The organism is Lutimonas sp., from assembly GCF_051011215.1.
Classification (GTDB): Bacteria; Bacteroidota; Bacteroidia; order Flavobacteriales; family Flavobacteriaceae; genus Lutimonas.
Map to the genome: position 1 here is coordinate 1 of NZ_JBPCUJ010000004.1, position 47,252 is coordinate 47,252.

General features: G+C 38.4%; 45 protein-coding genes. 26 read left to right on the forward strand and 19 right to left on the reverse strand.

The genetic code is table 11. From position 1 onward, the window contains the following. Positions 1 to 2 precede the first annotated feature (2 nt). The 4 genes from gldL (at position 3) to ACR2MV_RS00130 (ending at position 4,320) form a co-directional block, all read left to right on the forward strand. Positions 3 to 587, forward strand: coding sequence for a gliding motility protein GldL (gene gldL, locus ACR2MV_RS00115; RefSeq protein ID WP_434019829.1), 585 nt, complete (start codon positions 3 to 5; stop codon positions 585 to 587). A gap of 51 nt (positions 588 to 638) precedes the next feature. Further along, positions 639 to 2,183 (forward strand): gliding motility protein GldM, encoded by a 1,545-nt coding sequence (gldM, locus tag ACR2MV_RS00120; protein WP_434019830.1) that lies wholly within the window; start codon positions 639 to 641, stop codon positions 2,181 to 2,183. Positions 2,184 to 2,196: 13 nt separating this feature from the next. Next, entirely contained in the window at positions 2,197 to 3,093 is an 897-nt protein-coding gene (gldN, locus tag ACR2MV_RS00125; RefSeq protein ID WP_434019831.1) for a gliding motility protein GldN, read from the forward strand. Between the two features lie 168 nt (positions 3,094 to 3,261). Further along, on the forward strand, positions 3,262 to 4,320 hold the full coding sequence (locus ACR2MV_RS00130) for an NAD(P)/FAD-dependent oxidoreductase (protein ID WP_434019832.1): 1,059 nt from the start codon (positions 3,262 to 3,264) through the stop codon (positions 4,318 to 4,320). Here the strand turns inward: ACR2MV_RS00130 and ACR2MV_RS00135 are convergent. Further along, a complete protein-coding gene (locus ACR2MV_RS00135) occupies positions 4,317 to 4,691 on the reverse strand; it encodes a DUF983 domain-containing protein (RefSeq protein WP_434019833.1) in 375 nt (124 codons plus the stop codon). The genes ACR2MV_RS00130 and ACR2MV_RS00135 overlap by 4 nt on opposite strands. 55 nt (positions 4,692 to 4,746) lie before the next feature. Between ACR2MV_RS00135 and ACR2MV_RS00140 the strand changes: the two genes are divergently transcribed. Continuing rightward, positions 4,747 to 6,660 carry an ABC-F family ATP-binding cassette domain-containing protein gene (locus ACR2MV_RS00140; protein WP_434019834.1) on the forward strand — a complete coding sequence of 638 codons (1,914 nt, stop codon included), beginning with the start codon at positions 4,747 to 4,749 and terminating at the stop codon, positions 6,658 to 6,660. A 30-nt stretch (positions 6,661 to 6,690) separates the two neighbouring features. Here the strand turns inward: ACR2MV_RS00140 and ACR2MV_RS00145 are convergent, their stop codons facing one another. Beyond that, positions 6,691 to 7,251 carry a DUF4136 domain-containing protein gene (locus ACR2MV_RS00145; protein WP_434019835.1) on the reverse strand — a complete coding sequence of 187 codons (561 nt, stop codon included), beginning with the start codon at positions 7,249 to 7,251 and terminating at the stop codon, positions 6,691 to 6,693. A gap of 135 nt (positions 7,252 to 7,386) precedes the next feature. Then, entirely contained in the window at positions 7,387 to 7,545 is a 159-nt protein-coding gene (locus ACR2MV_RS00150; protein ID WP_434019836.1) for a DUF5522 domain-containing protein, read from the reverse strand. Positions 7,546 to 7,732: 187 nt separating this feature from the next. Here ACR2MV_RS00150 and ACR2MV_RS00155 point away from each other — a divergent pair, with 187 nt between their 5' ends. Both ACR2MV_RS00155 and ACR2MV_RS00160 read left to right on the forward strand, forming a co-directional pair. Then, positions 7,733 to 8,656: a 1-aminocyclopropane-1-carboxylate deaminase/D-cysteine desulfhydrase gene (locus ACR2MV_RS00155; protein WP_434019837.1), complete on the forward strand. Its 924-nt coding sequence runs from the start codon at positions 7,733 to 7,735 to the stop codon at positions 8,654 to 8,656. After that, positions 8,653 to 9,555 carry a glucosaminidase domain-containing protein gene (locus tag ACR2MV_RS00160; protein ID WP_434019838.1) on the forward strand — a complete coding sequence of 301 codons (903 nt, stop codon included), beginning with the start codon at positions 8,653 to 8,655 and terminating at the stop codon, positions 9,553 to 9,555. Before ACR2MV_RS00155 ends, ACR2MV_RS00160 begins: the two co-directional genes overlap by 4 nt. A 66-nt stretch (positions 9,556 to 9,621) precedes the next feature. Here the strand turns inward: ACR2MV_RS00160 and ACR2MV_RS00165 are convergent, their stop codons facing one another. Beyond that, positions 9,622 to 10,056, reverse strand: a complete 435-nt coding sequence (locus ACR2MV_RS00165; protein ID WP_434019839.1) for a hypothetical protein — start codon at positions 10,054 to 10,056, stop codon at positions 9,622 to 9,624. A gap of 184 nt (positions 10,057 to 10,240) precedes the next feature. Here ACR2MV_RS00165 and ACR2MV_RS00170 point away from each other — a divergent pair, with 184 nt between their 5' ends. From ACR2MV_RS00170 to ACR2MV_RS00250, 17 genes are all read left to right on the forward strand, one after another. Beyond that, entirely contained in the window at positions 10,241 to 11,839 is a 1,599-nt protein-coding gene (locus ACR2MV_RS00170) for a sulfatase family protein (RefSeq protein ID WP_434019840.1), read from the forward strand. A gap of 169 nt (positions 11,840 to 12,008) precedes the next feature. After that, positions 12,009 to 12,872: a helix-turn-helix domain-containing protein gene (locus ACR2MV_RS00175; protein WP_434019841.1), complete on the forward strand. Its 864-nt coding sequence runs from the start codon at positions 12,009 to 12,011 to the stop codon at positions 12,870 to 12,872. Positions 12,873 to 12,937: 65 nt separating this feature from the next. Then, positions 12,938 to 13,582, forward strand: a complete 645-nt coding sequence (locus tag ACR2MV_RS00180) for a hypothetical protein (protein WP_434019842.1) — start codon at positions 12,938 to 12,940, stop codon at positions 13,580 to 13,582. 151 nt (positions 13,583 to 13,733) lie between these two features. Beyond that, positions 13,734 to 14,315: a DUF7486 family protein gene (locus tag ACR2MV_RS00185; protein ID WP_434019843.1), complete on the forward strand. Its 582-nt coding sequence runs from the start codon at positions 13,734 to 13,736 to the stop codon at positions 14,313 to 14,315. An 18-nt stretch (positions 14,316 to 14,333) separates the two neighbouring features. After that, positions 14,334 to 14,975 carry a class I SAM-dependent methyltransferase gene (locus ACR2MV_RS00190; RefSeq protein WP_434019844.1) on the forward strand — a complete coding sequence of 214 codons (642 nt, stop codon included), beginning with the start codon at positions 14,334 to 14,336 and terminating at the stop codon, positions 14,973 to 14,975. A gap of 10 nt (positions 14,976 to 14,985) precedes the next feature. Then, positions 14,986 to 15,687, forward strand: coding sequence for a GW dipeptide domain-containing protein (locus ACR2MV_RS00195; RefSeq protein ID WP_434019845.1), 702 nt, complete (start codon positions 14,986 to 14,988; stop codon positions 15,685 to 15,687). Positions 15,688 to 15,771: 84 nt separating this feature from the next. After that, positions 15,772 to 17,289: a TolB family protein gene (locus ACR2MV_RS00200; protein WP_434019846.1), complete on the forward strand. Its 1,518-nt coding sequence runs from the start codon at positions 15,772 to 15,774 to the stop codon at positions 17,287 to 17,289. A 21-nt stretch (positions 17,290 to 17,310) separates the two neighbouring features. Next, the gene (locus ACR2MV_RS00205) at positions 17,311 to 18,174 is read left to right on the forward strand and encodes an alpha/beta hydrolase (RefSeq protein ID WP_434019847.1); all 864 of its coding nucleotides are present in this window, start codon (positions 17,311 to 17,313) and stop codon (positions 18,172 to 18,174) included. A gap of 146 nt (positions 18,175 to 18,320) precedes the next feature. Continuing rightward, the gene (locus ACR2MV_RS00210; protein WP_434019848.1) at positions 18,321 to 19,088 is read left to right on the forward strand and encodes an outer membrane lipoprotein-sorting protein; all 768 of its coding nucleotides are present in this window, start codon (positions 18,321 to 18,323) and stop codon (positions 19,086 to 19,088) included. 14 nt (positions 19,089 to 19,102) lie between these two features. After that, the gene (locus tag ACR2MV_RS00215; RefSeq protein ID WP_434019849.1) at positions 19,103 to 20,326 is read left to right on the forward strand and encodes an ABC transporter permease; all 1,224 of its coding nucleotides are present in this window, start codon (positions 19,103 to 19,105) and stop codon (positions 20,324 to 20,326) included. 2 nt (positions 20,327 to 20,328) lie between these two features. Then, positions 20,329 to 21,555 (forward strand): ABC transporter permease, encoded by a 1,227-nt coding sequence (locus tag ACR2MV_RS00220; protein WP_434019850.1) that lies wholly within the window; start codon positions 20,329 to 20,331, stop codon positions 21,553 to 21,555. Between the two features lie 21 nt (positions 21,556 to 21,576). Continuing rightward, the gene (locus tag ACR2MV_RS00225; protein WP_434019851.1) at positions 21,577 to 22,263 is read left to right on the forward strand and encodes an ABC transporter ATP-binding protein; all 687 of its coding nucleotides are present in this window, start codon (positions 21,577 to 21,579) and stop codon (positions 22,261 to 22,263) included. 36 nt (positions 22,264 to 22,299) lie between these two features. Continuing rightward, positions 22,300 to 23,460: a hypothetical protein gene (locus ACR2MV_RS00230; protein WP_434019852.1), complete on the forward strand. Its 1,161-nt coding sequence runs from the start codon at positions 22,300 to 22,302 to the stop codon at positions 23,458 to 23,460. A 39-nt stretch (positions 23,461 to 23,499) separates the two neighbouring features. Beyond that, a complete protein-coding gene (locus ACR2MV_RS00235; RefSeq protein WP_434019853.1) occupies positions 23,500 to 23,934 on the forward strand; it encodes an SRPBCC family protein in 435 nt (144 codons plus the stop codon). Positions 23,935 to 23,974: 40 nt separating this feature from the next. Beyond that, complete coding sequence (locus ACR2MV_RS00240) at positions 23,975 to 25,444, forward strand: M20 family peptidase (protein WP_434019854.1); 1,470 nt, start codon at positions 23,975 to 23,977, stop codon at positions 25,442 to 25,444. 93 nt (positions 25,445 to 25,537) lie between these two features. Continuing rightward, on the forward strand, positions 25,538 to 27,478 hold the full coding sequence (locus tag ACR2MV_RS00245; protein WP_434019855.1) for a YgiQ family radical SAM protein: 1,941 nt from the start codon (positions 25,538 to 25,540) through the stop codon (positions 27,476 to 27,478). Between the two features lie 103 nt (positions 27,479 to 27,581). Further along, positions 27,582 to 29,252: a mechanosensitive ion channel family protein gene (locus ACR2MV_RS00250; protein WP_434019856.1), complete on the forward strand. Its 1,671-nt coding sequence runs from the start codon at positions 27,582 to 27,584 to the stop codon at positions 29,250 to 29,252. Between the two features lie 2 nt (positions 29,253 to 29,254). On the opposite strand, the gene ACR2MV_RS00255 is transcribed toward ACR2MV_RS00250, so the two are convergent. Next, positions 29,255 to 29,953, reverse strand: a complete 699-nt coding sequence (locus tag ACR2MV_RS00255) for a DUF4294 domain-containing protein (protein WP_434019857.1) — start codon at positions 29,951 to 29,953, stop codon at positions 29,255 to 29,257. Between the two features lie 133 nt (positions 29,954 to 30,086). Here ACR2MV_RS00255 and ACR2MV_RS00260 point away from each other — a divergent pair, with 133 nt between their 5' ends. Both ACR2MV_RS00260 and ACR2MV_RS00265 read left to right on the forward strand, forming a co-directional pair. Next, entirely contained in the window at positions 30,087 to 31,175 is a 1,089-nt protein-coding gene (locus tag ACR2MV_RS00260; RefSeq protein ID WP_434019858.1) for a M42 family metallopeptidase, read from the forward strand. 13 nt (positions 31,176 to 31,188) lie between these two features. After that, a complete protein-coding gene (locus tag ACR2MV_RS00265) occupies positions 31,189 to 31,995 on the forward strand; it encodes a hypothetical protein (RefSeq protein WP_434019859.1) in 807 nt (268 codons plus the stop codon). A gap of 230 nt (positions 31,996 to 32,225) precedes the next feature. Here the strand turns inward: ACR2MV_RS00265 and cobA are convergent, their stop codons facing one another. From cobA to ACR2MV_RS00335, 14 genes are all read right to left on the reverse strand, one after another. Beyond that, entirely contained in the window at positions 32,226 to 32,990 is a 765-nt protein-coding gene (cobA, locus tag ACR2MV_RS00270; protein WP_434019860.1) for a uroporphyrinogen-III C-methyltransferase, read from the reverse strand. Then, positions 32,980 to 35,088, reverse strand: a complete 2,109-nt coding sequence (locus ACR2MV_RS00275) for a HEPN domain-containing protein (RefSeq protein ID WP_434019861.1) — start codon at positions 35,086 to 35,088, stop codon at positions 32,980 to 32,982. Before ACR2MV_RS00275 ends, cobA begins: the two co-directional genes overlap by 11 nt. Positions 35,089 to 35,111: 23 nt before the next feature. Then, on the reverse strand, positions 35,112 to 35,741 hold the full coding sequence (locus ACR2MV_RS00280) for a phosphoadenosine phosphosulfate reductase family protein (protein WP_434019862.1): 630 nt from the start codon (positions 35,739 to 35,741) through the stop codon (positions 35,112 to 35,114). A 1-nt stretch (position 35,742) separates the two neighbouring features. After that, entirely contained in the window at positions 35,743 to 35,976 is a 234-nt protein-coding gene (locus ACR2MV_RS00285) for a DUF2061 domain-containing protein (protein WP_434019863.1), read from the reverse strand. A gap of 103 nt (positions 35,977 to 36,079) precedes the next feature. Then, complete coding sequence (locus ACR2MV_RS00290; protein ID WP_434019864.1) at positions 36,080 to 36,484, reverse strand: RrF2 family transcriptional regulator; 405 nt, start codon at positions 36,482 to 36,484, stop codon at positions 36,080 to 36,082. A 104-nt stretch (positions 36,485 to 36,588) separates the two neighbouring features. Continuing rightward, complete coding sequence (gene dsrP, locus ACR2MV_RS00295) at positions 36,589 to 37,803, reverse strand: sulfate reduction electron transfer complex DsrMKJOP subunit DsrP (RefSeq protein WP_434019865.1); 1,215 nt, start codon at positions 37,801 to 37,803, stop codon at positions 36,589 to 36,591. Between the two features lie 18 nt (positions 37,804 to 37,821). Then, positions 37,822 to 38,874, reverse strand: a complete 1,053-nt coding sequence (locus ACR2MV_RS00300) for a 4Fe-4S dicluster domain-containing protein (RefSeq protein WP_434019866.1) — start codon at positions 38,872 to 38,874, stop codon at positions 37,822 to 37,824. A gap of 14 nt (positions 38,875 to 38,888) precedes the next feature. After that, positions 38,889 to 39,512, reverse strand: a complete 624-nt coding sequence (locus ACR2MV_RS00305; protein WP_434019867.1) for a cytochrome c3 family protein — start codon at positions 39,510 to 39,512, stop codon at positions 38,889 to 38,891. Positions 39,513 to 39,517: 5 nt separating this feature from the next. Beyond that, positions 39,518 to 40,195 carry a cytochrome C gene (locus ACR2MV_RS00310; RefSeq protein ID WP_434019868.1) on the reverse strand — a complete coding sequence of 226 codons (678 nt, stop codon included), beginning with the start codon at positions 40,193 to 40,195 and terminating at the stop codon, positions 39,518 to 39,520. Positions 40,196 to 40,208: 13 nt separating this feature from the next. Further along, positions 40,209 to 42,536 (reverse strand): molybdopterin-dependent oxidoreductase, encoded by a 2,328-nt coding sequence (locus tag ACR2MV_RS00315; RefSeq protein WP_434019869.1) that lies wholly within the window; start codon positions 42,534 to 42,536, stop codon positions 40,209 to 40,211. Positions 42,537 to 42,548: 12 nt separating this feature from the next. Continuing rightward, positions 42,549 to 42,782, reverse strand: a complete 234-nt coding sequence (locus tag ACR2MV_RS00320) for a hypothetical protein (RefSeq protein WP_434019870.1) — start codon at positions 42,780 to 42,782, stop codon at positions 42,549 to 42,551. A gap of 170 nt (positions 42,783 to 42,952) precedes the next feature. Beyond that, positions 42,953 to 44,863, reverse strand: coding sequence for an acetate--CoA ligase (gene acs / locus ACR2MV_RS00325; protein ID WP_434019871.1), 1,911 nt, complete (start codon positions 44,861 to 44,863; stop codon positions 42,953 to 42,955). A gap of 136 nt (positions 44,864 to 44,999) precedes the next feature. Then, complete coding sequence (locus tag ACR2MV_RS00330) at positions 45,000 to 46,688, reverse strand: sodium:solute symporter family protein (protein WP_434019872.1); 1,689 nt, start codon at positions 46,686 to 46,688, stop codon at positions 45,000 to 45,002. Between the two features lie 3 nt (positions 46,689 to 46,691). After that, the gene (locus ACR2MV_RS00335; protein WP_434019873.1) at positions 46,692 to 46,946 is read right to left on the reverse strand and encodes a DUF4212 domain-containing protein; all 255 of its coding nucleotides are present in this window, start codon (positions 46,944 to 46,946) and stop codon (positions 46,692 to 46,694) included. Positions 46,947 to 47,252: the final 306 nt, after the last annotated feature.

Consider the following 47,252-nt stretch of genomic DNA (forward strand, 5'->3'; position numbering starts at 1 on the left):
GTCTGGGAGCCGCAGTAGTAATTTTAGGAGCACTTTTTAAGATTGCTCACTTCCCAGGAGGTACAGAAATGTTAACAATTGGTATGATCGTAGAAGCAGCAGTATTTGCATTATCAGCTTTCGAACCTGTTGAAGAAGATTTAGATTGGACAAATGTTTATCCAGAATTAGCTGGAGGAGCAGCAAAAGATAAAGAAGAAGCAAATGATGCTCAAGGATTATTATCTCAAAAGTTAGATGATCTTTTACACGAAGCAAATTTGGATTCTGAAAAAATAGGTAGATTATCTGAAAGTATCAGCAGCTTTGCCGGTGCAGCAGAAGGTATGAAACCAGCTACAGATTCTATCGCAGCGTCAAACAGATATGCAGAGCAGTTATCAGTTGCCGCCATTGAATTAGAATCATTGAATAGTATGTATATTATTCAGAAAGAAAACGCTGAGCGTCAGGCTTCCTTGAATCAGGAAACTTTGGATAACGCTGAACGATTAAAGGAACAAATGGAGTCCTTAGCTACAAACCTATCTTCATTGAATGGAGTATATGGAGGTATGTTATCTGCTATGTCTAATAGAGATTCATAGAGTAATAATTCTTTTAACAACCAATTATTAACCCTATAAAAACTATTAGAAATGGCAGGAGGTAAGCAATCACCAAGGCAGAAAATGATTAACTTGATGTATTTGATTTTCATCGCTATGTTGGCAATGAATATGTCAAAAGAAGTTTTACAAGCCTTTGGATTAATGGACAACAAACTGGTAGCCGCTAATGATGCTGCAACGACCAGGAACACAAGATCTTATGAAGATCTAGCGCTTAAAGCTGTAGAACAAAGTGAAAAGTACAGCGATGAGAATGCAAAAGCGAAAAAAATTCAGCAGCTTTCAACTGAATACAATGCCTACATCGAAGGTATCAAAGAAGAAATGAAGGCCACGGTAGATGATCCAACAGATTATGAGACCATGGATTCAGGAAAATTTTTGGATGCCAAGTTTTTTAAAGGAAACGATGGTGTGTATCAGGAAGCTGGTCAGGAATTCGTTGATAAAATGGATGCATTTAGAACTGAAATTGGAGCCGTAATGGGAGAAGGAAGTGAGAACATCAAAAATGATGTTGCCTCAAGATTTTCTACCGAGAAGGTGACAAACAGAGAAGGAAAAGAGATTTTCTGGTTGGATTATAACTACAAAGGATTTCCTTTAGTAGCTTCAATCACCAAGATGACTCAAATCCAGGCGGATATTAAAACGACTGAATCGGAAGTATTAGGTAATATGTTGCAAGGTCAGATGGCCAGTGATGTTAGTATGAATAACTATCAGGCAATTTTGATTCCAAATGCGCCTGCTACTTTACAAGGCGAAAATTTTCAAGGAAAGATCGTTTTAGGAAGATATGATGGTTCTTTAAAGCCAGAAAAGGTTGTCATCAACGGGAAGGAAATCACTAATATTAAAGATGGTGGTGCAATTCTTGACTTTCCTTCAGGGAATGTAGGTGAGAACGAGATCAAAGGGAAGTTCATTTTTATGGAAAATGGAAAGCCTGTTGAAATTCCAGTTGAAACATCTTATGCTGTTGTTGCAAAACCAAACAGTGCTGTAATTTCTGCTGATAAAATGAATGTGGTATATAGAGGTGTTCAAAACCCTATTACTGTATCTGTACCCGGTGTTGCTGACAATGCTGTAAAAGCAAGTGCTCCAGGTTTGAAAAAGATAAAAGGTATTGGAAAATACGCAATGGCTCCTGGTAAAGGTAGAGAGGTAAAAATTACCGTAAGTGCAAAACTACCTGACGGAACGCCAATTAGTTCCAGCCAGATATTTAGAATTAAAGATATCCCTGCCCCTGTTGCAGCAGTAAGAGGTGAGTATGGAATGATCAAAATGCCTAAAAGTACCTTGCAGAAAGCTACGATTAGCTCAATGCTTCCAGATTTCGTATTCGATCTTAAGATCAATACAACCGGTTTTAGTGTCAAAGTGCCAGGCCAGCCGACTGTAATCGTAAGAGGAAACAAATTTGATGCATCTGCAATCAGAGTATTGAACAAGGCGAGAAGAGGAGATGTAGTGATCATTTTTGATATCAAGCAAAAGTTAGTGGGGAATTCAGGATATTACTTGAAAAACGCTTCTCCAGTAAATGTTGAAATAACAAATTAATCCATATAGAATTATGAAATTGAGAAGTTTAATAATAGCAGTAATCGGTCTACTATCAGTAGGGTCAATGAATGCACAGGCAAATTTGCTGAATGCTAAGATTCCGGAGCAAGTAGGAATGAAAACTCCAGAGCAGTTGGCTGCTGATAATGATACACCGCTACCTTATGGGTATATTGATGACAGAGATATCTTATGGTCAAAAGTAGTTTGGGAATATGTAGATTTAAACGAGAAAATCAACATGCCATTTTACTACCCGGTAGATACGAGTAATATCAGTTCAACGAGAAGATCATTATATGATACCTTGTTGAGAGGAATCAAAAGCGGAGAGATTATCGACGTATATGATGATTCTTATTTTGAAGATAAGCTAACTCTTAAAGATATATCAGGTAGATTGGCTAGAATTGATACTTCAGATGCAGGTATAGAGAGATTAAATGCTGGTGAGATTCTTACTGACGAGTATGTTGACAGAAGGGATATTACAGCAGGTGATATTGAAGGATTCAGAATTAAAGGAGTATGGTATTTTGACAAGCGTCAAGGCGAGTTAAAGTACAGATTACTTGGAGTTGCTCCAGTTGCTCCGGATGTTAATTTCATCGATAGTGAAGGATCACAAGACGAATTAATCGAGTTGTTCTGGGTATGGTATCCAGGAGCGAGATATAATACACATGATATGAAAGTTTTCAATCAAAAGAATTCTGCTTATCCATTGTCTTATGATCACTTACTGAATGCTAGAAGATTCAACGCAATCATCTACAGAGAAGAGAATATTTATGGTAACAGAGATGTTGCAGAATATATAAAGGGAAATTCACTTTTTCAAGTTTTAGAATCAGATAAACTTAAAGAAGACATTCGAGATAGGGAGCTCGATATGTGGAATTACTAATTACTGAGTTAATAAGAAAAAAACCTCTACTGTAAAGTAGGGGTTTTTTTTATGCCTTTTTTTGTGAGTATCGCGAGGAAAGGAATGACAGGAATGGGTCTCACTTCCGGTGTCCTCAAACGTTTTATTCGTTTCTAAAGAGTATCTTTGACAACGAAAACAAAGGGTATGACGAAACATAAAGTAGATTATATGATAGTGGGTTTGGGATTGGCCGGAATTGCCTTTGCTGAAGAACTAAAGAAACAGCACAAATCCTTTGTTGTTTTTGAGAACGGTTCCCAAACATCATCACTAGTGGCAGGAGGTATGTATAATCCTGTTATTTTAAAACGTTTTACGCCTGTCTGGAATGCCAAAGAGCAACTGCAAATTGCCATACCCTTCTATAAAGATCTGGAAGCTAAACTCGCAGCCAATTTCGATCAGGCCATCGCCATTTACCGGACTTTTAAAAGCATAGAAGAACAAAATAATTGGTTTGTGGCGAGTGATAAGCCGGCTTTGCAGGAGTTTATGGATCCTGAATTGGTAGATGTGGCTTCAAAGGCTGTCGTCGCTCCCTATAAAGCCGGAAAATTACATCAGACCGGAAGAATAAAAGTCAAAGACTTGGTTAAGGCCTATCGTGAACATTTAAAAGAGGAGGATTGTTTGATTGATGCCACCTTTAGACATGAGAATGTGATTACCTGGGACAGCCATGTGGAATACCTGAATTTTCAAGCTGAGCGGATTGTGTTTTGCGAAGGGAACGGCTTACGACAGAACCGATTTTTTAATAAGTTGCCTCTCAATGGCACAAAAGGAGAATTGATTACCATCCATGCGCCGGATTTAAAATTGAATGAAGTCATTAAGTCGGCAGTATTTATAATGCCCTTAGGCGACGATCTATATAAGGTGGGTGCTACTTTTAACTGGTCGGACAAAAGCAATGAACCCACAGAGGAAGGGAAAAAAGAGCTGGAAGAGAAATTAAGAACGGTTATTAATTGTCCTTATGAGGTGGTAGATCATGAAGCAGGAGTCAGACCGACCACCGGAGACAGACGTCCTTTAATAGGAGTTCATCCTGACAATTCGAGATTGGCTGTGTTGAACGGCTTAGGTACCCGAGGTGTCATGATTGCACCCTTAATGGCCAAAAAGTTATTTCAGTATTTAGAAAACAACGTCGCTTTAGATAAAGATATTGATATCACAAGGTTTAAATCGAAACTCTAGTTGGTTTCTTTTGAATAATGCACAAACAAGTTGATGTATAGTAGTCTTGAAACCCTCATCGTTAAAGGCGTAAGTACCAGTAAAATGATCACAATGGCCGCAAAAGAACTGAGCAGGCCTAAACCTAACATATAACATATAATGAATATGGCCACAGCCATTCCCACAGTAAGTCCATAAGAGACATACATGGCGCCATAGAAAAAAGAGGGTTCAATCATATATCTCAATCCGCATGAAGTGCAGGTTTCATGAGTTTGTAAATTCTTTTTTAAATGAATGGTACAACTGTGTTCAAAGAAGTCACCCTCCTGACATTGAGGACATTTGTTATTAAATATGCTATATAATTTTGAGCCTTTTTTGAGCATTGTAGATTCACTATATTCAATTACTTTTGCAAAGATAAATTTTTAAGATAGAATAATGCTGAATGCCCACGATATTACCGTTTCATTTTCAGGAGAAGAATTGTTTTCGGGAATTACTTTTAAATTAAATGCAGGAGATCGAATCGGATTGGTTGGAAAAAATGGAGCTGGTAAGTCCACCTTGTTAAAAATTGTGGCTGGTGAACAGGAATACGATCGGGGTTCAATGGCCTTTGACAAAGATATTAGCCTGGGATTCCTCAAGCAGGACATCGATTTTGAGGAGGGCAGGACAGTTATTGAAGAAGCCTATCAAGCTTTTAAGGAAATAAAATCTATTGAAAAGAAACTGGAAAATGTCAATACGCAATTGGCAGAGAGGACGGATTATGAAAGCGAATACTATCATAATTTAATGCATGACCTTGATGAATTGTCACACCGCTATGAATTGATTGGAGGGTATAATTATCAGGGTGAAACAGAAAAGATACTTGCGGGATTAGGATTTAAGCAAGAGAACCTTCACCAGAAGACCGACACCTTTTCCGGAGGATGGAGAATGAGGATTGAGTTGGCCAAATTACTTTTGCAGAACCATGATATTCTTTTATTGGATGAGCCAACAAACCATTTGGATATTGAATCAATCATATGGTTTGAGAACTTTTTAAAAGGTTTTAGTGGAGCTATCATGATGGTATCTCACGATAAAATGTTTTTGGACAATGTTACCAACAGAACGATTGAGATTTCTTTGGGACAGATCTACGATTATAAAAAACCATATTCTCAATATCTCTTGTTGAGAAATGAGATAAAAGAAAAGCAGCTTCAGGCACAAAAGAACCAGGAAAAAGAAATCAAGCATACCGAACAATTGATTGAAAAATTCAGAGCCAAAGCAAACAAGGCTTCCATGGCACAATCTCTTATCAAAAAATTAAACCGTGTAGAACGGATAGAAGTTGATGTGGATGACAATGCGGTGATGAATGTTCGATTTCCTATGTCGGTTACACCCGGGAAAGTAGTTGTAGAAGCTGAGGAAGTTGCTAAGAATTACGGGGAAAACCAGGTGTTGGAAGATGTAAATATGCTGATCGAACGAGGCAGTAAAATTGCCTTTGTTGGTCAGAACGGGCAAGGAAAATCTACACTTGCCAAAATTATGGTAGGAGAAATCGATTATGATGGAATGCTAAAACTAGGTCACAATGTTCAGATTGGTTATTTCGCTCAGAATCAGTCTGAATATTTGGATGGTGAATTAACGGTTTTGGAGACCATGGAGAATGAGGCAACAGATGGCAACCGGATAAAGGTGCGTGACATGCTGGGTTCATTTCTTTTCAGAGGAGATGACGTTGAGAAAAAGGTCAAGGTATTGTCTGGTGGAGAAAGGAATCGTTTGGCCTTGTGTAAGATGCTGTTGCATCCGTTCAATGTTCTGATCATGGATGAGCCAACCAATCACCTTGATATAGCCTCGAAAAATGTCCTTAAAAAAGCATTGAAGCATTTTGACGGAACTTTGATTCTTGTGTCTCATGACAGGGATTTTTTACAAGATCTGGCTTCCACTGTTTTTTCTTTTAGAGAAGGAGGCATCAAACAATATTTAGGAGATATCAATTATTTTCTTGAGCAACACGAATTAGAAGATATGCGAGCAGTGGAGATGCGTTCAAAAAAAGAAAAATCTTCGGTGAGTACTTCAAAAAGTGGAAAACAAGATCATGTTGATCAAAAGCAAAAAAAGAAGCTTCAAAACAGGTTGAGTAAAATAGAATCAGAAATATCAGATTTGGAAAAAAGAATCAGCACTGATGATATCGAAATTGCTAAAAACTTTGAACAGCTCCAAGAAAATCAACAGTTTTTTAAAGATTATGAGCAGCGAAAAACGCGTCTTGAAGAATTGATGTCGTCCTGGGAAGAAGTGCAGGAGCAAATAGATCAAATATGATCCAGAGAGCTTTCAACGATGTAAGTGGACTTATTTAACTTCTAACTGAGGTGGGTATTGAGTCATAATATGGGTAACAAACTCGTTAATTCGGGCTTCTTTCTTATCTACATCTTTATAATAAGACAGAATTCCAACACCGATTCCCTGCCAGGCCAGCTCTTTTTTTCTGGCATCAATTAAGTCAATAAAGAGGGTGCCTTCTGTAGAGCTGGATACATTGGTGTAGCCAAATCCATATCCAGGTCCGTAATAGCCTCCATAACCATAATACCAGGGATACCAACCGTAATAACTGTTGTTGTAGACATCTATTTTTTCTCGGGATTTTGTAAAAATATTGACAAGTAAGTCCGGGTTGTCAGATAAGACCATTCCCTTGGCTTTCAATTCTCTCTCAATGGCGCGTAAAATTCTTTTTTTATCAAGATCTGAAATTTCAACCCTGTCAATTCCTTTTTTATAAAACGCATATGTTTTAAATCCTGTGAAGTCAGTTGCTTTGTCATAATCTGAGTAAACTTCAACCGAAGAACAGGCGTAAACGACCATTAAGAACAGGATAGAAACCAAAAAGTAAATATTCTTCATAGGAACGATTTTAGCTGGAGCGCATCTAGGACTATAGTATCAAAAATCGTACCAAACAAAGTGATTAAAGAAATTTGGAATTGAACCTGTTGGGGTTTAATACGCTACATATCAGCAGGTTGAGCTTGGCTGCAGCTATTGAGGATTTTTTGGGTCAAATCCATAAGGGCAATGTCTGCAGTTGTTTTTGCAACAATATCCTCTTTTCAGATGGTACTTTTCTGTGAAAACTTTATATCCTTCCTTACTGTAATAAAAGTCTTCAGGTTCTAATTTATTATTGCTAAATTGCATAGAGCAAAATTGATTTTCTTACATATTTTAGCTGGTTTTCGCTAAAATCAGGTTTCTAATTCGGCAAAAATAGTGAAATATCACAACTTCATCACGAAAGACATCGAGGTCGGCATAAAATTGTTTTTTATGCATCATAAAGTAACATTTTATTAATTTTTTTATTTCGACTCTAGTCATACAGCCTATGGAAATTCCCAGAAATCAGATCGTTCACCACCCACTTTTGGAAGAAAAAGGACTGACCCTTGCAGTGAAGCGGGAAGATGAGATTCATCCTTTTATTTCAGGTAATAAGTATAGAAAATTAAAGTATAATCTAAAAGAAGCTACCATTTTAGGAGCGCAAACACTCCTTTCTTTTGGAGGGGCCTATTCAAATCATATTAGTGCTTTGTCCTATGCAGGCCGTACTCATGGTTTTAAAACAATTGGTATTATTAGAGGAGAGGAATTGGCCTGGGATTTAAATAAAACATTGGCACATAATCCCACCTTGCGATTCGCACAAGACCAGGGGATGGAATTCAGTTTTGTTAGTAGAGAAGCGTATAGAAATAAAGAAAATGCAGAGTTTGTGCAGATGTTACAAGCAGAATTTGGAGATTTTTATTTGATTCCAGAGGGAGGAACCAATGAATTAGCCATCAAAGGATGTGAAGAAATAATGACGGCTGAAGATGAACAATTTGATTTTATTTGTGTGGCGATTGGCACTGGCGGAACCATTTCCGGCCTGATTAGAAAAGCTGCTGACCATCAAAAAGTACTTGGCTTTCCCAGTTTAAAGGGAGGATTTTTAGAAGCTGAAATCAAAGAAAAAACCGCTGGCCATAAGAATTGGAAATTGATGGATGATTATCATTTTGGCGGTTATGCCAAAGTAAACGAAAAATTGATTAGTTTTATCAACGATTTTAATCAGCAAACTACCATACCTTTAGATCCAATCTATACCGGAAAAATGATGTTCGGTATCATGGACCTGGTCCAGAAAGATTTTTTTAATAGAAATAGTTCCATATTGATGATTCATACTGGAGGACTTCAAGGAATTGAAGGTATGAATCAACGATTATTAAACAAGAAATTACCTTTAATAAACGTATGAGTAATCTGAGAAAATTATCACTACTAGTTGCAGTTGTGTTTGTTGTTGCTTCCTGTGGAAGCAAGAGATCAACTTCTAATAAATCCAAGAAAAAGCCCATCGACACCAGAGAAGCCTATTTAATGTCGGAAAGTGACCAGGTATTTACTAGTTTTAAAAAGGAAAATAAAGGAAAGGTCAATGATTTTACCATTGCCTATATTGGTACTTATAAGAATATAGCCATTGATAAGATGGAAAAGTATAAGATTCCTGCAAGTATTACATTGGCGCAAGGAATCTTAGAATCCGGGAATGGACTGAGTACCCTTGCCAAGAAATCCAACAATCATTTCGGGATTAAATGTCATTCAGGCTGGAAGGGTAAAAAAGTATATCATGATGATGATAAAAAAGGAGAGTGTTTTAGAAAATACGATTCTGCAGAAGGATCCTTCAACGACCATTCTAAATTTTTAACAGGAAGGGGACGTTATGAATTCTTATTTGATTTAAGACCAGATGACTATAAAGCATGGGCTAAAGGATTAAAAAAGGCCGGATATGCTACAGATAGAAAATACCCCAAAAAACTGATCTCCTTTATTGAAACATTTGAATTGTATAAATACGATGATCTTGTTTTGGACCAGAAGGCGTATAAAAAGTTTCTCAAAGACGGCGATTTTGAATTTGAAGAGGAAGAAAGAAGAGACAGTTCAAGAGAGATAGCGAGTAGGGATCCGGAGCCTGTTGAAAATGTAATTACAGATGATGATGTATTTGTTACGGTTGTGAAAGGTGATACGCTGTATTCTATTGCCAAAAGAAATAACATATCTGTAGATGATTTAAAAAGGATCAATGGTCTTAATTCTAATGAGCTGAGCATTGGGATGAAGTTATTGGTCACTAAATAGAAAACCGCCCTTTTACAGGCGGTTTGTCCAACTCAAAATTAATCTACTAATCTAAACTCAATTTTTTTATCTTTTATGGCTTTTGGTTTCTTTATGAGCCATTTTACCTTTCGATTTGTGATGCATTTTTACTGAATGCTTTTTCCACATTTCGTACTGGTCCTTATCGAGAATCTTTTTTATTTGCTCTTGTTGCGCCATTTTTCTATCCAAGGACTGATTCATCATTTCAAACTTTTGATCAGAACTCATATCGGCTTTGTCAAGTGATTTATGTGCTTCTTTTCTAGCCATCTTTTCTTCGATCCAATTTTTATGTAAGGTCAGCATTTGATCCTGTTGGTTCGATGACAAATCCAGCGCAAGTGCCATTTTCTTGGTTTTTAAGATGGCCATTTGTTCAGTGGTGAATTCATGGTCCATTTTCATTTTCTTTTTTTCATTTTGTCCAAATGCCAATGCGGAGGCAGTGAGAAACAAGGCTATCATTAAATTTTTCATAATTGTTTATTTTATTTTCTTCTAGGACCGTACATTTTAATATTGGTTTAAACCTCAAGTTTTAAAATTATGTTAAAACTATAGATTTGATTGTATTCGCCAGATGGTAGATTTCTTTATATTTGATCCTGGGACTCCTCTTAGCTGGTATATCAGGGGTCACCTTAAATTAAACTCAAATCAAATGAAGCGAATTCTTATAGCCGTTTTTATTTTCTCATTCATGGTGTCATGTGCTGAAAAGAAGCAGGAAGTTGATCAAAGGCCGAATATTTTATTTATTATGTCAGATGATCACGCCTATCAAGCCATCAGCGCCTATTCTGATCATTTAATTCAAACACCTCATATTGATCGAATTGCAGAGGAAGGAATGTTATTTAGCAATGCCTGTGTATCAAATTCCATTTGTGCACCCTCACGAGCGACCATACTGACAGGAAAACACACGCATTTAAATGGTAAAATTGATAATAAAATGCCCTTTGATACAACACAGGTTACCTTTCCTCAACTTTTTCAGGAGGCAGGATATCAGACCGCCATGTTCGGAAAGCTTCATTTTGGAAATAATCCCAAAGGAGTCGATGAGTTTATGATTCTACCTGGTCAGGGCCATTATATCAATCCGGACCTTATTACTCCGAGAGGGGATACAACCATTACGGGATATGTTACGGATATCATTACTGATTTGAGCCTGAAGTGGTTAAAAGAGAAGCGTGATAAGGAGAAGCCGTTTATGATGATGTATTTGCATAAGGCTCCGCATAGACCATGGTGGCCAAGTCCCGAAAAATTTGCTGAATTTAGTAAAATGACATTTCCTGAACCTGAATCCTTGTTTGATGATTATAAGAACCGAGGAACGGCAGCGAAAACAGCAGAGATGAATTTATATGAACACATGATGTACAATCACGACAGTAAGGTCAGACCTGAAACTATTGAAGAAATGAATCATGTGCTGCCCGTGGTTGAAGAGTACAAAAATGGATTTTACGGACCCTATGACAGAGCAAATGCTGAGCAGAAGAAATTATACGATATAGTGTTGGATAGCATTAATCAGGACTTTAAAAATAATTGGCCTGAGATGAGCAAGGAGGATAAAATGCGCTGGAAATACCAGCGGTATATGCAGGATTATTTGGGCACGATTTCATCGGTTGATGAAAATGTAGGTCGGGTGCTGGATTACCTGGATGAGAGCGGCCTGGCCGAAAATACGATTGTGATCTATACCTCTGATCAGGGCTTTTATCTCGGAGAACATGGTTGGTTTGATAAGAGATTTGTATATGATGAATCATTCAAAACCCCTTTATTGATTCGGTGGCCGCACCAGATCAAAGCAGGCACTACCAACGATGAAATGGTTCAAAATCTTGATTTTGCCCAAACCTTTTTAGAGGCAGCTGGCATTACCGCACCAGAAGATATGCAGGGTGAAAGCTTAATTCCTTTATTAAAAGGAGATACTGCTTCCTGGTCCAGAGAAGCGGTGTATTATCATTATTATGAGTATCCATCCGTACATATGGTAAAAAGGCATTATGCTATTGTTACCAAGGAATTTAAGTTAATTCATTTTTATTATGATGTGGATGAATGGGAACTTTATGACAGGTTAAAAGATCCTCAGGAGATGAACAATGTCTATAACGATCCGGCCTATGCTGATAAGGTAAAGGAATTGCATACAGCACTTGAAGAGCTGCGTGTTAAATACAAAGACTCACCTGAGCTGGATCAAAAATATATCGATATTTATGAAAATTAACCTGAATTTTCTTAGATCGTAAAATCTTTGTTACGTTTCATAAGGGTTCCTTAACAAACGGCTTCAAACATTAAATAAATGTTAATTTTAAGGTTTATTGCTTTTTTCGTTGTAACTTAAATGGGGTAAGGACGTCTTTTTATATATAGACTAAAGAAACCTCATTAAAATGATCATAGAACATAAATCGCTTGAATTATTTGGGAAACAGTTGTTTGAGAAAGCAATTGTAAAGCCTCCGGTAAACTTGCCGAATCCGATGGAGGACGAAGCTTGTTTTATTTTTGTGATTGAGGGTTCTGGTTCTGTATTGTCACCTACAGAGATGGTACATATCAATTCTCAGGAGGCCGTACTTTTGAAATGCGGAAATTATCTGGGAAAAATTCACATTAACGAAGGCGATTCAAATTACCATACCATGGTGATTCACTTGTTGCCCGAAGTGTTGAAAGAAATTTATGCGAATGAAACCCCTTCTTTTTTAAAACAAGGTCCCGAGGTAAAAGTAACAACGAATTTACCTAAAATCAAGGATAATTCTCTTTTGATCAAATATATTGATAGCATCCTGTTTTATTTCGAGAACCCTGATCTGGCTACGGAAGAGTTATTGGTTTTAAAGATCAAAGAACTCTTTATGCTTTTGATGCATACCAAGAATGCACCAGACGTTAAAAGGATATTGTCTAAACTGTTTTCTCCACAAAGTTATTCCATCAGAGAGGTGGTGGAGTCGCATTTGTACGATGATATTAGTGTGACAGAATTAGCGATGTTGAGCAATCACAGCTTATCAAGCTTTAAAAGAAAATTCAAAGAGATTTATAAGGAGAGTACCGCGAGTTATTTAAAAAGTAAAAAGCTCGAAAAGGCAGCCAATCTATTAATAGGATCAACAAAGAACGTCAGCAGTATTTGTTATGATTCCGGTTTTAATGATGTGGCACATTTTTCTCGAAGTTTCAAAAAAAAATACGGCATATCGCCATCAGAATATAGAATGAACCAATCGGTCAAGCAATTGGCCTAATTAATAAAAGCGTCTAGAGAATAAAACAAGAAATTTGTTTCATAAGACCCCCTAAAAATGAAACGATGAAAAAATTAGTAAAAATTAACCCCCGTTGGCTATTGCTGCTCGTGATAATGGCAGTGACACAGATGTCCGCCCAGGACATTATTGATGGCGAAAAAATGAAATTTTTCGAAAACAAAGTGATCGTGAATAATTCACCGGAAGAAGTTTGGAGAATACTAACGGCCTTTGGTAATGTAAGTAGTTTCCATGCGACGATCGATGACTCGTTTGCCATCAACGGAAGTGCGGAAGAAGCGGCTGTGGGTTCTGAAAGAGAAATTCAGATTCCCGATGGAGTAAATAATATTATTAACAAGGAAAGAATCATTCATTTAATCGATGGTGTTTACTATACCTATGAAGTGTATGAATCAGAAAATTTCCCTATAAAAAAGATGCAGGTTACCTTTGGCTTAAGACGTAATTTTAAAGGACAAACCATTTTGTATAGTAAAACTTATTATAAATTCAATAATGCCATTGCCAGTCGTTTGTTGAAGAAAAAACTTAACAGAGCGAATATGGATAGTCTTTTAGCTTATAAGTATTTTATGGAGAATGGCGAAAAAAATACAGAAATAAAAGTCTTAAGAAAAAGATATGTTGAAAGTGTAAAAGCGGGTGAAGATGATGACATGATTTCAAGTATTTCAGTAAATTAATTAACAGCTGTTTCATATGATAAACCTCAAGTTAATTGAGGTTTTTTTATGGACTAAACTCAGTAAAACAGTTTCGGGTTAAAAGCTAACCAAAGTCATAGTAGGCGTGATTTCTTGTATGTACATTTGTTTATATTTTAATATTCTGATGATGAGAAGACTAAAAATAATACTACCATTGGTGTCATTACTTTTTATTGGGATTGGAAATGCTCAAAAAGGAGACCACACAGAGAGGACTATTGATACAATTTCTCAGGAAATTGTTTGGCATATAAAAGCGATGCATCCTGAGGGGTATACCATGGATGTTAAAGCCATTGATGATCGGGGAAATAGATATGATGTTAAAGCCTTGGAAAATTCAAACCAGCGATACATTATGGATGTTAAATCTTTTGTAAAAGGAGAGATGCTCCCTGTGAAGGTGCTTGTAAGTGAGGAGGAATACAAACCAGTTGTTGCCATTGCTTCCAGCGGTAAAACATATGCTGTAATGGCTATTGACAAAAGCGGTAACTATTTAGCTGTAAAAGGCGTACGAAAATCAGGGTATATCGTACACATAAAAGCGGTCGATGATTCCGGTGTTTTTTACGGCGTGAAGGCCATATCGAAAAAAGGAAAGCTAAATGACGTAAAAGGTATAAAAATGTATGATAAAAGGCTGGAAGTTACTATGGATGGTGTCGAAGTGCATGCCCATGTAGTTGCCCTGCCTCAAATTCAATAAATCAGTAGCGGTAAGAAGATGACCAAAACAGAAGAGATAGGGATTAATAGGAAGTCATTTTGGGATGGAATCTATAAAAGTAGTATGCCCCATCAGACAGGTTGGTATCAGGATAACCCAAAAATTTCGCTGGAATTAATCAATTCGCTGGGATTGACTAAAAGTTCGAAAATAATTGATATTGGAGGGGGAGATAGTTTGTTTGTAGATCATTTAGTAGACCTGGGCTTTGAAGACATCACCGTACTCGATGTTTCAAAAAATGCGATCAAAAGAGCAAAAAAACGATTAGGCAAGAGAGCCAAAAGAATAAAATGGCTGGTTTCGGATGTCCTGGATTTTGACTCAGTTGAATCCTATGAGTTGTGGCATGACCGCGCCTGTCTTCATTTTCTAACCCGGGAAGACGAAAGAGATCAATATGCTGCTGTAGCAAAAAAGGCCATCGCTGGGAAAGGAGCATTGATTATTGGTGCATTTTCGAAAACCGGACCTGAACGCTGCAGCGGTCTGCCAATCCAGCAATATACCTGCCATGAACTTTACCAGTATTTTTCTGATACATTCGAGCAGGTGGAAAGTATTGAAACAGTCCATATTACACCGTCAAAAACTAAGCAGAATTATGTATTTTGCCATTTTAATAAATTCACTAATTAAATTAAATACCATGAGAATATCAGTCTTGATTTTTTGTTTTGTTTTATTGGTTTCTTGTAACCAAAAGAAGAAGGATTATACACCTGTAGTTGATACAATTGCTCAGAATGAGGTTGTGATTAATGAAATTCAGCAAACGAGTGGTTACACCTATTTGCTTGTTCAAAATGGCGGTAAGGAATTCTGGATGGCTGTAGCTAAAATGGATGCCAAGGTAGGAGAAAAAATTTATTTTGTAGATGCCATGGAAATGCAGAATTTTGAAAGTAAGGAGCTGGGAAGGGTTTTCGAAAGTATTGTTTTTGTAGATAAAGTAAGTAAGAAACCTATTGATGCATCCAGTGCGAAAGAAGCCTTTATCGCTAAGAAAAAAGAAGCGAATAAGGCCTTGCTTGACAGTATAAAGTTAGACCCGGTAGCAGGTGGTCAGCAGATTGGAGAATTGTTTGAAAAGTCAGCGGACTACAATACTAAAAAAGTAAAAGTGCGAGGACAGGTTGTCAAAGTCAATGCTGATATCATGGATCGCAATTGGGTTCATTTGGTAGACGGTACAGAGGGACTTGGAAAGTCTGATATGACTTTTACTACACAAGAACTAGTGAAGGTAGGCGACACGGTCGTCCTGGAGGGTGTCCTGGCCCTTGACAGAGAATTTGGAGCCGGTTATACCTATCCTGTCATTGTAGAGGAGGCGGTACTTATCCAATAAGCAGGCAAAGAGAGTTTGGTTATTTTTTTCTACTTTTAGTATTCTTAATGAATACCAAATTGACACGACCGATAAATTATTATTATGAAAAAAAGATATTATCAAACCTACTTATTGCTGTTTCTTTTTATGATTTTTCAAAATAACATGCAAGGACAAAGCAAGACACTTGGAATCTTTTATAATCATCAGGACATTGGAGATGTAAAGTTGGCGGGAAATGTTTCATATCATAGTAATGATCAGGAGTATTTAATTGAAGGCTCAGGTGCGAATATGTGGTTTGCAGATGATCAGTTTCAGTTTCTTTGGAAATCTATTCAGGGAGACTTTATCCTTAGGGCAAAAGTCAGTTTTGTAGGAAAAGGTGTTGATCCCCATAGAAAATTAGGATGGATGGTCAGAAATAATTTACATGCAGATTCAGAACATGTGAATGCCTCTTTGCACGGAGATGGCTTGGTGTCTTTGCAGTATCGTAAGAAGGCTGGAGGAGATACCGAAGAATCATCATCAACTGACCTGATGCCGGATATCATTCAATTGGAGAGAAAGGGGAATACCTTTATAATGGGTACAGCCAAGATGGGGCAGCCATTGGTGAAGGTGGTATTGGAAGATTTTGATTTGAATAATGAAGTGTATGTGGGACTTTATGTTTGTTCACATAATGCCGATGTTGTTGAGAAAGCTATTTTTAGTAATGTCAGAATTATCAAACCTTTTAATGAGTCAAAAGAACAATATGAAGATTATATTGGAAGCAATTTGGAAATTTTGGATGTTGAGACCTTGGAACGAAAAGTCATATATAGGTCCAGTCATTCGATTCAGGCGCCTAATTGGACCGCTGACGGAAAAGCATTGATTTATAATTCCAATGGATACCTGTACAGGTATGATCTAAATAGTGAAAAGACTACCATGGTCAATACTGGTTTTGCGAATAGAAATAATAATGACCATGTGATATCCTTCGACGGCAGGCAAATTGCTATTAGTCATCACGACGATGAAGACAATGGCGATTCTGCCATATATACGCTCCCGGTGGAAGGAAGTGTCAGTCCTGTGCGTGTTACGAAAAAAGGATTGGGAGCTTCTTATTTGCACGGCTGGTCTTTAGACGGCAAATCCTTGCTTTTTACCGGAAGTCGAAATGAGCAATATGATATCTATAGCGTTGATATTGCCTCAGGAGAAGAAATACAATTGACCAATACATCAGGTTTGGATGACGGACCGGAATATGATCCTGCAGGAGAATTTATATATTTTAATTCCAATCGTTCCGGCACCATGCAATTGTATAAAATGAAGCCCGATGGAAGCGGTGTTCAGCAATTAACATTTGATGAACTAAATGATTGGTTTCCGCATATTTCTCCGGATGGCAAAGATATCATTTTTGTGTCCTTCGGTACTGATGTAGCATCCGGTGACCATCCTTTTTACAAGCATGTATACCTGAGAATGATGCCTGTTGCTGGAGGTGAGCCAAAAATTGTAAGCTATGTCTATGGAGGTCAGGGCACCATTAACGTTCCGAGCTGGTCTCCTGACAGTAAAAGAGTTGCTTTTGTGAGCAATACAGATCATTAATACCTGCATAAATTCTAAAAAATGAAGCATACCATCGTTCTATTTATCAGCCTTTTTTTTATGAATACATCTTTTGGTCAACAGGGAAAAGTGTTTGATGATGTAAGTTTGAAGAGTGAAATCCTTAATGGCGAGCGTAAATATGCCATTTATTTACCTCCTGATTACGATACCTCTTCCAGGAATTATCCAGTGCTGTATCTTTTGCATGGAGCAGGAGATGATCAGACGGGTTGGGTTCAGTTTGGTGAGGTTTTGAGAATAACTGACGAGGCTATTCGAAACGGTAAGGCGACTCCAATGATCATTGTTATGCCTGATGCCAATACGGGACAGCGCGGATATTTTAATGATATTGATGGGACCTGGAACTATGAAGATTTCTTTTTTGAAGAGTTGATGCCCCATGTTGAGGAGAAGTATCGTATCAAATCAGAGAAGAGATACAGAGCCGTTTCCGGACTTTCCATGGGAGGCGGAGGTTCATTTATGTATGCGTTGCACAGACCGGATTTATTTTCATCTGCGGTGCCATTAAGCGCTTATGCCGGGCCTTTAACCATAGAAGATCTAAAACAATATATAGATAAGGATACCTTGGCCAAGATATCCCAGGAAGAGTTGCAGACTTATTTTGAACAACACAATGCGGTAGAACTTGTGAAGAATATGGATCAAGAGAAAATTTCTTCGGTACGTTGGTACATCGACTGTGGCGATGATGATTTTTTGTATGAAGGAAATAGTTTGGTTCATATCGAAATGAAAAAGAAAGAAATTCCACATGAATACAGGGTTCGTGACGGAGCTCATAATTGGACCTACTGGCGCGAATCTCTGCCGGAAGTTCTTCATTTTGTCTCCCAGGCATTTCATCAGTATTAGTCGCTGACGTCCTTGAGCGGGCGCTTCATACGCAAGAATTTCTGCCCGATTGAAAACCATTGATCGTCGGATTAATTCACTGTCTTCTCTTGGTTTTAGTTGCTTAAAGCAGTATTTTTATAGCTCAATTCTACAAGCATTAAACTATGAAGTTTAAACACATTTCAATCACTTTGGTTTTCATTTTTTTTATCAGTCAGCTAGGCACAGAATTGTATGCTCAGGAACTGACGGCAGCCGAGATTATTCAAAAAGCAGATGAAAAGGTTCGAGGTAAAACCAATCATTCAATGATGGAGATGCAGATTATAAGACCCACATGGCAAAGAACTATCGCTATGAAAAGTTGGTCGAATGGCCTCGATTATTCCATGACATATATCACAGCTCCTGCCAAGGATAAAGGACAGGTTTTTATGAAACGGGAAACGGAGATGTGGAATTGGATGCCAAGTATCGGCAGAATGATAAAGATCCCTGCTTCCATGATGTCTCAGGGGTGGATGGGTTCAGATTATACCAATGATGATATATTGAAAGAGAGTTCTATTGTTAGAGATTATATACATAGCATAGAAAAGGAAGAGATTGTTGAAGGAAGGAATTGTTATAAGATCAAAATGATTCCAAAAGAGGAAGCCGCGGTGATATGGGCCAAGGTGTACAAGTGGATCACAAAGGATGAGTTTATTCAAATAAAATCTGAATATTTTGATGAAGATGAGGACTTGGTGAAGAGTGATTTTGGCTATGATTTTAAAGAAATGGATGGACGGTTGATTCCTTCGAGAATTGAAATTGTTCCTGCTGGAGAAGAAGGTAAAAAGACAGTTTTATTGTTGAAAGAAGTTCAGTTTGATATAGATTTACCCAGTACTTATTTTTCTCAACAGAATATGAAACGTATCAGATAGACCTAAATAATACCATGAGCACAACGCTTAAAATAGCCTGGCGAAATATCTGGCGAAACAAAAGAAGAACAATGATTACGATTGCCTCGATCATGTTTGCCTTGTTTTTTGCCATCATCATGCGTGGTTTTCAAAAGGGATCTTATGCAAAAATGAAAACAAATGCAGTGGAGTCCTATTCAGGTTATTTACAGATTCAGAATAAGGATTACTGGGATGACAAGAATATCAATAATACCATGGCCATTGATGCTACCCTTGTTAAAGAGTTGGCTGAAGATGACAGGGTTGTTGCCATCATCCCACGTTTGGAGTCCTTTGCGCTGGCATCTTCTGGAGCCTCTACAAAAGGGGTGGCCGTAATGGGTATCGATCCGGATAAGGAAGACAAAATGACAAAAGTGAAATCCTTTTTAAAAGAAGGATCTTTTTTAGATCAATCGGATAAAAGTATTTTAGTGGCTGAAGGTTTGGCCTCCTTTCTCAATGTAGGAGTTAATGATACCCTGGTTTTATTCTCATCAGGTTATCACGGAGCTACGGCAGCTGGATTGTATCCCATCAAAGGAATTTTAAAATTACCGACACCAGAAATGAACCGAAGTACTGTTTATTTATCTGTTGTTGAGGCACAGGATCTGTTTTCTGCCTATGACAGATATACTTCCTTGGTTTTTGATCTGAAAGATATGGAGCAGACCATGGCTGTTGAAAATGAGGTTCGCATGAAAATTGATGCGGATCAATACCAGGTGATGGGTTGGGAAAAAATGAACAAAGAATTGCTTCAAATGATTGAAACTGATAATGCCGGAGGCGTTATTATGATCGCTATTTTATACATGGTAATTGCTTTTGGTATTTTTGGAACAGTGTTAATGATGACCAATGAGCGTATGCGAGAATTTTCAGTGATGGTGGCCGTTGGCATGCAAAAAGTTCAGTTGGCAAAAGTTGTCATTGTAGAACTATTTTTTTTAACCGCGATGGCTGTTGCGGCTGGAATTATCATTAGCTTACCTGTGATGTTATATTTTTATCATAACCCCATAAGGTTTTCGGGCGATGCTGTTGAAGTGATGCAGGATTTTAATTTTGAGCCTATTCTACCCATGAGTATGGAGGGCAATATATTTGTGTTTCAGGGAATTGCAATCAGTATTCTAAGTTTGATTGCGATGTCTTATCCAACGATAAAGATTTTGAAATTGAAAGTAGTAGATGGATTAAGAAGTTAACTATGGTATTGTTTAAAATAGCTTGGCGGAGTATTTGGCGTAGTAAAATGAGATCTGCGGTGGTCATATTTGCCATAGCTTCCGGTTTGCTGGGAGGATTATTTTCCAGCGCCTGGATGAATGGAATGGCACAGCAACGTGTAAAGAATACCTTCGCTTATGAAATTGGCCATGTTCAGTTACATAATCCTGTTTATGCCGAAAATAATGACATTAAGGAAAGTATAAAAAACACCTCTGAAAAATTGCGAATTCTCGATACAATTCCAGGTGTTCGAGCAGTTACTGAGCGTATTTTAGTTACGGGAATGTCGGCGACCGCGAATAAAAACATGGGTGTCAATATCATTGGAGTTGATCCGGTTCAGGAGAAAGATGTTTTTGAAATTTATAAGAAAATCGATACCGCTTCAGGTGATTTTTTTGAAACAAAAAAGAAGAATTCAATTGTCATTTCAAGAGCTTTGGCAGAGGAGTTAAAGGCTCGGTTAAAATCGAAAATAGTGCTCACCTTTCAAGATTACAATGGTGAGATCACCGGAGCTGCTTTTAAGGTTGTGGGAATTTTTAAAACAGACAATAACCCTTGGGATAAAATGCATGTTTTTGTCCAGAACGACGATCTTAGAAGGGTGTTGGCACTTCCTGAGAATCAATCTCATGAGATAGTACTTGTGCTCGATGATTTTGAGAAAGCGGAAAGTGTTGCAACGACTTTACAATCCATATTTCCGGATGTGAAAGCCGAAGATTGGGCGGCTGTTTCTCCTTATTTAAGTTTGATGTCAGGTTATATGGATACCATGATGGGTTTGTTTATGATGATTATTCTCGGTGCGTTGGGATTTGGAATTGTCAATACCATGCTGATGGTTGTATTGGAAAGAACAAGAGAATTGGGAATGTTAATGGCTATAGGAATGAATCGCAGAAGAGTTTTTATAATGATCATGCTTGAAACAATTTGTCTTGCCCTGGTAGGTGCTTTTTTCGGTGAGATTCTGAGTTTGATTGTCATCAACTATTTTAATAAAACAGGTATTGATTTATCATCGGTCGCGGAAGGAATGGAAAGTGTCGGGTATGCCGCAGTTACCTATCCTATGCTTGAACCCTACAGGTATTTCCAAATAACGATTTTGGTCATTATAACTGGAATTCTGGCATCTATATACCCAGCGATCAAGGCTTTGAAGTTGCATCCTGCTGAGGCAATAAGGACCATTTAATTAATCAGGAAAGAAAAGATTATGAGTATTATTCAAATCAACAAACTTACAAAAACCTATCACGATACCGAGATCCCCGTGCATGCTGTAAATGGGATAGATCTTAGTTTTGAAATTGGTGAATTTGCTGCTATAGTGGGACCTTCTGGATGTGGTAAAACCACTTTGATGAATATGATCGGTGGTCTTGAGGTACCTACTTCAGGTAAAGTAATTGTGGATGGAAGTGTTATGTCAGAATTGTCCTCAAACGATTTGATCGATTTTCGTTTAAATAATATTGGCTTTGTATTTCAGGCTTATAATTTGATTCCGGTTCTGACTGCGAAGGAGAATGTAGAATTCATCATGCAATTGCAAAACTGGGACAAAAAGAAAATGGATGAGAGGACAATTTCCCTATTAGAATCTGTAGGTCTAGGAGAAAAGTTACACAGCAAACCAAATCAATTATCAGGAGGTCAGCAACAACGTGTGGCAGTGGCAAGGGCCCTGGCATCTAAACCAAAGTTTATTTTAGCGGATGAACCCACGGCAAATTTAGATTCAACGGCCACAAAGCAGTTGCTGGACATCATGGAACGATTAAACAGGGAAGAACAGATTACCTTTATTTTTGCAACCCACGATCAACGAGTGATGGACAAGGCAAGAAGGGTGGTTACGCTGGATGATGGAAAGGTGATTTCAGATGTTGTCAAATCTTGAAACCGGTCAAATAATTGAATAAAAGGGCGTAGAACAATGCTAAGAAATCTGCTTTTTACTGTGGTGTTCTCAGTGAGCTTTGTAATGGGAGCCCAGGAGAAGCTTATGATGAAAGGATATGTAAAGGGCATGACGATTATGCAAACCGTAGGGGATGATGGTGAAATGGCGCTTGAAAATGTAGTTCATAACAGGTTTGACGTCAATTGGTTTATCTCTGATAAATTCACGTTCACCGGAGGATTAAGAAATAGGATTATAATTGGGAATAACGTGAGTCTGATACCGGGCTATGCCGATTATGTTGCCAGGGATAATGGTTATTTTAATTTATCCTGGGTGTGGGCAGAAAATACGTCATGGATTGGCCTTTCCCAACTCGATAGATTGATGTTGGATTATACTACAGGGAACCTGCAGGTTACTGTTGGTAGACAACGAATCAACTGGGGGCAGACTTTTGTCTGGAATCCAAATGATCTTTTTAACACCTATTCCTATTTTGATTTTGATTATGAAGAGAAACCCGGAAGTGATGCCGTCAGGTTGCAATATTATATCGGGATGTCAAGTAAAATTGAATTGTCAACTTCTCTTAATTCAGAAAGTGAATTAACTTCTGTGCTCTTGTATCGGTTCAATACCAAAGGCTATGATATACAATTTCTCGGAGGTGTTTTTACGGAATCTGACTATGTATTGGGTGGAGGATTTTCAGGAAGCATCGGTGGAGGTGGATTTAGTGGTGAGCTCACTTATTTTCATCCAATGGATGATGAAGATGAGTCAGGAACGGCAACAGCTACAATTCATTATGATTATACATTTAAGAGTTCTTTAAATTTGCAGTTTGAAACATTGTATAATGGTTTTGGGGCTGAAAACTTTTCAAGTGGATTGGGAGATATTTTGTTTCAGGACCTGAGCCCAAAGAATTTGTTCCCAACCAGGCTCGCTTTTTTTGGATCCGGAGCCTACGACGTCAGTCCATTGTTCAGAGTGATGTTGGCAGGTATGTACGGACCTGAAGGAAATTTTATGTATGTTGGTCCTACCTTGACATATTCCATTTCAGACACCATGGAATTAGCAGGAATAGGTCAATACTATAGCATGGACGAAGTACTGGATGAAAATGGAAATCCCCTGGTAAGCAGCGGAACAGCTATTTTTATTAGATTTAAATGGTCTTTCTGAACCGGCAGAGAAGGTCTAAAGATTAAAAGCAATGTAACAATGAAAGAAATCAAAACGGAAATAATTATGAACGCAAGACCCGAGAAGGTTTGGCAGGTCCTCACAGATTTTAAAGCATATCCCGAATGGAATCCCTTTATAACTTCTATTGAAGGAGAGGTGTTTGAGGGCGCTAGATTCAAAGTCAAACTCCAGCCTTTAGGTTCTGGCAGCATGCAATTCAAACCAGTTTGTTTGAGTTATAATGAAAATCATGAATTTAGCTGGATAGGCAAACTAGTAACAAAAGGTGTTTTTGACGGAAAACATTGTTTTGAATTGGAGGCTTTAGACAATGGAAAGACAAAGTTTATTCAGCGGGAAGAGTTCAAAGGATTTTTAGTGCCTTTATTTTGGAAGAAATTGGATGTGAATACTCGGTGGTCTTTTGAAATGATGAATGATAAACTCAAGGAAAGAGTAGAAAAAATGTAAGTTTGCGGCTTCGTTCGAATCTAAAAAAAATGACTCAGGTATGAAATTGATCAAAAAACTATCCTTGTTACTTATTGTTGCTTTAGTTGTGATTGTAGGCTATGTTTTATACACTACTTTTTCCGCTGAATCCAGGCAAATGCAGGTAGAGGCTGCGAATAGACCACTTCTCGTTAGAGATGTATTGAAAAATTTTTCAGAGGGGATTCAGTTGCAGACGGTATCTCCCGAAGACTTGAAGGATTTTGATTCTATTCAATTTGTAAAATTCAATGATTTTTTAAGCCGTACTTACCCAATGTCAGATTCCCTGTTGGAACATGAAATTATCAATGATTTTAGCCACTTGTATTTTTGGGAAGGATCAGATACCAGCTTGGAACCGGTTATATTAATGGGACACCTGGACGTGGTTCCGGTTATCGATGAAAACAGAAGGTACTGGAAACAAGATCCTTTTGCTGGAGCAGTTGTAAATGACACGCTGTGGGGTAGAGGAACTATGGATGATAAGGTAGGTGTACTTGGAATTTTGGAGTCCGTGGAAGCCTTGCTTCTTAAAGGGCATCAACCAAAGCGAAGTATGTATCTGGCATTTGGCCACGACGAAGAAATAGGAGGCATTAACGGAGCAAAGGCAATTGCTGCACATTTAGATTCCCTGGGTGTTCAGGCAGCATTTATCTTAGATGAAGGAGGCATTATCTCTAGTGGAATGGTACCTGGAATTGAAAAGGATGTAGCGCTGATCGGCGTTGCTGAAAAAGGATCTGTCTCCATACAATTATCTATTGAAATTGAAGGAGGACATTCTTCAATGCCAGGAAAAGAAACCGCCATAGATGTATTATCGGAGGCCATTCATAAATTAAAAGCAAACCCATTTCCAGCCTATATCTCACCACCAATAGAAGGTTTTTTGGAATACCTGGGCCCGGAAATGTCCTTTGTCAATAGGATGGCTTTTGCAAATGCAGGACTCTTTGAAAAAATGATTGTGAGTGTGTATGAAGGCTCAGCTTCAGGGAATGCCCTGGTAAGAACAACAACATCTCCTACCATATTTAACAGTGGTGTGAAAGACAATATTATTCCTTTAACTGCAAAGGCTACGGTAAACTTCAGAATAATAACGGGTTCATCCATTGCGGAGGTAAAGGAGCGGATTCGCAGTGTCATTGACGATGATAGAATTAAAATTGATGAAGGAAATTTCAATACAGAACCATCCAAAGTGTCTTCCTATAAAGCTCCGGGTTTTACCATGTTGCATAAAACAATTGCTGAAGTTTATCCGGAGGCATTGGTGAGTCCTTATATGGTGGTGGCAGCGACTGATGCCAGGCATTATGGTCAACTATCAGATCAGATTTACAGATTTCTTCCCACAAGGATCAACAAGTCCAATGTGAAATCCATACATGGATTGAATGAGCGCATTGCAGTTGCAGACTATGAGACAGCGGTTTATTTTTATACCCAGCTGATAAAAAATGCAACTGCTGAATAGCAGGAATCCAAGAGATTTATTTTTTAAAATCCCCTAACGTTATTCTGTTTTTTCACTGGTGCTGTATGTTTGAAATAACCGTATCTTTGCAAAATGCAAAAAACACATCAATTATCAGATTGGTTGCCGACGACTCGAAGAGAAATGAAGATTCGAGGCTGGGAAGATCTGGATGTAATTATATTTAGCGGGGATGCTTATGTTGATCATGCGGCTTTCGGACCTGCGGCCTTGGGACGTATTCTGGAAAGTTATGGTTTGCGTGTTGCAATTGTCCCTCAGCCCAATGTGAACGACAACCTACAGGATTTTGAAAAGTTAGGTACGCCAAATTTATTTTTTGCAGTGACTTCCGGAGCCATGGATTCTATGGTGAGTAATTATACGGCCAACAAGAGAAGGAGGGACAAGGACGCCTATACGCCGAATGGAGACAAAGGCTTTAGACCGGATTATGCAACCTCCGTTTACAGTACAATTCTCAAAGAAAAATTTCCGGATGTTCCCGTTGTGATCGGTGGAATTGAGGCTTCATTAAGACGTGTGACTCATTATGATTTTTGGAGTGACTCCCTGAAACCAAATATTCTGGTGGATTCAAAGGCGGATCTTTTGGTCTATGGAATGGGCGAACAACCCTTAAGAGAATTGGTGAGTCTGTTGAAGAAAGGAGTTCCTTTTGAATCCATTAAAACAATTAAGCAAACAGCTTTTTTATTAGATTCAAATGATAGTTTGCCGAAGAACAAACATTGGGAGGATAAGGAAATTAGCTCACATGAGGCCTGTTTAAGGGATAAGAAAACATTTGCAGCGAATTTCAAAACAATAGAACAGGAATCAAATAAAATTCACGGGAGAAGAATTCTTCAAAGAGTGGGGGAACAGATGCTGGTGATCAATCCGGTTTTTCCAACCATGACGGAGAAGGAGATTGATGCTTCGTATGATCTGCCTTTTACCCGATTACCGCACCCCAAATATGATAAAAGAGGTCCCATTCCTGCTTATGAAATGATCAAGTTTTCGATCAATACACACAGGGGTTGTTTTGGAGGTTGCAGTTTTTGCACAATCTCAGCCCATCAAGGTAAATTTATTGCAAGTAGGAGTCAGGAGTCGGTACTGAAAGAGGTACAGGCTGTTTCTGAAATGCCTGATTTTAAAGGATATTTATCTGACGTAGGAGGCCCGTCTGCCAATATGTATCAGATGAAAGGGAAGGTACAAAGCATTTGTGATAGCTGTGTGGCACCCTCGTGTATTTCACCAGTGATTTGTCATAACTTGGACACATCTCATAAACCAATGACCGAATTATATCAGGCCATTGATAAGAATCCAAAAATTAAGAAATCTTTTATAGGCAGTGGTATTCGCTATGATATGCTGGTGCCTGAGTTTAATAAAAATGCGGATCCGAAAGAATTAGATGATTATACTGAAGAGGTGTTGACCAAACACGTTTCAGGAAGGTTAAAAGTTGCTCCCGAGCACACATCAGATCCGGTATTAAAGTTGATGAGAAAACCTTCTTTTTCTTATTTCCATGAATTCAAGAAAACCTTTGATAAGATTAATCTCAGGAAGAAGCTGAATCTGCAGTTGATTCCTTATTTTATTTCAAACCATCCGGAGAGCCAATTGGAAGATATGGCGAACCTTGCTGCTGAGACAAAGGACATGGGTTTTCAACTGGAACAGGTGCAGGGATTTACGCCAACGCCTATGACAGTCGCAACCGTGATATATTATAGTGGCTATCATCCTTATACCTTGAAAAAATCCTATGTGCCGAAATCTAAAAAAGAAAAAGATGAACAACATCGATTCTTTTTCTGGTACAAAAAAGAAAACCGCAACTGGATTCGAAATACCCTCCAAAAAGTTGGGAGAAATGACCTGATAGAAAGACTTATACCCATTGATTCTAAAAGATCGGATAATGCTTCCAGGAAAGGCAAAGGTAAAGGAAACAACAAAGGAGGATATACCAGTATTTTAAAAAATAAGCGCAAACCTTCCCGTTCCTAATGACCAATTCTGTAGGTTAAAAAGGCTGTAATTTGTTAGTCCTTAAACAAAGCTTTTTAATTAACTTTATTTCGTTAAATTAGCCCTATCCAAACTTTTTGATATGAAAAAATTACTCTTTTTATTGCTGTTGGTTGGTTTCTATTCTTTTGCGCAGAAAGATCAGAAGGTTGACCTAAGCACGCCGAATGCTACACTGTATACCCATATTTATTTTTTGATGCCAGAGAACTATGACATTGAAAAGTCTGCTTCAACTGTTCGAGGACTTCCGAAAGGCGAAGCTCAGTTTGTCGCTAAAAGAATTAAGGAGATTTTTGATGGAAACGGATTGATCATAGATTTTTCAAAAGTTCCGATTGATGCGAATTATATAGATACGGTTGATTTTGGTGTCAGAACGCTGGAGCACAATGCGAATCGCTATGCCCCTTTTCCTGTGAGGCTTCCCGAAGTGTATATCGAAAAGCAAGGAAATCGCTGGTATTTTTCAGAAGAAACAATTGAGAATCTTGATAAAGTATATAAAGATACCTTTCCCATAGAATTTTCATGGTTTAATGAACGGTTCCCAGAGTTCTTTAAGACGACTGTGAATGATGTTTTGATTTGGAAACCAATTGCAGTATTGATTACAATCATTATTTCGGTGATCCTTTACTATATACTTGAACCTATCATGTTCTTTTTGTTGAGGGTGTTTCAACGCTTGTTTTTTAGAAAAATTTCTGATGGAAAGACCATGGCTGTTTTACATGAATTAGCCAAACCCATAGTTTTTATAGTCATTATACGATTCATAAACAAGGTATTACCATCTTTACAAATGGTCAAACTGAATGCTTTGATGTTAACCGGTCTTAGGATAGCCGAAACTGTATTTTGGATTTTTGTTGTTCTTAAATTACTCAAAGTAGTGCTTAATTTTTACCATGAACACAATCCGGAAGAGAAAACGAAATTAGACAGACAACTGGCACCTATTTTAAATAAAGTGATGCAGGGTATTGTCGTTTTAATTGGTTTCTTGCATATTCTAACACTTTTTGGAGTTGATCCGGGAACTGTTTTAGCAGGTGCCTCTATTGGTGGGGTAGCTGTAGCCTTTGCCGCACAGGATTCTGTGAAGAATTTAATAGGAACGATGGTGATCTTTTTAGATAAACCATTTCAACTCGACGACTGGATTGAATTTGGAGGTGTTGAAGGTTCTGTGGAAAGGGTAGGATTTCGATCCACTAAAATACGCGCAGCCGATACCACTCTGTATCAGGTGCCGAATAGCAAAATATCAGAAGCAGATATAAATAATAAAGGGCTGAGAGTTTTTAGAAGATATACGACGGAAGTAGGGGTAAGGTATGATACGCCACCAGATTTGATGGAAGCATTTATAGAAGGCATCAAGAAACTGATTGCCATGCATCCTTCCACTAAAAGTCAGTCGTACAATGTAGATTTTATATCCTTTGGATCTTCTTCCTTAAACATTATGATCAATGTGTATTTTAAAGGTCTTGATTGGGGTGAGGAGCAAGAATCCAAACACATTCTTCATATGGGAATTGTTCGGTTGGCAGCGGCCTTAGGTGTCGAATTCGCCTTCCCATCTACGACGATGATGATAGAAGAATTTCCGGGGCAGGAATCTTTGGCGCCAAAATACATGACAGATAAAGCGGATATTGACAAACAGGTTAAAATGATTTCTGATGATTTTGCAGACAGGGAACACCGAATGGACCCCAATGCATCCACGTTGCCTGGCGGCTGATGCTATTTCATGTATTTATCAATATAATCTGAAATTTCTTTCTCAATATCGATGTCATGATATTGGGAAAGAAGTTCGAAATAGTCAATGTCGATTTTCGGCTCTTGCTTTTCCAGCGTACCATTGATAAATGATCTTTGAAGAATATCTTCTACAATAAAATCCAACCCTTCCTCGGCAGGCAGGTATTCCTTTTTTAAGGATAATCGGAACATGTTGGCTGTTGAATTATACCAAAAGGCCTTCCAGCCACTTCTGTATTCTTTGATCAATTCATACATGGTTTCCCCTGTTTGACGGTGAATTAGTTTGATAAGAATTCTACCTTCGGTTTTGGTTAGTTTTTTTAATTGCTCAGAAAACTCACCCTCCATATAGGCTTGTATATTTTTAATTTTTTTCTTTCTTTTTCGATTCGATTTTATTCCTTCCAGCTCTTGATTGATATGCAACAGGGTATCCGATGCCATTTTTGCAAAAGGGTAGGCCTTTTGAACTTTTTTATAATACCAGTAATAATAGCGGCGCTCTTTTTTGGATTTAAATTCTCGACGATCTAATACCAATACCTCGTCGAGAGGAATGGTAAGGGAATCATTTTTGATGATATAAAACTCATCTATAGATTGCTTATTCTCTTGTTTTTGAGCAAACAGAAAAACAGGCAAAAATAATACTAGGATGACAAAATTCTTTTTCATAGAGCCAGTCTCAATTCATTCATTTAATTGTACCACGACAAGGTCGTTCAACTGATGTACAAATTTAGCAATATGTCTGTTGTTTTCTCTTAATATTATGTGATATTTCTTAATTTCGTACAAAACTATAAACATGGCGAACAAGAAAATTCTCAATAAGAAATCAATATCATTTTTAGAAAAATATTTGAATAATCCTTCACCTACCGGATATGAATCCGAAGGTCAGAAAATATGGATGGATTATTTAAAACCCTATGTAGATGAATTTATTACCGATAATTATGGGACAGCCGTAGGAGTTATCAACCCTGATGCGGAATTTAAAGTAGTGATCGAGGGGCATGCGGATGAGATTTCCTGGTATGTGAATTATATTACTGAAGACGGATTGATATATGTGATCAGAAATGGAGGAAGTGACCATCAGATCGCGCCGTCAAAAAGAGTAGATATTCATACGAAAAAAGGTATTGTAAAAGGAATTTTTGGCTGGCCGGCTATTCATACGAGGAACAAAGGGAAAGAGGAGCCGCCAAAATTGGATAATATCTTTATTGACGTGGGTTGTAAATCAAAAGATGAGGTCTTGAAATTAGGTGTACACGTAGGTTGTGTGATCACATATCCTGACGAATTTATGATCCTCAATGAGAATAATTTTGTGTGCAGGGCTTTGGACAATCGCATGGGTGGTTTTATGATTGCGGAAGTAGCTCGATTACTGTCAGAAAACAAGAAAAAATTACCTTTTGGACTTTATATAACAAACTCAGTTCAGGAAGAAATCGGACTTCGAGGTGCTGAAATGATCACACATACCATTCAGCCAAGCATGGCTATTGTTACAGATGTTTGTCATGATACAACAACACCAATGATCGATAAAAAGAAGGAAGGCGAAACCAAATCGGGTGATGGACCGGTAATTTCTTACGCGCCGGCAGTTCAGAATAATGTCCGTGAACTAATTATAGAAACAGCAGAGAAGCATGAGATTCCTTTCCAACGACTCGCGGCTTCGAGAGCCACGGGAACGGATACGGATGCCTTTGCTTACTCAAACGGAGGCGTTCCTTCGGCCTTGATTTCTTTGGCATTAAGGTATATGCATACCACAGTAGAGATGGTTCACAGAGATGATGTTGAGAATGTGATTCGATTAATTTATGAATCCTTGCTTGCCATAGACCCTAAAAAGGGATTCAGTTATTTTGAATAGGATTTAATTGAAGATGAAGTTTCTTGTAGCCTTATTCATTTCAGTTCTTTTCACAGCATCTGTATACAGTCAAGATTCACTCGGTCAAAAAACCGGTAAATTAGACTTTTTACATCAGATAGATGATCAAAAATGGAAAATACAGCTGCCAATTTGGATACCAGGATTGAGAGGTGAATTTGCATATGCTGCGATTTCTGTTTTACCCGAAGAAGAGGAAAAAGATATTATTGGAAGGTTAAACAAAGAAATTGGAGTTACCTTTTATTTCATTGGCGATATCCAATATACTCCAAACAAATGGTTATTTTCTTTTAATGGTTTTTACACGTCCTTGGCTTCGGACCTTATATTTGAAAATATTGATAAAGTCAAGTTTCTTGTTGCTATCGAAGGAGCAATTTTAAGGGGTGTGAGCGGTTACCAGGTGTTCAAGAAAGAAAATCCATCTACTTTTTTTAATGCTGAAATTCATCCATTTATTGGGTTTCGTTATGTAGATTTGAATATTTACAGCCAAAAAACAACCATTCTGGACATAAGACCTGCCTGGTTTGAACCTTTAATAGGGATTCATGCCGATGTTTCACATAAACGCTGGTTTTTTTCAGGTGAAGCAGACGTGGGAGGCTTTAGTATCAATAACCACTGGTCAACATATGTAAGTATTGAATCTAACTATCGCTTTAATAAGTTAATTGGAGCGGGTTTTGGATGGACGTATTTGTCATTTAACTATAATGAAAACTATGAGGCGCGATATTTAGACCTCAACATAGCTTTGAGTGGACCTGTGGTCAATGTGAATTTCAACTTTTAAGAACAGTATGTTCCCTTTAATTTAATTGTGAACAGGAAAAGAAGCTCTTTGAAAGTTTGTTCTGAATAGGATGTATAGATGTGAAGCTTTGTCTCGATCTAATGCTTTCCATGCTTAATAATTAGATGAAGCTGAGTTAATCAAAGGGTGTTTGATTCCTGAGTTTTTGGAACCATTTTACCGGTGATCATTCAGTACCCAGGTTTTCAGCACAAAGACTATTAAACACCTTAACTGGCGTATTCAAAAGTGACTTCTTCAACTTTTTTCTGAAGTTCAGTGGCACTATTGACAACATCTCCAAAAATAATGATAGCAGGGGATGATAATTCATGCTTGTCAACAAGTGCCTCAATAGAATGTACCTGACCAACCACAGACCTTTGAGTAGGCATCGTTCCATTTTGAATCACGGCCGCTGCCAACTGATCTTTTCCTAATTCTTGAAAAATACCAACGATTTCATGAAGTTTATTCATTCCCATAAGAATCACAATGGTCGCAGAAGACTGGGCTGCTAATCCAACGTCAAGACTTAGTTGTCTGCTGGATGTGCAACCCGTGATTACCCAGAAACTTTCTGACACACCTCGTTTGGTAAGTGGAATACCTATACTCGAGGGAACTGCGCTACTGGATGAAATACCAGGCACTATACACGTAGGAATGCCATATTTTTCAGCATAATCTGTTTCTTCTGAACCTCTTCCGAAAACAAAAGGATCACCTCCTTTGAGCCTTAATACATGTCCATATTCTAAGGCGTTTTCTACAATTTTTTGATTTATTTCATCTTGAGTATAACGATGAAAACCTTTTCTTTTGCCAACAAATATCTTTTTGGCCTGATTGGCATGTTCAAGCAATACAGGATTGACCAAAGCATCATACAGTACAACATCAGCCGACTGAAGTGCTTTTAATCCTTTTACCGTAATTAGATCGGGATCACCAGGACCAGCGCCGACAAGTGTCAATTGTGGTCTAGGCTTCATCTTTCAGGGCATTAGTTCTTAAAGTATCCACCAGCTCATAGAATTTTTTCGCTTCTGACAAATATTTTTGTGCAAAAGATGCTGATGCTTTGTTGTTTTTAATTTCATACACTAAATCAGCCAGGGACCCTCCCATTTCGATCAATCCACTTTTGATAAAGTACTGGTCAAAATCTTTAACGATACCCGCCTGGGTATTGGTCTTAATATTTTCACCAATTAATACTGCTTTTGCGGTATTAATGATAGCAGCATAACTATGATAGATACTGTCTGACCATTTTTGATCTTCCAAGTTCAGCCGTGCATTTTCTAATTTTTCTTCACTTTCAAAAAGCAAGGTACTCACCAGGTCGATAACGACACCTGCACATTCACCAACACCAATTGCTTTAATGTAATTTTCATTATGACCCCAGTCTATAAACAAGTCTTTGTCTATTTCAGAAATATCTGCCAGAGGTTTTAATAGTTGATAGAAATGATTTTTACCCATTTCCAGATAATAATCATTGAATTTTTGATCGTTCGATTTGTTATCCTCATAATCAAAAATTAATAACCTAAGGGCTTCTGGACCTCTTTTACTAGGGATCTTAATGATCTTGTCAGAGAACCTACCCTGTCCATCACCTAAAGATCCTCCACCTAATAATACTTGAAAGGCTGGAATTACATGATTCCCCTTTTTGATTGACATCCCATAAAAGCCGATCTGAGCGATACTGTGTTGACCACAGGCATTCATACAACCACTTAATTTGATAGAAATGTCTTTATTCTGAACATACATTGGAAATTCTTCCGCAAGTGTTCGCTCTAATTCTCTGGCCAGACCTGTACTGCTGGCAATACCTAAATTACAGGTATCCGTTCCAGGACATGATGTTACATCTAAGGTGCTGTCATAGCCAATGTCTGTGAAACCTAATTCACTTAATTTTTCAAAAAAGAATGGCAGGAATTCTTCTTGAACATCTCTGATCAAGATACCTTGACTGATCGTTAGTCTTAGTTCATCCTGAGCATAATTCTTTATTAAATCGGCCAGTTGTCTTGCTTTATCAGTATAAAAATCACCCAGCCTCACTTTGATGCCAATTGCGTATCGACCAGCTTGTTTCTGAGGATATACATTGCTTTCTTTCCAGTTCTCATAGGCAAATTGATCTGAAATCTGAATAGGACCTGTGGCCAGGTCTTTTTGAATGAATTCCTTCACATGAGATTCTCCGTCAATAGCTACACTATTGGTAGAAATAGCTTTTTCTTCTTCTTTGATTAAATTGAGAAAGGAATCCAGTCCTATCTTTAGAATCAAATGCTTTAATCTGGCTTTGGCTCTTCGGTTTCGTTCCCCATATCGGTCAAAGATTCTCAAGGTGCTCTCTATAAACGGAATTATTTTATCTGTTGGTAAAAACTCAAAAACGGCATCAGCCTGCCTGGGCTGAGCTCCTAATCCACCTGCCATCATCACTTTAAATCCTCTGATTTCTTCTCCATTGACAATTTTGGTTTTGGCAATAAAACCCAGATCATGTATAAAGCTTAAAGCGGTGTCTTTGTCACTGGATGAAAAAGAGATCTTAAACTTTCTGCCCAATTCCTGGCAAATTGGGTTTCGTAAAAAGAATTTAAAAACAGCATCCGCGTAAGGGCTTACATCAAAAGGCTCATCAGGGTCTATTCCGGCAGTTTCACTGGCGGTCACATTTCTAACAGCATTTCCACAGGCTTCTCGCAACGTAATATCACTTTTTTCCAAATCGGCCCATAATTCGGGTGTTCGGTCAAGGCTCACATAGTGAATTTGAATATCCTGCCTTGTTGTAATATGCAATCTCCCGGTAGAATATTCATCTGACACATCGGCGATTCTATGCAGTTGTTCAGAACTTAACCTACCAAAAGGAAGTTTTATTCTGATCATTTGAACCCCTTCTTGTCTTTGACCATAAATTCCTCGAGCCAACCTAAGTGACCTGAATCCATCTTCGTCTATTTTTCCATTTTGGTATAGTTGGATTTTTTTATCCAATTCTATGATATCCTTTTGAACTAGGGGGTTTTCAATTTCAGTTCTGAAGCTTAACATTTGATTCTTTTTTAGTAATTATATTATAAGTGTAATCCACATTCTCTTTTAGCCAATACCTTAGTAGGGTCATAATATCTTTTTTCATTCGGTAGCCCGTATTCCTGCAGGTACAATTCTAAATCAAATTCAGAATAATGAAAGAAAGGACTTACCTTTAAGATTCCTTCTTTACTCAGGTGTAAAATATCCAGAGTGCTGCGGTGCTCACTCTGATCGGATCTTAGATTTGTAAACCACACATCGGGCTGATGTTCCTTAAGAGCTCTGCGAAAAGGTTCAAGTTTTACCTCTTCTGTAAATTGTCTATGCGCTGGAGTATCGATAAAAGGAATCCCTTGATCTGCCTTGTTATAGACAGAGGAAGGTCGAGGTTTATAGATATGCATGTTTAAGGCGAACCTGTCGATCAGGTCTAAGGCAAACTTATAGGTTTGCTTCGTGTTATGACCTGAGTCGCACCAAACAACGTTTATATTTTTATCAATTCGATTCACTGCATGAACCAAACTGGCAGAATAAGGACCAAAATTAGTAGTCAACATCGGTTTTTCAGCGAATTGCATCGTCCATTCAATAATTTGAACGGGTTCTAATTCCTTTAAAACTTTGTTGGCCTTGGCCAAATCTAATTCTTTGAGCGTTTGTATCATGCTACTTCCATTTAATGATGTTCCACAATCTTTCGTGACCGTAATAGAGAATAAACTTTGAAAAAATTTCTATGGAACCTATAGATAATGCGACAGAAAGGGTCCCGGTGAGCCACCAGGAAATCAAAATTGTATCAATGGTACCAATAATTCTCCAGCTAATTGCTTTCACAACACTTTTACTGTGAGAATCATTCTCTTGAGATTTTGACGCGAATATTCTATCGACTAACATAGTTTAACAAACTTTAACAACAATTCCTATCGGGTTACTAGGATAAAGATGCAAATGTATACAAATATTCTACAGTTACAACTTTTTAATTGTTAAAATTTGATTATTTCAGATCCTCCAGCGTGGTATTTCTGAAGACGTGTAGATTTGCATCGCGTACTTGAATCATTAATTTATTCAGGCTGCAGGTAGTTTCATCATTGCAATCATCGCATTTTTCATAGTAGTTTAAACTTACGCAGGCAACAGGTGCGATGGGGCCTTCGAGAATCCTCATTACATCTGTCATGTAAATTTCCGGGGCTTCCTTTAAAAGATAGTAGCCGCCACCTTTGCCTTTTTTCGAACCTAAGAATCCAGATTTTCTCAAAAGTAACAGAATACTTTCTAAGAATTTATGAGGTATATTTTCTTCTTCCGCTATTTGAGCAATAGGGATCATTCGGTCATTATTTCTAGCAATGTAGGTCAGGGCTTTTAGACCGTATTTTGTTTTCTTGGAAATCATGAATTACCAATTAGATATGGATTGCAATTTGATGTAAAGATAAATGAATTCCATCATTTATTTTCATTGATTGTATATAATAAACGGATTAAGTCTAAATTATATTATGACTTTTTCTTGAAGGTAAGTATCCCCATTTCAATGGCAATTCCAGTTCGTGCAAGAATAGAGAAAATAAAGGCCCCCATGGCCCAGATTCCTATGGTTACGCCAACTTCAATCAAAGTAGGGAAATACTCCGCGATCTTACCCCAGGGACCTGGAATAAAACCAGGTACAATAAGACCAAAACCTTTTTCAATCCAGATAGCTAAAAATAAGAGGCCACAAGCGATGTATAAAATCGTAAGATTATTGCGTAGTTTATGAAAAGTCAGGGTCACCGTCGCAATAACATTCATAGAAATGGCCGTCCAGATCCAGGGAACCAGCTTGGACTTGCCATGTAAGCCGAAGTACAAATAATACGCGCTTTCACTGTGATGTGTGGGCGCATAGAATTCTTTGAATAATTCAGAAATTAACATGATCAGGTTGATCTGTGCAGCCACAGTGACCACCATGGCAATTTTTTTAATGGTTTTATCCTCAATTTTAAACTCTGTGAATTTTCTGATCACCGCCAAAGCAATGATAATAAGTGCCGGTCCGGCTGCAAATGCTGAAGCCAAAAATTTCGGACCTAACAAGGCATTGTTCCAAAAAGGTCTGGCCTGTAAGCCCTGGTACAAAAATGCAGTCACCAAATGAATAGCAAAAGCCCAAAAAACAGAAATAATCACTCCTGGAATATAGATTTTTGGATTCGGTGTTTTGCCTTGATAACGTTGGAAAAGTATGTAAAAAGGAATTGACAGGTTGATAAATAAATACCCATTTAAGACCAAGACATCCCAGGTAAGCATGGAATTCGGGAAATTAAACACACCGATAAAGGGTATGATATGCCAGAGTCGGGCAGGTCCACCCATGTCAGCCACCACAAAAGCAAGGCACATAATCAGTGCTGCTACAGCCATACCTTCTCCAATGAGCACGGCCTGTTTAAAATCAATATCGTGTAATATATATGTTGGAAGTACAAGCATTACGGCTGCAGCCGCTACTCCCACTAAGAACGTAAAATTAGAAATATACAATCCCCAGCTAACGCGGTCATTCATACCCGTTACACTCAGGCCGTGTTCCAGCTGTAAAAAGTAGCAATACATACCTACCAACATTAGGGCCGTAAGAACTGCCATCCATATATGGTAATAAATGCCTCCATGTGTGACATACACAATACTGTCTTTTACTAATTTTTTAAATACCTTCATCTTATTCTATTCCAACGATTAATCCATATAATACCAAAACTTAGGTTCTGTACCAAGATCTTCTTTCAACCTGAATACCTTTTTATTGGCCAATACCCATCTGATCTCACTTTCCGGGTCCAGTAAATTGCCAAAAATTCTGGCACCTGTAGGACAGGCATCAACACAGGCTGGATTATCTCCGTTTCTACTTCTTTGGATACAGAAAGTACATTTTTCCATAACGCCCTTTTTTCTGAGCCTGTTTCCCAGATAATGCTGGTTTTTATTTACCTCTTCTTCGGGTACTTCAGGGGTGTTCCAATTAAACCTTCTGCCATCATACGGACAGGCAGCCATACAGTAGCGACAGCCAATACACCAATCATAATCGATCACAACCAAGCCGTCTTCTTCTCTCCAGGTAGCCTCTACAGGACATACTTCAATACATGGAGGATTGTCACAGTGATAGCATTGGGTACCCATATAAAAGTGACCTGCCGCCGGGACTTCGTGATAGTAGGTATCATCCGCTTCACCAAAATTGAGGCCTTGTCCATCGTTCATTTCATGAATGCGTATATACTGCATTTCCGAACTTCGATCCTGGTTGTTTTCTTCCACACAGGCATTTACACAATCCATATACCCCTGGCACTTCGAAATATTAAAGGCATAACCGAACAGTACATCCGGATCGGCATCTTTTGATGAGATATCTATTTTCTTTCCTGTGCGCAATTCATAAGATCGCACCAGTCTATCGACTGTATTGTCTTTTTCATCTTCAGACATTAATTTGTAATTGCCTTTGAAATACTCTTCCCACTCAATTTCAGATTTCTCTTTGTGGGTATCATCAGCAGCAACAGAACAGGAAGCATTCGCAGCACCGGCACCTATTAAAAGGCCGGCAGTCAGTTTTCTGAAAGCCTGTCTTCTATTCATATTTACATCAAAAACCTGGTCAAAACCATCTTTTGGTTTTGAAGGAGTACTATCACAGGATTGACCGGAGCAACCGCAACTTTTCTCTTTTTTTTGACCAAGGTCTAGTGTAAACCACTTTTTTATGTCTTTGTTTATCATATTTTTAAACCTGTTTATTTGCGTTCATCTACCATCGTAGCATTATATCTTGAAGGCCATCTTTTGGCAATTTGAGGTTGATGCGGATTATGACACTCAACACATAATTTCGAGACTCGTTCACTTTTCCATCCGCTTATATTTTTGCCGTGGGCTCCACCAACCCAGTCCTTCACCTGACCATGATGGCATTGACTGCATAGTTTATAACTGTGGTTAAAATCAATTGGATCTCCGGTAATACTTTGCAGGTTATTCATGTCGTTCCCATTATGGCATGAAGTACATGCCATAGTCTTGGTATCTGCATGATTTATAGTGATGTCCCAATGGGCCTTCTTTCCAAGTCCGTTTTGATGAAGTTGCTCAAGAGGTTTGCTATGACATTCGCTACAGGCATAGGACTTAATGCTCGGTGTACGGTTTTGAATATAGAATTGGATGTTGTTTTCATCTATTTTGACCAGGTCATTAGGATCAAATTTTTGACTATTCTGGATGCTATCTCTTTGATATTTAACACTTTTAGCTTCAATTTTTTCAACTAAATTGTGGTACTCTTTTTTCTTGCCCTTACAGGCAGAAACAAGAATTAATACTGAAATAGCCAATAATTTTAACTGCGAAACTTTAAGCATGTTCATTATTTTATTTCTCTTTTAAATGTTCCAATATCAACCGTCTTTTTTTCATTGATTACATGACATTGTCTACAATTTATTCTTTCCGGATGCGTCGTTCTGATTTCTTTAACCGCACTTGGGCCGGCGTGACAGGAAAGACAATTCTCTCTCAATTGCAAAGAATGAGGCACAATAGGAGGGCTGCCTTTCAAGGCTTGATTACCGGTTGATGGAGCTGTATTCGAAACCCATGAAGAGGGTACGAAAAAAGAGTTTGATTTTACGCGGACATGACATTGAACACAATTGGATTTATCGGGGTGAGGAGTCACAGGAGTATAGGCCTGGTACTTGTCCACAAAGCCTCCGTTTTGATGGCATTTTAGACAGGCCTTGGATCCGATACCACCTTCTTCAATGGGATGAGGAACCGTAGGCGGAGCTCCGTAAAAAGCCCTGTTGTCATAATAGTCTTTGAGTTTTCTCTGATGTTCTTGATCCAAAGGCATATTGGCATATTCCATGGCAAAACCTGCTCTTTCAAACATGCCTGATTCTGATGGAATCGTTGAATACTCCCGGATCCTGCTCGTCTCTATAGTAGCTTCTTCGTGTGATTCGAAATAACTATAACTCCAAATACCAATGGTGGTAGCCAGGAGCAGGGTGAATAAAAAAATGATAAATAATCTTTTCATAATCTCATCCGAATTAGGCTTTTTCAATTTTGACAGCACATTTTTTATAATCCGGCTCTTTGGAAATAGGGCAGAAGGCATCTAAGGTAGTGTCATTGATCATCATATTTTCATCAAAAAACGGAACAAAAACCTGACCCTTGGTGGGTAAACCTCTTTCATTGATAGAAGCAGGTAAAACAGTAGAGCCCCTTCTTGAAATAACTTTTACACTTTCTCCATTCACAATTCCGTAAGCGGCTGCGTCATCAGGATGTAATTCAACATAGGCATTAGGAACGGCTTGGTGAAGTACTGGAATCCTTCGAGTCATAGACCCCGTATGCCAGTGTTCAATCACCCTTCCTGTATTTAACCAGAAGGGATATTCATTATCTGGTGACTCTGCTGCCGGTTCAAAAGGCCTTTGCCAAATGACAGCGCGTCCTTCAGGTTTTCCATAAAAATCAAATTGTTTTCCGTTTTCACAGGCAGGATCATAGGTGGCATTGTACCTCCATTTAGTTTCTTTGCCATCTACAAATGGCCAGATGGCCCCGGATCTTTCTTTTAAAACCTCTAAAGGTGCCATTCCATGTTTTTTACCTTCATGAAACTGTCTGTATTCATTGAAAATCTCCTCTGCATGATTCTCTTCGGAGTAGGGGAAAAGATCTTCAAAGCCCATTCTTCTGGCTACTTCAATAGTTTGCCAGGCATCGGGCATGGCCTCACCCGGAGGGTCAACCATTTTACTCCAATACTGAGTTCTTCTTTCCGAGTTTCCATACATTCCTGTCTTTTCAATGTGCCAGGCTGCTGGAAGAATAACATCGGCTACATCAGAAGTGGGTGTTGGAAAAACATCGGAGACTACAATAAAGCGATCTTCTTTTTCGGCCCCTTTGGTAAACCTACCCACATTGGGTAATGAAACCAATGGATTGGTTACCTGGGTCCATAAAAATTTAATATCCCCTCTATCCAGGGCCCTGAACATCTCCGTGGCATGATACGTGGGTTTTGCCGGAATTCTTTCTACCGGAACCTTCCATATTTTTGCGGCAAATTCTCTATTCTTTTCATTGGTAACAACTCCCTTTGGAAGTTTATGTGTAAAAGTTCCAACCTCCCTTGCAGTTCCGCAGGCACTGGGCTGTCCAGTTAAAGAGAAAGGACCGTTGCCCGGTTGGGATATCTTTCCGGTAAGCAAATGGATATTATAAATAAGATTATTCATCCAGGTTCCTCTGGTGTGCTGGTTAACGCCCATGCACCAAAAGGAAACTACTTTTTTATTGGGATCTCCATATAGATTCGCCAAATACTTAATGTCCTTCACTGAAACTCCAGACATTCCGGAAACTTTCTCAGGACTATAATCATTTAAGAACTCTTTGTAAGCGGCGAAATCAATCTTCTCCGGTTTATCCGTAAAATTAAATTTATCTTCTGTTCCATATCCAATGTTGGTAAGTCCTTTGTTAAACGTGCAATGATCTTCTACAAATTTATCGTTTACCCAGCCATTTTTGATGATTTCATAGGCAATGGCATTCCCCACGGCAAGATCAGTTTGTGGATGAAACAGGATGGATCTGTCAGACGCTGTACTAGATCTCGTCGTTCTGGTGGCAAAATCTATGATGGTAGCACCACGCTTTAATTGTTGATCCAACATTCTTGAAAACAGTACAGGATGCATTTCTGCCATGTTGTTTCCCCAGGTGATAAATACATCGGCCTCATCGATATCATCGTAACAACCCATGGGTTCATCAGCGCCGAAAGAAGTTAAAAAGCCGGTTACGGCACTTGCCATACATAACCTGGCATTGCAGTCTAAATTATTGGTGCCAATAGCCCCTTTCATAAATTTAGAAGCGACATATCCTTCAGGAATGGTTGACTGACCTGATGTGTACATAGCGACAGCGTCTTTACCATGTGTTTCAATGGTTTCTTTCATTTTGGAAGCCACAAGATCCAGGGCTTCTTTCATCGAAGTTTCTACATAAGTTCCATTCTTTTTAACAAGTGGTTTTTTCAACCTGTCTTCGGCATACATGCAGATGGTTTGATGGTAACCTTTCACGCAACAGAGGCCTTTATTTACAGAAGAGTTAGGATCTCCTTTCACTGCCACGGCTTTATTATTTTCCATTCCTATCAAAACACCACAACCAACACCACAGAATCTGCAAGGTGCTTTGTTCCATTTCAAGTCTTCAAAGGAAGCTGCGTTGCTAATTTGCTCTTCTGCGAATACAATTCCCGGAAAAAATGAGGCTGCTGCAGTCATTGCCGAGGCTGCTGCCATCTTTTTTAAAAATGCTCTTCTACTCGTAACTTTTTTAATCATATGATCTAATTATTAAGAATCTGCATCAAATCCTGAAACCATTGACAACATTCTTAAACTTCCAACTGCATTAATTTGAGTCAGAAGTTTGTTGTCTTCAATTTCATCTTGGGTATCAGTCACCAGAACGGCTATTTCCTGATTCGTGGAAGGGATTATATCACAGCCATTTATTTGTGATAATTCATTAAGAAGTTCACTGTATTTGCCATCATGGGGATGTGCTAAGTAACTTTTAATAGGCATGGATAGGATTTAATGTGACCTAAGTTACATAAAAGCAATGAATAAATGAAAATTAATTTGCAATGATCACAAAGATTTTTTTTAACAATTTGGAAAACATATTCTCAACCAAAAATGCCTCAAGATCAGACAAGCGAGGGACCTTGATTAATGAAAAATATCCAAGATCTTTATAAAACTCCGGCTTTGATTTCTTCTACAATATCAGGATTTAAAAGAGTAGAAATATCTCCCAGATTATCTGCTTCTTTCGACGCAATTTTTCTAAGTATTCTACGCATTATTTTTCCTGAACGGGTTTTAGGAAGGCCGGAAACAAACTGTACTTTATCGAGTTTGGCAATAGCACCAATGGTACTGGCGATTAACTTGTTAATTTCTATCCTTAAATCGTCGTCCGAAGTGGTACATTCATCATATGTTGTAACATAGGCATACAAAGCATTCCCTTTGACGTCATGGGGAAATCCTACCACAGCACACTCCACAACATCGGCATGTTCATCAATAGCGTTTTCTATGGGCGCAGTACCCAGATTATGACCTGAAACGATGACCACATCGTCAACTCTACCGGTAATCCTGAAGTTTCCGCTGGCATCCCGATAAGCACCATCTCCCGTGAAATACATGTTCTTGTAGGTAGAGAAATAGGTGTCTTTATATCTTTGGTGGTCTCCATAAATAGTTCTTGCAATAGAAGGCCAGGGAGCTCTCATTGCCAATCTTCCTTCAGAAGGTTCCATACTTTTCTGAACAATTTCTTTACCGTGCTCATCCATCAATACGGGTTGTACTCCAGGTAATGGAAGGGTGGCAAATGTGGGTCTGGTTGGTGTAATTCCCGCGATCGGTGAGATCATCATGGCCCCTGTTTCAGTTTGCCACCAGGTATCTACAATCGGACATTTCGTTTTTCCAATATTGTCATTATACCAGTGCCAAGCTTCTTCATTAATTGGTTCCCCAACCGATCCCAGTACTTTTAAACTGGACAGGTCATGCTTTTCAACCAAATTCAAAGGGTGTTTTGCCAAAGCCCGAATAGCCGTTGGGGCGGTATAGAAATGAGTGACATTCAACTTGTCAACGATCTCCCAAAACCTTCCATAATCAGGAAAAGAAGGAACACCTTCGAACATCACCGTAGTGGCACCAGCACATAAAGGACCATAAATAATATAAGAATGCCCTGTGATCCATCCGATATCCGCAGTACACCAATAAACATCATCTTTTTTACATTGAAATACATTTTCAAAAGTATAGGTGGATCCCACCATATAACCTCCCGTTGTATGCACCATTCCTTTTGGCTTTCCAGTTGATCCGGAGGTATAAAGAATAAACAAAAGATCTTCCGCATCCATGGCTTCTGCTTCACAAGAGTTATCAACTTTTTGCAGCTCATCAAACCAAAATTTATCCCTGCCTTCCGTCATTTCTGTTGGTTCAACAGTTCTTCTATACACGATTACTGATTCTATGGACGGCGTGTTTTCAAGTGCCTGGTCGCATACCTGCTTTAAGTTAATTGGTTTGGTACCTCTGTAGACCTCATTGGCGGTAATTAGCATTTTGCACTGCGAGTCATTGATTCTACTCGATAAGGCTGAGGATGAAAAGCCTGCAAAAACGATAGAATGCACGGCACCTATTCTCGCACAGGCCAGCATCGCGATGGCGAGTTCAGGAATCATGGGCATGTACAAACAAACGCGATCACCTTTTTTAATACCATTGTTCTTCAGGACATTGGCAAACCGAGATACTTTTACAAATAATTGTCTGTAGGTAATATACCTGGACTCTTCGTCCGGATCATTGGGCTCCCAAATAATAGCTGTTTTATTACCGATCGTTTCCAAATGTCTGTCTAGACAATTTTCCGTAATATTCAGTTGAGCTCCTTGGAACCAATTAATTTTAGGTGTAGAAAAATCCCAATCAAGTATCTTATCCCATTTTTTCTTCCATTGAAAATGCTCTGCTACTTCTCCCCAGAATCCTTCTGGATCATTGACACTCTGTTCATATTTTTCTTTATATTCTTTAAAAGTGTTGATTTGTAAGGATTTCATAAAATATCTTTTAGGTTTTTAGCTTTGGATAATCAGTTGAAAAGCTACTTAAATTGATCGCTTTTGATACCAGCAGCAAGATAAAATTAAACATAAAAACTGTGAAAAAAAATCGACGAACGACTAAATAAGCTGATTAATGATTCAGGGCACTACCTGATCCCGAAGGAATTCTGATGGTTTCAACCAATTCCTGTATCTCTTTTGGAGGTTTAGGGGTTAGAGCTGATATCGATAGTGAAACAGCGAAATTTATAATCATTGCAACCGTTCCAAAACCTTCAGGCGAAATACCAAACCACCAATCATCTTGCGTTCCTCCTCCAAACCAGTCAAATTTAAATTTCATCATATAATAGAGCATGCATAGCATTCCTGCAACCATACCTGCAACAGCTCCTTCTTTGTTCATTCTTTTTACAAAAATACCAAGTATGATGGCCGGGAAAAAGGAGGCGGCAGCTAATCCAAAAGCCAGGGCTACTGTGGCTGCAACAAAGTCAGGAGGATTAATACCGAAATACCCGGCAATGGAAACGGCTATAATAGCGGATATTCTCGCTGCGATCAATTCTCCCTTTTCTGAAATATGTGGGTTCACCATCTTTTTGATAAGATCGTGAGATACGGAAGCTGAAATAACGAGCAATAAGCCTGCTGCGGTTGATAAGGCTGCTGCCAGACCACCGGCAGCTACCAGAGCAATCACCCAGTTCGGTAAATTGGCAATTTCCGGATTGGCCAATACCATTATGTCTTTGTCCACTGTGAGTTCATTAATCATTGGATCGGCCACGTATTGGACCTTGCCATCTTCGTTTTTATCCACAAATGACATCAGGCCCGTTTTTTCCCAGTTCCCAACCCATGAAGGTAGTTCCTCATAGGGTTGATTTGATACGGTCTCGATGAGGTTGGTTCTTGCAAATACTGCAATGGCAGGGGCAGTGGTATAAAGGATGGCTATGAAAAGTAAGGCCCATCCTGCAGATTTTCTCGCATCGCTCACTTTCTTCACCGTAAAAAATCGAACAATAACATGCGGCAGGCCTGCCGTACCTACCATCAAGGCGCCGGTAATAAAAAAGACATCCAGTTTAGATTTTGATCCCGAAGTATATTCATGAAAGCCCAGGTCTCGATGCAATCCATCAAGTTTGTCGAGCAAATAAATTCCATCAGGACCGGCGCTTCCAAAACCAAGTTGAGGAATGGCAATTCCTGTCATCTGTATGGAAATAAAAATAGCAGGCACCATAAAGGCAAAAATGAGCACACAGTATTGTGCCACCTGGGTGTAGGTGATTCCTTTCATACCTCCTAAAACAGCGTAAAATAAAACAATGATCATGCCTATAAGTACACCTGTCGTGATATCCACTTCGAGAAATCTTGAAAAAACAAGCCCCACGCCACGCATTTGACCGGCCACATAGGTAAAAGAAACTATCAAGGCGCAAAAAACAGCTACAGATCTGGCCACATTTGAATAATAGCGATCGCCAATAAAATCCGGAACCGTAAATTTGCCAAATTTCCTCAGGTATGGCGCCAGCAATAGTGCGAGTAATACATAACCGCCAGTCCATCCCATCAGATACACCGAGGCATCATAACCACTGAATGAAATCAAACCGGCCATAGAAATAAATGAGGCAGCTGACATCCAGTCGGCAGCAGTTGCCAAACCATTTGCCAGTGGTGAAACCCCGCCACCTGCCACATAAAACTCTTTGGTGGAAGAAGCCCGAGACCAGATAGCGATACCGATATAGAGAGAAAAAGTAATGGCAATAAGTAGCCAGGTCCAAATTTGTAAAGTCATAGTCTATTCGTTAACCCCGTAAGTTTTATCTAATTTGTTCATCAATCTGATATAAACAAGGATAATCAAAACAAAGAAATAGATAGAACCTTGTTGCGCAAACCAAAACCCCAATTTGAAGCCCGCGATTTTAATTTCATTCAATTCATCCACCAAAATTATACCGAATACATAGGAAACGATAAACCATACCGACAACAGGATAGCCAGGTATTTAAGGTTGATTCTCCAATATTTTTTTAGATCTTTTTCAGCCATATTGAGCTCGCTTTGATAAAGTCAACTAATATAGAAATTATTTTTAGCTTAGAATTAATGGATCTTTTGTTTGAAGAATATGAAATGAAACTGGTCGCAACTTTATTGCAAAATCATAGATCCTATTTCAGGATTATTGAATATTTTTGTTTGAATTCAACCACCGTTAATTATGACCAAATCAAAGATTTTATTTTTATTCTTCTTTACTTCTACATTTATTTTTGCACAAGAATTAACTGTAGATCAGGTACTTGAAAGCAAGATTGTTTCTGAAGAAGGGGGGAATGCCGTTTCCGTAAATGG

Excerpts from the sequence above, each read along its gene's own strand:
- gldM (WP_434019830.1), top strand. The coding sequence starts at position 639 with ATGGCAGGAGGTAAGCAATCACCAAGGCAGAAAATGATTAACTTGATG.
- gldN (WP_434019831.1), top strand. The coding sequence starts at position 2,197 with ATGAAATTGAGAAGTTTAATAATAGCAGTAATCGGTCTACTATCAGTA.
- ACR2MV_RS00130 (WP_434019832.1), top strand. The coding sequence starts at position 3,262 with ATGACGAAACATAAAGTAGATTATATGATAGTGGGTTTGGGATTGGCC.
- ACR2MV_RS00135 (WP_434019833.1), bottom strand. The coding sequence starts at position 4,691 with ATGCTCAAAAAAGGCTCAAAATTATATAGCATATTTAATAACAAATGT.
- ACR2MV_RS00140 (WP_434019834.1), top strand. The coding sequence starts at position 4,747 with ATGCTGAATGCCCACGATATTACCGTTTCATTTTCAGGAGAAGAATTG.
- ACR2MV_RS00145 (WP_434019835.1), bottom strand. The coding sequence starts at position 7,251 with ATGAAGAATATTTACTTTTTGGTTTCTATCCTGTTCTTAATGGTCGTT.
- ACR2MV_RS00150 (WP_434019836.1), bottom strand. The coding sequence starts at position 7,545 with ATGCAATTTAGCAATAATAAATTAGAACCTGAAGACTTTTATTACAGT.
- ACR2MV_RS00155 (WP_434019837.1), top strand. The coding sequence starts at position 7,733 with ATGGAAATTCCCAGAAATCAGATCGTTCACCACCCACTTTTGGAAGAA.
- ACR2MV_RS00160 (WP_434019838.1), top strand. The coding sequence starts at position 8,653 with ATGAGTAATCTGAGAAAATTATCACTACTAGTTGCAGTTGTGTTTGTT.
- ACR2MV_RS00165 (WP_434019839.1), bottom strand. The coding sequence starts at position 10,056 with ATGAAAAATTTAATGATAGCCTTGTTTCTCACTGCCTCCGCATTGGCA.
- ACR2MV_RS00170 (WP_434019840.1), top strand. The coding sequence starts at position 10,241 with ATGAAGCGAATTCTTATAGCCGTTTTTATTTTCTCATTCATGGTGTCA.
- ACR2MV_RS00175 (WP_434019841.1), top strand. The coding sequence starts at position 12,009 with ATGATCATAGAACATAAATCGCTTGAATTATTTGGGAAACAGTTGTTT.
- ACR2MV_RS00180 (WP_434019842.1), top strand. The coding sequence starts at position 12,938 with ATGAAAAAATTAGTAAAAATTAACCCCCGTTGGCTATTGCTGCTCGTG.
- ACR2MV_RS00185 (WP_434019843.1), top strand. The coding sequence starts at position 13,734 with ATGAGAAGACTAAAAATAATACTACCATTGGTGTCATTACTTTTTATT.
- ACR2MV_RS00190 (WP_434019844.1), top strand. The coding sequence starts at position 14,334 with ATGACCAAAACAGAAGAGATAGGGATTAATAGGAAGTCATTTTGGGAT.
- ACR2MV_RS00195 (WP_434019845.1), top strand. The coding sequence starts at position 14,986 with ATGAGAATATCAGTCTTGATTTTTTGTTTTGTTTTATTGGTTTCTTGT.
- ACR2MV_RS00200 (WP_434019846.1), top strand. The coding sequence starts at position 15,772 with ATGAAAAAAAGATATTATCAAACCTACTTATTGCTGTTTCTTTTTATG.
- ACR2MV_RS00205 (WP_434019847.1), top strand. The coding sequence starts at position 17,311 with ATGAAGCATACCATCGTTCTATTTATCAGCCTTTTTTTTATGAATACA.
- ACR2MV_RS00210 (WP_434019848.1), top strand. The coding sequence starts at position 18,321 with ATGAAGTTTAAACACATTTCAATCACTTTGGTTTTCATTTTTTTTATC.
- ACR2MV_RS00215 (WP_434019849.1), top strand. The coding sequence starts at position 19,103 with ATGAGCACAACGCTTAAAATAGCCTGGCGAAATATCTGGCGAAACAAA.
- ACR2MV_RS00220 (WP_434019850.1), top strand. The coding sequence starts at position 20,329 with ATGGTATTGTTTAAAATAGCTTGGCGGAGTATTTGGCGTAGTAAAATG.
- ACR2MV_RS00225 (WP_434019851.1), top strand. The coding sequence starts at position 21,577 with ATGAGTATTATTCAAATCAACAAACTTACAAAAACCTATCACGATACC.
- ACR2MV_RS00230 (WP_434019852.1), top strand. The coding sequence starts at position 22,300 with ATGCTAAGAAATCTGCTTTTTACTGTGGTGTTCTCAGTGAGCTTTGTA.
- ACR2MV_RS00235 (WP_434019853.1), top strand. The coding sequence starts at position 23,500 with ATGAAAGAAATCAAAACGGAAATAATTATGAACGCAAGACCCGAGAAG.
- ACR2MV_RS00240 (WP_434019854.1), top strand. The coding sequence starts at position 23,975 with ATGAAATTGATCAAAAAACTATCCTTGTTACTTATTGTTGCTTTAGTT.
- ACR2MV_RS00245 (WP_434019855.1), top strand. The coding sequence starts at position 25,538 with ATGCAAAAAACACATCAATTATCAGATTGGTTGCCGACGACTCGAAGA.
- ACR2MV_RS00250 (WP_434019856.1), top strand. The coding sequence starts at position 27,582 with ATGAAAAAATTACTCTTTTTATTGCTGTTGGTTGGTTTCTATTCTTTT.
- ACR2MV_RS00255 (WP_434019857.1), bottom strand. The coding sequence starts at position 29,953 with ATGAAAAAGAATTTTGTCATCCTAGTATTATTTTTGCCTGTTTTTCTG.
- ACR2MV_RS00260 (WP_434019858.1), top strand. The coding sequence starts at position 30,087 with ATGGCGAACAAGAAAATTCTCAATAAGAAATCAATATCATTTTTAGAA.
- ACR2MV_RS00265 (WP_434019859.1), top strand. The coding sequence starts at position 31,189 with ATGAAGTTTCTTGTAGCCTTATTCATTTCAGTTCTTTTCACAGCATCT.
- cobA (WP_434019860.1), bottom strand. The coding sequence starts at position 32,990 with ATGAAGCCTAGACCACAATTGACACTTGTCGGCGCTGGTCCTGGTGAT.
- ACR2MV_RS00275 (WP_434019861.1), bottom strand. The coding sequence starts at position 35,088 with ATGTTAAGCTTCAGAACTGAAATTGAAAACCCCCTAGTTCAAAAGGAT.
- ACR2MV_RS00280 (WP_434019862.1), bottom strand. The coding sequence starts at position 35,741 with ATGATACAAACGCTCAAAGAATTAGATTTGGCCAAGGCCAACAAAGTT.
- ACR2MV_RS00285 (WP_434019863.1), bottom strand. The coding sequence starts at position 35,976 with ATGTTAGTCGATAGAATATTCGCGTCAAAATCTCAAGAGAATGATTCT.
- ACR2MV_RS00290 (WP_434019864.1), bottom strand. The coding sequence starts at position 36,484 with ATGATTTCCAAGAAAACAAAATACGGTCTAAAAGCCCTGACCTACATT.
- dsrP (WP_434019865.1), bottom strand. The coding sequence starts at position 37,803 with ATGAAGGTATTTAAAAAATTAGTAAAAGACAGTATTGTGTATGTCACA.
- ACR2MV_RS00300 (WP_434019866.1), bottom strand. The coding sequence starts at position 38,874 with ATGATAAACAAAGACATAAAAAAGTGGTTTACACTAGACCTTGGTCAA.
- ACR2MV_RS00305 (WP_434019867.1), bottom strand. The coding sequence starts at position 39,512 with ATGCTTAAAGTTTCGCAGTTAAAATTATTGGCTATTTCAGTATTAATT.
- ACR2MV_RS00310 (WP_434019868.1), bottom strand. The coding sequence starts at position 40,195 with ATGAAAAGATTATTTATCATTTTTTTATTCACCCTGCTCCTGGCTACC.
- ACR2MV_RS00315 (WP_434019869.1), bottom strand. The coding sequence starts at position 42,536 with ATGATTAAAAAAGTTACGAGTAGAAGAGCATTTTTAAAAAAGATGGCA.
- ACR2MV_RS00320 (WP_434019870.1), bottom strand. The coding sequence starts at position 42,782 with ATGCCTATTAAAAGTTACTTAGCACATCCCCATGATGGCAAATACAGT.
- acs (WP_434019871.1), bottom strand. The coding sequence starts at position 44,863 with ATGAAATCCTTACAAATCAACACTTTTAAAGAATATAAAGAAAAATAT.
- ACR2MV_RS00330 (WP_434019872.1), bottom strand. The coding sequence starts at position 46,688 with ATGACTTTACAAATTTGGACCTGGCTACTTATTGCCATTACTTTTTCT.
- ACR2MV_RS00335 (WP_434019873.1), bottom strand. The coding sequence starts at position 46,946 with ATGGCTGAAAAAGATCTAAAAAAATATTGGAGAATCAACCTTAAATAC.